This window comes from Arthrobacter sp. TMS2-4 (assembly GCF_054511075.1).
On record NZ_JBTNDI010000005.1, the window covers coordinates 168437 to 226107 of the forward strand.

At 69.2% G+C, this 57671-nt stretch carries 42 protein-coding genes, 5 tRNA genes and 2 pseudogenes (2 of these 49 running past the window's edge); 29 read left to right on the forward strand and 20 right to left on the reverse strand.

The genetic code is table 11. From position 1 onward, the window contains the following. A protein-coding gene (locus tag ACX80F_RS09125; protein ID WP_459336064.1) for a GNAT family N-acetyltransferase crosses the window boundary here: on the forward strand, positions 1-358 show its 3' portion. Its footprint begins 107 nt before the window's first position; 358 of the gene's 465 nt are visible here — the last part of the coding sequence; the start codon falls outside the window, past its left edge; its stop codon occupies positions 356-358. Positions 359-397: 39 nt separating this feature from the next. Then, positions 398-709: pseudogene (locus ACX80F_RS09130) on the forward strand (tyrosine-type recombinase/integrase); the annotation flags it as partial. Here ACX80F_RS09130 and ACX80F_RS09135 read toward each other — a convergent pair. The 3 genes from ACX80F_RS09135 to tadA form a co-directional block, all read right to left on the reverse strand. Further along, positions 691-777, reverse strand: a tRNA-Ser gene (locus tag ACX80F_RS09135). The pseudogene ACX80F_RS09130 and the gene ACX80F_RS09135 overlap by 19 nt on opposite strands. Before the next feature lie 50 nt (positions 778-827). Further along, on the reverse strand, positions 828-1316 hold the full coding sequence (locus ACX80F_RS09140) for a pyridoxamine 5'-phosphate oxidase family protein (RefSeq protein WP_459336065.1): 489 nt from the start codon (positions 1314-1316) through the stop codon (positions 828-830). Positions 1317-1365: 49 nt separating this feature from the next. After that, positions 1366-1860, reverse strand: coding sequence for a tRNA adenosine(34) deaminase TadA (gene tadA, locus ACX80F_RS09145; RefSeq protein WP_459336066.1), 495 nt, complete (start codon positions 1858-1860; stop codon positions 1366-1368). A gap of 23 nt (positions 1861-1883) precedes the next feature. Here tadA and upp point away from each other — a divergent pair, with 23 nt between their 5' ends. The 3 genes from upp (at position 1884) to ACX80F_RS09160 (ending at position 4345) form a co-directional block, all read left to right on the forward strand. Continuing rightward, positions 1884-2519: a uracil phosphoribosyltransferase gene (gene upp, locus ACX80F_RS09150; protein WP_043443215.1), complete on the forward strand. Its 636-nt coding sequence runs from the start codon at positions 1884-1886 to the stop codon at positions 2517-2519. 444 nt (positions 2520-2963) lie between these two features. After that, positions 2964-3776: a winged helix-turn-helix domain-containing protein gene (locus ACX80F_RS09155; RefSeq protein WP_459336067.1), complete on the forward strand. Its 813-nt coding sequence runs from the start codon at positions 2964-2966 to the stop codon at positions 3774-3776. A gap of 35 nt (positions 3777-3811) precedes the next feature. After that, positions 3812-4345, forward strand: a complete 534-nt coding sequence (locus tag ACX80F_RS09160) for a SixA phosphatase family protein (protein ID WP_459336068.1) — start codon at positions 3812-3814, stop codon at positions 4343-4345. A gap of 19 nt (positions 4346-4364) precedes the next feature. On the opposite strand, the gene ACX80F_RS09165 is transcribed toward ACX80F_RS09160, so the two are convergent. Together ACX80F_RS09165 and ACX80F_RS09170 are read right to left on the reverse strand one after the other, a co-directional pair. Next, positions 4365-5783 carry a dihydrolipoyl dehydrogenase family protein gene (locus ACX80F_RS09165; protein WP_459336069.1) on the reverse strand — a complete coding sequence of 473 codons (1419 nt, stop codon included), beginning with the start codon at positions 5781-5783 and terminating at the stop codon, positions 4365-4367. 90 nt (positions 5784-5873) lie between these two features. After that, positions 5874-5949, reverse strand: a tRNA-Arg gene (locus ACX80F_RS09170). A gap of 291 nt (positions 5950-6240) precedes the next feature. Here ACX80F_RS09170 and ACX80F_RS09175 point away from each other — a divergent pair. Continuing rightward, complete coding sequence (locus tag ACX80F_RS09175) at positions 6241-8082, forward strand: phosphoenolpyruvate carboxykinase (GTP) (RefSeq protein ID WP_459336070.1); 1842 nt, start codon at positions 6241-6243, stop codon at positions 8080-8082. A 104-nt stretch (positions 8083-8186) separates the two neighbouring features. Here ACX80F_RS09175 and ACX80F_RS09180 read toward each other — a convergent pair whose 3' ends face one another. Then, complete coding sequence (locus ACX80F_RS09180) at positions 8187-9638, reverse strand: phosphomannomutase/phosphoglucomutase (RefSeq protein WP_459336071.1); 1452 nt, start codon at positions 9636-9638, stop codon at positions 8187-8189. A 48-nt stretch (positions 9639-9686) separates the two neighbouring features. On the opposite strand from ACX80F_RS09180, the gene ACX80F_RS09185 reads away from it, so the two are divergent. Further along, positions 9687-11801, forward strand: coding sequence for a RecQ family ATP-dependent DNA helicase (locus tag ACX80F_RS09185; protein WP_459336072.1), 2115 nt, complete (start codon positions 9687-9689; stop codon positions 11799-11801). Positions 11802-11909: 108 nt separating this feature from the next. On the opposite strand, the gene ACX80F_RS09190 is transcribed toward ACX80F_RS09185, so the two are convergent. Both ACX80F_RS09190 and ACX80F_RS09195 read right to left on the reverse strand, forming a co-directional pair. Then, a tRNA-Ser gene (locus ACX80F_RS09190) sits at positions 11910-11997 on the reverse strand. 107 nt (positions 11998-12104) lie between these two features. Beyond that, on the reverse strand, positions 12105-14192 hold the full coding sequence (locus tag ACX80F_RS09195) for a prolyl oligopeptidase family serine peptidase (RefSeq protein ID WP_459336073.1): 2088 nt from the start codon (positions 14190-14192) through the stop codon (positions 12105-12107). A gap of 87 nt (positions 14193-14279) precedes the next feature. Here ACX80F_RS09195 and ACX80F_RS09200 point away from each other — a divergent pair, with 87 nt between their 5' ends. Then, complete coding sequence (locus ACX80F_RS09200) at positions 14280-16304, forward strand: FAD/NAD(P)-binding protein (RefSeq protein ID WP_459336074.1); 2025 nt, start codon at positions 14280-14282, stop codon at positions 16302-16304. 182 nt (positions 16305-16486) lie between these two features. On the opposite strand, the gene ACX80F_RS09205 is transcribed toward ACX80F_RS09200, so the two are convergent. Together ACX80F_RS09205 and ACX80F_RS09210 are read right to left on the reverse strand one after the other, a co-directional pair. Further along, positions 16487-21061, reverse strand: coding sequence for an ExeM/NucH family extracellular endonuclease (locus ACX80F_RS09205; RefSeq protein WP_459336075.1), 4575 nt, complete (start codon positions 21059-21061; stop codon positions 16487-16489). 220 nt (positions 21062-21281) lie between these two features. Beyond that, positions 21282-21740 carry a septum formation family protein gene (locus tag ACX80F_RS09210; RefSeq protein ID WP_459336076.1) on the reverse strand — a complete coding sequence of 153 codons (459 nt, stop codon included), beginning with the start codon at positions 21738-21740 and terminating at the stop codon, positions 21282-21284. Positions 21741-22134: 394 nt separating this feature from the next. Here ACX80F_RS09210 and ACX80F_RS09215 point away from each other — a divergent pair. Then, a pseudogene (locus ACX80F_RS09215) lies at positions 22135-23568 on the forward strand (DUF2252 domain-containing protein). Between the two features lie 109 nt (positions 23569-23677). On the opposite strand, the gene ACX80F_RS09220 reads toward ACX80F_RS09215, so the two are convergent. Next, positions 23678-23765, reverse strand: a tRNA-Ser gene (locus ACX80F_RS09220). Positions 23766-23830: 65 nt separating this feature from the next. On the opposite strand from ACX80F_RS09220, the gene ACX80F_RS09225 reads away from it, so the two are divergent. The 5 genes from ACX80F_RS09225 to ACX80F_RS09245 all read left to right on the forward strand — a co-directional run bounded on the left by ACX80F_RS09225 (position 23831) and on the right by ACX80F_RS09245 (position 28725). After that, positions 23831-24805 (forward strand): NAD(P)H-quinone oxidoreductase, encoded by a 975-nt coding sequence (locus ACX80F_RS09225; protein ID WP_459336077.1) that lies wholly within the window; start codon positions 23831-23833, stop codon positions 24803-24805. A gap of 155 nt (positions 24806-24960) precedes the next feature. Then, positions 24961-27237, forward strand: a complete 2277-nt coding sequence (locus ACX80F_RS09230; RefSeq protein WP_459336078.1) for a carbon starvation CstA family protein — start codon at positions 24961-24963, stop codon at positions 27235-27237. Beyond that, a complete protein-coding gene (locus ACX80F_RS09235) occupies positions 27237-27446 on the forward strand; it encodes a YbdD/YjiX family protein (protein WP_459336079.1) in 210 nt (69 codons plus the stop codon). The genes ACX80F_RS09230 and ACX80F_RS09235 overlap by 1 nt, the downstream gene beginning before the upstream one ends. 168 nt (positions 27447-27614) lie before the next feature. Further along, a complete protein-coding gene (locus ACX80F_RS09240; protein ID WP_459336080.1) occupies positions 27615-28262 on the forward strand; it encodes a bacterial proteasome activator family protein in 648 nt (215 codons plus the stop codon). A gap of 7 nt (positions 28263-28269) precedes the next feature. Beyond that, positions 28270-28725 (forward strand): hypothetical protein, encoded by a 456-nt coding sequence (locus tag ACX80F_RS09245; RefSeq protein WP_459336081.1) that lies wholly within the window; start codon positions 28270-28272, stop codon positions 28723-28725. Here the strand turns inward: ACX80F_RS09245 and ACX80F_RS09250 are convergent. After that, positions 28719-30662, reverse strand: coding sequence for a hypothetical protein (locus tag ACX80F_RS09250; RefSeq protein WP_459336082.1), 1944 nt, complete (start codon positions 30660-30662; stop codon positions 28719-28721). The genes ACX80F_RS09245 and ACX80F_RS09250 overlap by 7 nt on opposite strands. 62 nt (positions 30663-30724) lie before the next feature. Between ACX80F_RS09250 and ACX80F_RS09255 the strand changes: the two genes are divergently transcribed. After that, positions 30725-31564, forward strand: coding sequence for an aldo/keto reductase (locus tag ACX80F_RS09255; RefSeq protein ID WP_459336083.1), 840 nt, complete (start codon positions 30725-30727; stop codon positions 31562-31564). A gap of 179 nt (positions 31565-31743) precedes the next feature. On the opposite strand, the gene ACX80F_RS09260 is transcribed toward ACX80F_RS09255, so the two are convergent. The 4 genes from ACX80F_RS09260 to tmk all read right to left on the reverse strand — a co-directional run bounded on the left by ACX80F_RS09260 (position 31744) and on the right by tmk (position 35392). Beyond that, a tRNA-Thr gene (locus ACX80F_RS09260) sits at positions 31744-31819 on the reverse strand. A 146-nt stretch (positions 31820-31965) separates the two neighbouring features. Then, the gene (locus ACX80F_RS09265) at positions 31966-33558 is read right to left on the reverse strand and encodes an alpha/beta hydrolase (protein ID WP_459336084.1); all 1593 of its coding nucleotides are present in this window, start codon (positions 33556-33558) and stop codon (positions 31966-31968) included. Next, on the reverse strand, positions 33555-34748 hold the full coding sequence (locus ACX80F_RS09270; RefSeq protein ID WP_459336085.1) for a DNA polymerase III subunit delta': 1194 nt from the start codon (positions 34746-34748) through the stop codon (positions 33555-33557). Before ACX80F_RS09270 ends, ACX80F_RS09265 begins: the two co-directional genes overlap by 4 nt. Continuing rightward, positions 34745-35392, reverse strand: coding sequence for a dTMP kinase (gene tmk / locus ACX80F_RS09275; RefSeq protein ID WP_459336086.1), 648 nt, complete (start codon positions 35390-35392; stop codon positions 34745-34747). Before tmk ends, ACX80F_RS09270 begins: the two co-directional genes overlap by 4 nt. A gap of 148 nt (positions 35393-35540) precedes the next feature. Here tmk and ACX80F_RS09280 point away from each other — a divergent pair, with 148 nt between their 5' ends. The 3 genes from ACX80F_RS09280 (at position 35541) to ACX80F_RS09290 (ending at position 38827) form a co-directional block, all read left to right on the forward strand. Further along, positions 35541-37070 carry an HNH endonuclease signature motif containing protein gene (locus ACX80F_RS09280; RefSeq protein WP_459336087.1) on the forward strand — a complete coding sequence of 510 codons (1530 nt, stop codon included), beginning with the start codon at positions 35541-35543 and terminating at the stop codon, positions 37068-37070. Between the two features lie 96 nt (positions 37071-37166). Next, the gene (locus tag ACX80F_RS09285) at positions 37167-38405 is read left to right on the forward strand and encodes a trans-sulfuration enzyme family protein (RefSeq protein WP_459336088.1); all 1239 of its coding nucleotides are present in this window, start codon (positions 37167-37169) and stop codon (positions 38403-38405) included. Between the two features lie 92 nt (positions 38406-38497). After that, entirely contained in the window at positions 38498-38827 is a 330-nt protein-coding gene (locus ACX80F_RS09290; RefSeq protein ID WP_459336089.1) for a DUF2516 family protein, read from the forward strand. 6 nt (positions 38828-38833) lie between these two features. On the opposite strand, the gene ACX80F_RS09295 is transcribed toward ACX80F_RS09290, so the two are convergent. Continuing rightward, positions 38834-39634: a class I SAM-dependent methyltransferase gene (locus tag ACX80F_RS09295; RefSeq protein ID WP_459336090.1), complete on the reverse strand. Its 801-nt coding sequence runs from the start codon at positions 39632-39634 to the stop codon at positions 38834-38836. Between the two features lie 205 nt (positions 39635-39839). Here ACX80F_RS09295 and ACX80F_RS09300 point away from each other — a divergent pair, with 205 nt between their 5' ends. Beyond that, entirely contained in the window at positions 39840-40586 is a 747-nt protein-coding gene (locus ACX80F_RS09300) for a phosphoglyceromutase (protein WP_459336091.1), read from the forward strand. Between the two features lie 104 nt (positions 40587-40690). Here the strand turns inward: ACX80F_RS09300 and phoU are convergent, their stop codons facing one another. Continuing rightward, positions 40691-41350, reverse strand: a complete 660-nt coding sequence (phoU, locus tag ACX80F_RS09305; protein ID WP_459336092.1) for a phosphate signaling complex protein PhoU — start codon at positions 41348-41350, stop codon at positions 40691-40693. A 169-nt stretch (positions 41351-41519) separates the two neighbouring features. Between phoU and ACX80F_RS09310 the strand changes: the two genes are divergently transcribed. After that, entirely contained in the window at positions 41520-42764 is a 1245-nt protein-coding gene (locus tag ACX80F_RS09310; protein ID WP_459336093.1) for a sensor histidine kinase, read from the forward strand. Next, complete coding sequence (locus tag ACX80F_RS09315) at positions 42761-43441, forward strand: winged helix-turn-helix domain-containing protein (RefSeq protein ID WP_459336094.1); 681 nt, start codon at positions 42761-42763, stop codon at positions 43439-43441. Before ACX80F_RS09310 ends, ACX80F_RS09315 begins: the two co-directional genes overlap by 4 nt. 124 nt (positions 43442-43565) lie before the next feature. Here the strand turns inward: ACX80F_RS09315 and ACX80F_RS09320 are convergent, their stop codons facing one another. Continuing rightward, a complete protein-coding gene (locus ACX80F_RS09320; protein ID WP_459336095.1) occupies positions 43566-44096 on the reverse strand; it encodes a hypothetical protein in 531 nt (176 codons plus the stop codon). Positions 44097-44352: 256 nt separating this feature from the next. Here ACX80F_RS09320 and ACX80F_RS09325 point away from each other — a divergent pair, with 256 nt between their 5' ends. From ACX80F_RS09325 to glgX, 6 genes are all read left to right on the forward strand, one after another. Beyond that, positions 44353-44835: a CarD family transcriptional regulator gene (locus ACX80F_RS09325; protein ID WP_043443336.1), complete on the forward strand. Its 483-nt coding sequence runs from the start codon at positions 44353-44355 to the stop codon at positions 44833-44835. 76 nt (positions 44836-44911) lie between these two features. After that, positions 44912-45763 (forward strand): 2-C-methyl-D-erythritol 4-phosphate cytidylyltransferase, encoded by an 852-nt coding sequence (gene ispD / locus ACX80F_RS09330; protein WP_459336115.1) that lies wholly within the window; start codon positions 44912-44914, stop codon positions 45761-45763. Next, positions 45750-46325 carry a 2-C-methyl-D-erythritol 2,4-cyclodiphosphate synthase gene (gene ispF, locus ACX80F_RS09335; RefSeq protein ID WP_459336096.1) on the forward strand — a complete coding sequence of 192 codons (576 nt, stop codon included), beginning with the start codon at positions 45750-45752 and terminating at the stop codon, positions 46323-46325. Before ispD ends, ispF begins: the two co-directional genes overlap by 14 nt. After that, entirely contained in the window at positions 46322-47779 is a 1458-nt protein-coding gene (gene cysS / locus ACX80F_RS09340; RefSeq protein ID WP_459336097.1) for a cysteine--tRNA ligase, read from the forward strand. The genes ispF and cysS overlap by 4 nt, the downstream gene beginning before the upstream one ends. Before the next feature lie 134 nt (positions 47780-47913). Then, the gene (rlmB, locus tag ACX80F_RS09345) at positions 47914-48897 is read left to right on the forward strand and encodes a 23S rRNA (guanosine(2251)-2'-O)-methyltransferase RlmB (protein WP_459336098.1); all 984 of its coding nucleotides are present in this window, start codon (positions 47914-47916) and stop codon (positions 48895-48897) included. Between the two features lie 6 nt (positions 48898-48903). Further along, entirely contained in the window at positions 48904-51006 is a 2103-nt protein-coding gene (gene glgX / locus ACX80F_RS09350) for a glycogen debranching protein GlgX (protein WP_459336099.1), read from the forward strand. 232 nt (positions 51007-51238) lie between these two features. Here glgX and glgP read toward each other — a convergent pair whose 3' ends face one another. Next, a complete protein-coding gene (gene glgP, locus ACX80F_RS09355; RefSeq protein WP_459336100.1) occupies positions 51239-53851 on the reverse strand; it encodes an alpha-glucan family phosphorylase in 2613 nt (870 codons plus the stop codon). 134 nt (positions 53852-53985) lie between these two features. Here glgP and ACX80F_RS09360 point away from each other — a divergent pair, with 134 nt between their 5' ends. Together ACX80F_RS09360 and treS are read left to right on the forward strand one after the other, a co-directional pair. Next, positions 53986-56025 carry an alpha-1,4-glucan--maltose-1-phosphate maltosyltransferase gene (locus ACX80F_RS09360; protein WP_459336101.1) on the forward strand — a complete coding sequence of 680 codons (2040 nt, stop codon included), beginning with the start codon at positions 53986-53988 and terminating at the stop codon, positions 56023-56025. Then, positions 56025-57671 carry the 5' portion of a maltose alpha-D-glucosyltransferase gene (treS, locus tag ACX80F_RS09365; RefSeq protein ID WP_459336102.1) on the forward strand. 120 nt of this gene lie beyond the right edge of the window, so 1647 of the gene's 1767 nt are visible here — the first part of the coding sequence; the start codon lies at positions 56025-56027; the stop codon falls past the right edge of the window. The genes ACX80F_RS09360 and treS overlap by 1 nt, the downstream gene beginning before the upstream one ends.

Consider the following 57671-nt stretch of genomic DNA (forward strand, 5'->3'; position numbering starts at 1 on the left):
AGCGTATGTGACCCCTACGGCCTGGCCACGACTCGTGGTGGACGGCGACGACGTGTTGGCTTTCATCATGGGCAATTTCGATCCCGGCAACGACCTCGATGCATTCCGTGCGGGCATCTGGCGCCTCAATGTTGCTGCGTTCGCCCAAGGGCGCGGGGTGGGACGGTTTGCCGTGAGTGCCCTGGAGGAGGAGGCGCGTGCCCGCGGCGTAGAACGTATTTCCGTTCTGTGGGAGCGCGGCGAACATGGGCCGGAAGGGTTCTACCTCAAGCTCGGTTTCGTGCCCACCGGAGAGGAACTCTTCGGAGAGGTGGTCGCCTTCAAGGACCTCAGTATCCGAGAGAAAGTATTCCCGTAAGCGGATCCCTCAACGGGTGTTGCGGGGGCTGTTCAGCGGGCCGGCGTCCCGAGGATCACACCTCACGGCCTCCGGCACTCAGCGGCACGCTTCGCCGTGTCAGCCGGGACCAACGTAAGAGCAGTGCAGTGGATGCTCGGGCACAGCTCCGCGGCGATGACTTCGGACGTTTACGCGGACCTGTTCGACGGCGACCCGGACAGCGTTCCGGACGCGCTTGATCACGCTGTTTCAGCGGCGGGTGGGCACGTTGTGGGCACGGCCCGAATCCGGATAAGCGAAAGGCCCCTACTTCCCTTGGTACTACTGGGAAGTAGGGGCCTTTCTCACCGCGGTGACGGTGGGATTTGAACCCACGTTGGCTTTTACACCAAACAACATTTCGAGTGTTGCACCTTCGGCCGCTCGGACACGTCACCAACGCCACTACGTTACCGGGTGCGCGGCCTAACACCCAAAACGCTGGGTACTAGGGGAGGTCGACGACGTCGTTCTTGCCCGAGTCCGGCTTCGAGCCCGTCACGAGGCCCTTGACCATCTTCACGGCGGAGACGACGCGCGGCGCGTCCATCGACCAGTACTCGGCGGTGTCCGCGTCGACGTGGATGAGGGCGACGGCGGGATCCTCGCGGCCGTTCTCGAACCACGCGGACACGGATGGCCCCCACAGCTCGTCGATCTTCGCCTGGTCCGTCGTCAGGGTGGCCGTGCCCGCAATGGACACGTAGCCCTTGCCCGTGCTCGCGGAGACGTTGACCTGCGGGTTGGCGCGGATCTCGTCGGCCTTGGAGGAGGGGTCCTCGGTGAAGAACCAGAGGTCGCCGTCGAAGTCCTTCGCCTGGAGCGCGAGGGGCCTGCTCACGAGCTGCCCGTCGAGGCTCACCGTGGTGAGGATCGCGATGTCGGTCTTGCCGAGGATGTCCTGTACTTCTTTCAAGCCGTCCTGCTGATCTGCCACGTCTACTCCTTCGTGAGGGATGCTGCGGATTTTCTCAGCCTACGCAGGATCACCGGGAGCTGGAACCGGACCGCTGTGTGGCGAAGAACTCCTTGAGGAGGGCGGCGCACTCCTCCTCGCGGATCCCGGCGAAGACCTCGGTCCAGTGGTTCAACCGGCCCTCGCGCAGCACGTCGAACACCGACCCCGACGCCCCCGCCTTCTCGTCCCAGGCCCCGAAGACCACGCGGGGGACCCGGGCCAGGACGGAGGCACCGGCGCACATGGCGCACGGTTCGAGTGTCACCACCAGGGTGCAGCCCTCGAGTCTCCAGCTGCCGAGGCGTGCGGAGGCGGCGCGGATGGCCTGTACTTCGGCGTGCGCCGTCGGGTCCCCGAGTTCCTCCCGCTGGTTCCAGCCCGTGCCCACCACGTCGCCGTCGGGCCCGACGACGACGGCGCCGATCGGAACGTCCGCACTCGCCCGCGTCCGCGCGGCCGCGTCCAGCGCCAGCCCCATCCATGCCCGGTGCTCGGGGAGGACGGGGACGACGGAGGAGGACATGGCTCCAATGGTACTTTTGAGGCATGCGTGTACTGGTAGTCGACCACCCCCTGGTAGCCCACAAACTCACGGTTCTCCGGGACAAGGACACGTCGTCGCCGGTGTTCCGCCTCCTCACCGAGGAACTCGTCACCCTGCTGGCCTACGAGGCCACGCGTGATGTCCGCGTGGAGACCGTGTCCATCGAGACGCCCGTCACGAAGACCGAAGGCGTGGGACTCGTGAAGCCCACCCCCCTCGTGGTCCCCATCCTCCGCGCCGGCCTCGGGATGCTCGAAGGCATGACGCGCCTCGTGCCGACCGCCGAGGTGGGTTTCCTCGGAATGGCTCGCAACGAGGAAACGCTCGAGGCCATCACCTACGCCGAGCGACTGCCGGACGACCTCACCGGACGCCAGGTCTTCGTGCTCGATCCGATGCTCGCCACGGGAGGCACCCTCCGCGAGGCCATCAAGTTCCTCTTCGCCCGCGGAGCCGCCGACATCACCTGCATCTGCCTGCTCGCCGCACCTGAAGGCCTTGCCACGCTGCAGGAGGAGCTCGAGGGCCGCAATGTCACGATCGTCCTGGCCTCGATCGACGAGCGGCTCGACGAGAAGTCGTACATCGTCCCGGGTCTCGGCGACGCCGGCGACCGCCTCTACGGCGTCGTCGGCTAGCACCCCCGCCGCTTCGTCTCCTGACCGTTCGGCGTGCCCGGCGGCCGGCACTCCTGAGGGCTTGCGCGTGGACACATCGTCCGAAAGCGGGTCGGTCGTTGGACGAGCTGCGCAAATCTCCCGTCATCATGCGTGTCGCGATGCTGTCCGTCTCACGGCCATCTGTCCGCATGCTGGACTATCGGTCTTTGTTACTTGTGCGTAGCCAATTGTTACGTGCAATAATTCGTCACGTGAACACCCCTTCACTCGCATGTGCAGCCACCGTTTCCTCCCCGGGCATCCTGTCCGGCGTTGATCTCTGCTGTCGTCGAATGCACGCGTAACGGTCGCACCCCACCCTCTTACGCACACTCAAGCCCAACGGCGGGCATCCTCTTCATCCCGACCGGGCACATCCCGCATTCGAGCCGTGATGACGGCACACTTCACGAGGTTGGTTCCATGTCAGTAAATCCGGGTTACGTCCACATCTCCCTCCGCTCCCCCCAGAACCGCCAGGCGCGTCCGTCCTTCGGACACCCCCTTCCCGGTCCTGTACAGCCTCCGGCCCAGTCCCGCCTGCAGGCCGTACCCGGAGAGACTGCCTCAGCCATGACGGCCCCCGTCCCCGTCGTCGCACCCAACGGTGTGCCGGGCCCCCAGGCGGTCACGGGTGACACCGCCGCGCGGGGCTTCGTGCTCTACGTGGCCCTCGACGAGGCCACCGCTGCCGCGGCGGGCACCACCTTCACCAAACTGGCGCAGGACGTGCGGGCCTATGTGCGCTCGCTCGTGCCGACCGCCGAGAGCCATGCGGCCGTCGCCCTCGCCCCGGCAGATGCTCCCGGATCGGACATCGACGTCGTCCGTGCCGCGCTGGGCGATCCGACCGTCGCCCGTCGTGCCCGCCCCGAAGCGGCACCCGCACCGTCCCGGACGCAGCAGTCCCGGCCCACGGGTGTGCTCATCGACCTGTCGCGCCGTGAGGTGCACCTCGACGGGGAGACGCTGAACCTCACGTTCAAGGAGTTCGAGCTCCTGAACTACCTCGTGGAGAACGCCACCCGCACCGTGGGCCGGGAGGAACTCCTCAGCGGCCTCTGGCGGAACGCCGACGAGGTGCCGAACGAGCGCACCATCGACGTGCACATCCGGCGGCTGCGCTCGAAGCTCGGCCGCCTCGCCAACACCGTGCGCACCGTGCGTGGTCAGGGCTACCGTTTCTACGACCACCCCGAGGTCGTGGTCTGGGCCGCTCCCGAATACTCCATCTAGGCTGCCGGGCGACGGGGAACCCCTAGACTGCGAGGATGGCCGCCCACCTGAAACGACTCATGCTGCTGCGACACGCCAAGGCCGAGTTCGGGGAGGGGGTTCCCGACCACGAGCGGTCGCTGAGCTCCCGCGGCCACGCCGATGCCCCCCTCGTAGGGCGCTGGATGGTGGAGCACGACGCCGTCCCCGACTTCATCCTCGTCTCCACGGCCCTGCGGACCCGCCAGACGTGCACCTGGGTGTGCAAGGAGCTGGGGGACAAGGCGCCCACGCCGAAGCTGGAGGACGAGCTCTACGCGGCCCGTCCCTCGGAGATCCTCACCCTCATCAACCACGTGCCGCAGACCGTGACGAGCCTGCTCGTCATCGGGCACAATCCCGGCATCCAGGAGCTCGCGATGCGCCTGGCCTCGGTCCGCTCCAGCGAGCGCGCGGTCATGGACCTCGCCACGGACTACCCGACGTCGGGCCTCACCGTCATGACGTTCGACGGACCCTGGGCGGAACTCGACGGGCGCGACGCCGACGTCACGGACTTCGTGGTGCGCCGGGCCTCGACGCTCCGCTGATCGGGTCCGGCCCGCCCGCTCACAGTCCGTACTTCTCGAGCAGGCGCAGCCACACCTCGCTCACGGTGGGGTAGGCGGGCACAGCATGCCACAGGCGGTCGAGCGGTACCTCCCCGACGATCGCGATCGTGGCGGCGTGCAGCATCTCGGACACCTCGGGTCCGGCGAAGGTAACACCGACGAGCACCTTCCTGTCCTCGTCGACCACCATCTGCGCCCACCCCTTGTAGCCGTCGGAGTGGAGGGCGGATCCGGCGACGGCTATCTCGAGGGACGTTTCGGAGGCGTTGACGCCGTCCTCCCGTGCCTGCTCGAGGGTACGGCCCACCATGGCGATCTCGGGGTCGGTGAACACCACCTGGGGGACGGCGACGCGGTCCGCCGTCGACGCGTAGGTGCTCCAGTCCCCGGCGGTGTCGCCGAGGTCTCCCCGGGCGCGTGCCGCGATGGCGTCGGCGGTGGAGCGCGCCTCGTACTTCCCCTGGTGCGTCAGCTGGACCACTCCGCCCGCGTCGCCGACGGCGTAGAGCCAGCCCCCGGCGTCGGACACGCGCCCGGTGTCGTCCCGGGTCAGTGTCTTCGGGTCCAGGCCGATGTCCTCGAGCCCGAGGCCGGAGGTGTGCGGGTGCCGTCCGGTCGAGACGAGGAGCTTCTCCGCCGTGACGGTCCCGCCGTCCCCGACGTCGAGCACGAACGTCCCGTCCTCCTGCTTCACGGCGTTCGTCGCGGTGTCCGTCAGGATGGTCAGTCCTTCACCACGGAGCGCGTCGAGGACGAGGTCCGAGGCTTCCTTCGGGTAGTTGCCGAGGATCCCGCTGCGGGCGACGACGGTCACCTCCGCGCCGAGCCGCGCATAGGCCTGGGCCAGTTCGACGCCGGCCACGCCGCCCCCGAGGACGGCGAGGCTCGCGGGGACCTCCCGCGCGGAGGTCGCCTCCCGGGTGGTCCAGTAGTCGAGGTCGGCGAGTCCGTCGATCGGCGGGACGGTCGGCGTCGAGCCCGTCGCGAGCACGACGGCGTGCCTCGCGCGGTAGGTGGTCCCGGATCCGTCGTCGTGGCTGATGGCGACCTCGCGGTCACCCGTGACCTTCGCCCAGCCGCGTTCCAGGATGATGCCCGCCGAGGTGACCCATTCCTCCTGCGAGGAGTCGTCCCAGTCGGAGGTGAAGGAGGTGCGGCGCTCGAGCACCTGCGCCGGGTCGAGTTCCCCCGTGACCGCTTCGCGGGCGCCCGCCACACCGCGTGCCGCATTCAGGACGGTGCCCGGACGGAGGAGGGCCTTGGAGGGCATGCAGGCCCAGTAGGAGCATTCACCCCCGATGAGGTCGGACTCGACGAGGACCGCGGAGAGGCCGCGCTCGACCACCCGCCCCGCCACGTTCTCTCCGACGGCGCCGGCGCCGATCACGATGACATCGATACTCTGCGGTTCGCTCATGGCCTGAGCCTTCCACCCGTTCCGGCGCCGGGCAACCTCAACGCGAAAGGCCCCGACCGGAGTCGGGGCCTTTCGGGTCTGTGTCGACCGTGGTGCGCGCGAAGGGATTCGAACCCCCAACCTTCTGATCCGTAGTCAGATGCTCTATCCGTTGAGCTACGCACGCATCCGTAGTCCATCGATCCGCAGTGCGGATGAGTTCTACAAGCTGGCCGTTTGGCCGTAAATAACTCTAGCGCGGATTGGCGGAGGCGCCTAATCAGCTCGTCCCTTGTTGTGATACTAGACCGGTCTAGGTGACCTTTGTCACACCAAGGCGTAACGTAAGCGCTGGACATCGGCTCACTGGCGCGGAACGTCCCCCCGGTGGGCCGGGCGCTCCGTCGATCGGACCCTTGCACGAAATACCGCGCCCCTAGCATCGGTAAACACCAGCCACCCAATGAAGGGAAGAGTAATGGGCGATCCCGTACGGCAGCTCACGGTCGACACACCCCCCACTGCGCCGACCACCCACCAGGCCCTGCTCGCCTGGGTCGAGGAGGTGCGGCAGCTGACGCAACCCGACGACGTCGTCTGGGTTGACGGGTCGGAGGCCGAGAACCGGCGTCTCACGGACGGGCTGGTCGAGAGCGGGACGTTCATCCGGCTCAACCCCGAGATCTTCCCCAACTCCTTCGCGGCGTTCTCGGATCCGCGCGACGTCGCCCGGGTGGAGGAGCAGACCTTCATCTGCTCCGCCGACGAGCGGGAAGCGGGCTTCACGAACAACTGGATGGATCCGGCGGAGATGAAGGCGAAGCTCACGGGCCTGTTCACCGGTGCCATGCGGGGCCGCACCATGTACGTCATCCCCTTCGTCATGGGCCACCTCGACGCCGAAGACCCCAAGTTCGGGGTCGAGATCACCGACAGCGCCTACGTGGTCACGTCCATGCGCATCATGGCGACGATCGGCACCCCCGTCCTGGAGCGCATGACCGAACTCGACGCCGCGTTCGTACCCGCGCTCCATTCGCTCGGCGCACCCCTCGCCGAGGGAGAGGCCGACGTCCCGTGGCCCTGCAACGAGGACAAGTGGATCGTCCACTTCCCGGAGGAGCGTTCCATCTGGTCCTTCGGCTCGGGCTACGGCGGCAACGCCCTGCTGGGCAAGAAGTGCTACGCGCTGCGGATTGCCTCCGTCATGGCCCGCGACGAGGGCTGGCTGGCCGAGCACATGCTGATCCTGAAGCTCACCTCACCCCAGGACAGGACCTACTACCTCTCCGCGGCGTTCCCCTCGGCGTGCGGCAAGACGAACCTCGCCCTGCTCGATCCCACGATCGACGGCTGGAAGGTCGAGACGCTGGGCGACGACATCACCTGGATGCGCTTCGGCAAGGAGGGCGAGCTGCGGGCCGTCAATCCCGAGGCGGGCCTCTTCGGTGTCGCTCCGGGCACCGGCTGGCACACGAACCCGAACGCCATGCGTGCCATCGCCAAGGGCAACTCGGTCTTCACCAACGTGGCCCTCACGGACGACGGCGGCGTCTGGTGGGAGGGCATGACCGAGGAGGTGCCGGCTCACCTCACGGACTGGCAGGGCCGTGACTGGACGCCGGACATGGATCACACCGCCGCGCACCCGAACGCCCGGTTCTGCACGCCGATCGACCAGATCGACATGCTCGCCGAGGAGTTCAACCGGCCCGACGGCGTCGAACTCTCCGCCATCCTCTTCGGCGGACGCCGCAAGACGACGGTCCCCCTCGTCACGCAGTCCCGCAGCTGGGCGAACGGCATCTTCATGGGGTCGACGCTGTCCTCGGAGACCACGGCTGCCGCTGCGGGGGAGGTGGGCCGCGTTCGCCGCGACCCCATGGCCATGCTGCCCTTCATGGGCTACGACGCCGGTGACTACCTCCGCCACTGGCTCACCCTCAGCGCCGCCGCCGACCAGGCGCGCCTGCCGAAGATCTTCCTCGTCAACTGGTTCCGCCGCACGGCGTCCGGCGGTTTCGCCTGGCCGGGCTTCGGCGACAACTCGCGGGTGCTCAAGTGGGTCATCGAGCGGCTGGAGGGCACGGCGGACGCCGTCGAGACCCCGATCGGCTTCGTGCCCACGGGGGAGGCGCTCGACCTGACCGGGTTGGACATGACGCCGGCCGAGGTGGACGCCGCCGTGCATGTCGACCGTGAGGAATGGGACGTCGAGCTCGCCTCGATCGAGGAGTGGTACGCCAGGTTCGGGGACTCGCTCCCGGACGCGCTGCGCGCCGAGCTGGACTCCCTGAAGGAACGGATGTCCGCGCACTGACGTCAGGAGCCGACCACATCGGCCCCTGACGTGCGCACCTGTGGCGGGTCCCGAGCGACGGGACCCGCCACGCGTGCGTTCTCGGCCGGAGCCGATCGGGGGACTCAGTCGCGGATGACCGCGAGGACGCGGTGCACGAGGTCCTGGAGGGTCTCCGGGTCCACGGCCTCGGCGTTGAGTCGGAGGTACGGCTCCGTGTTCGAGGGGCGCAGGTTGAACCACCAGTTGCCATGGTCCGGGGTGAAGGTCAGCCCGTCGAGGTCGTCGACGACCACCCCGTCCTGCTCGAACTCGACGCGCGCCCGGGCGATGGCCGCCGGGAGGTCCTCGACCTTCGAGTTGACCTCGCCCGAGGAGAAGTAGGGCTCGTACTCGCGACCGAGCTCCGAGAGCGGGCCGTCCTGCTCGCCGAGGGCCGCGAGGACGTGCATCGCGGCGAGCATCCCCGTGTCGGCGTTCCAGAAATCCCGGAAGTAGTAGTGGGCGGAGTGCTCGCCGCCGAACACGGCACCCTCCTTGGCCATGATGTCCTTGATGAAGGAGTGGCCTACGCGCGTGCGCACCGGGCGGCCGCCGTCGTGCCTGATGAGTTCCGGCACCGCACGGGAGGTGATGAGGTTGTGGATGATCACGGGCTCGGCCTCGCCGGCGGCCTGCGCGCGGGCGATCTCGCGGCGGGCGACCATCGCCGTGATCGCGCTGGGGGAGACGGGCTCGCCGCGCTCGTCGATGATGAAGCAGCGGTCGGCGTCGCCGTCGAACGCGATACCGATGTCCGCGCCGTGCTCGACGACGGCGGCCTGGAGGTCGCGGAGGTTCTCCGGTTCGAGCGGATTGGCCGGGTGGTTGGGGAACGAGCCGTCGAGCTCGAAGTAGAGGGGCACGATCTCGAACGGCAGGGCGGGAAGGATCTTGTCGCCGAGGACGGCGGGGGTGGTCAGGCCCGCCATGCCGTTGCCGGCGTCGACCACCATCGTGAGCGGGCGCGACGACGAGAGGTCCACCTGGGCGCGCAGGAACCGCGAGTACTCCTCGAGGACGTCGCGCACTCCCGTGGTGCCCTGCACCGCGACGGCGGGGATCGAACCATCGGCGAGGTAGCGTTCGGCGCGCTCCTGCACATCCTTCAGGCCGGTCTCCGAGGACACGGGGATGGCGCCGGGGCGTGTCATCTTCATGCCGTTGTACTGGGCGGGGTTGTGGCTGGCGGTGAACGTCACGCCGGCCGCATCCAGGGTGCCGCTGGCGTAGTAGAGCTCGTCGGTGGAGATGAGGTCGAGGTAGACCACGTTCGCCCCACGGCGGGTGGCGCCCTCGGCGAAGGCCTTCGAGAACTCGGGCGACGACGGGCGCATGTCCCCGCCGACGAGAATCGTCTCGCCCGCCAGCTCCAACGAGTCGACGAAGGCCGCTCCGACCGCCCGGACGGAGTCCACCGTGATGGTCTCGCCGACGATGCCGCGGACGTCATAGGCCTTGAAGGATGCAGAAAGATCGAAGGTTGTAGTCACGTCTCGAAGTGTATCGGGTGGTGCCGGAGCGGCGATTGTGCACATAGCCGTTGCACCACGGCGGGTGGGGGAGGCGGCTGGGATACTGGGAAGATGTCACCGACCACCACGCTGAACGAGCAAGCCACCGAGATCCTGACCACCCTCGTCGGGTCGCCGGACGCACGGTTCCACGACGGACAGTTCGAGGCCATCGAGGCGCTCGTGGAGGGTGGCCGACGCGCCCTGGTGGTGCAGCGGACCGGGTGGGGCAAGTCTGCGGTGTACTTCGTCGCGAGCCTGCTCCTGCGGGCGCGCGGTGCGGGCCCCACCCTGATCGTCTCGCCGCTCCTCGCGCTCATGCGGGACCAGGTCGCGGCCGCGGCGAGGGCAGGTGTCCGCGCGGAAGCCATCAATTCCGCCAACCAGACCGAGTGGCAGGACATCACCGCGAAGCTGGAGGCCAACGAGGTGGACGTCCTCCTCGTCTCACCGGAGCGCCTCAACAATCCGTCCTTCAGGGAGCAGCACCTCCCGGAGCTCATCCGGCGGACGGGCCTGCTCGTGATCGACGAGGCCCACTGCATCTCCGACTGGGGGCACGACTTCCGGCCGGACTACCGGCGCCTGCGCGAACTGATTCTGGGCCTGCCCGCCGGGGTTCCCGTGCTGGCCACCACGGCGACCGCCAACTCGCGCGTGGTGAAGGACGTCGAGGAGCAGCTGGGCGCGGGTGGCACCGACGTGTTCACGCTGCGCGGCGAGCTCGCCCGGAAGTCCCTGCGGCTCGGCGTGCTGCGGCTGCCGAGTCCGCGGTCCCGCCTCGCCTGGCTCCTCACCCACCTCTCGGACCTGCCCGGGAGTGGCATCATCTACGCCCTCACGGTCTCCGCCGCGGAGGACACGGCCCGGCTCCTGCGCGAGAACGGCCACACGGTTCGCGCCTACACGGGACGAACGGATCCGGCCGACCGCGAGGCCGCGGAGGCAGCCCTCAAGAACAACGAGGTGAAGGCACTGGTGGCCACGAGCGCCCTGGGCATGGGCTTCGACAAGCCCGACCTCGGGTTCGTGGTACATCTCGGGGCGCCCTCGTCCCCTGTCGCCTACTACCAGCAGGTCGGCCGCGCCGGGCGCGGGACGCCGAACGCCGACGTCCTGCTGCTGCCCGGTGCGGAGGACCGCGACATCTGGGAGTACTTCGCCACCGCGTCGATGCCGTCCCAGGACGCCGCCCTCCGGGTGATCGAGGCACTCCAGCCCGGTGTCGTGCTCTCCACCCCCGCCCTCGAGACGCGGGTGAACCTCAAGCGCTCGCCACTCGAGCTGCTGCTGAAGGTGCTCGACGTCGATGGCGCGGTCCGCAAGGTCACCGGCGGGTGGGAGGGCACCGGCACGACGTGGGAGTACGACGCCGAGCGGTACCGCCGCATCAGCGAGGCACGCGTCGTGGAACAGAAGGCGATGCTCGACTACGAGAACACCTCGGCCTGCCGCATGGAGTTCCTCTCGCGGTCGCTCGACGACCCCGCTGCCACCCCCTGCGGCCGCTGCGACAACTGCGCCGGCCCCTGGTATTCGGACGAGGTGGCCCACGAGGCGTCCGACTCCGCGAACCAGGCCCTGAGCAGGGTCGGGGTGGAGCTCGAGCCCCGCGGCCAGTGGCCCTCCGGCATGGACAAGCTCGGTGTGCCGCTCAGGGGGAAGCTGAAGCCGGGCGAGGTCAGTCTCCCCGGCCGCGCCCTCGCCCGCCTGACCGACCTGGGCTGGGGCAACAGGCTCCGCGAACTCCTCGCGGACGCGACCCCCGACGCACCGCTCGACCCGGCAGTGGTCGAGGCCGTCGTCCGCGTGCTGGCCCAGTGGGGCTGGGACGAGCGGCCCGTGGCCGTAGTCAGCGTGCCGTCCCGGCGGCGTCCGCAGCTCATCGGGTCGCTGGCCTCGGCACTCGCCAGCGTGGGTCGCATCCCCTATCTCGGGCAGCTCGCCACGCCGCACGGCTTCCCGCAGGGGCAGCCCGGCGGCAACAGCGCCTTCCGCCTCGCCGCGGTCTGGGACCACTTCGCGGTCCCCGAGGGCGGTTCCGCCTGGTTCGCGGAGAATCCGGGGCCGGTGCTGCTCGTCGACGACTTCGCCGACAGCAGGTGGACCATCACAGAGGCCGGGCGGGCGCTGCGCACCGCCGGCGCCTCGGGTGTGCTGCCGTTCGCGCTGGCGCTCAAGGCCTAGCGCGACTGCTCCGTCCGGCCCGCATCGGCTCCTGACGTTGCCGGGCCGTGCGGAGAGGGAGCGGGGCGGGAACGACAAAAGAGCCCCTATTTCTAGGGGCTCTTCCCGCGGAGACGGGGGGATTTGAACCCCCGGTAGGCTTTAGGCCCACACTTCATTAGCAGTGAAGCCCATTCGGCCGCTCTGGCACGTCTCCATCGGCTATCGCTAGCGTCCCAAGGCTACCCGGAAGGTGTCGGCACAAGCAAAACAGGACCCCGGCCCGGACGGTCCGGGTGCGGGCCCTGGCCGGCCCGCCCCCGATCAGAGGGCGCCGGTCAGGGCACGCCAGAGGAACTCGAAGCTCATGGCATGCATCCTGGCGGCCTGCCGGTTGTCCGAGGCCCCCGCATGCCCGCCTTCAAGGGCCTCGTGGAACCAGACGTCCCGGATGCCCAGCTCCTTCATCCGCGCTGCCATCTTGCGGGCCTGGACCGGCCCTACGCGATCGTCGCTCGTCGCCGTCCAGATCAGGGTCTTCGGGTAGGCGACGCCGTCGCGCAGCAGGTGGTACGGGGAGAACGTCCGGACGTACTCCCATTCCTCGGGCTTGTCCGGGTCGCCGTACTCGGCGATCCACGAGTAGCCGGCGGAGAGCTTCGTGTACCGGCGCATGTCCAGCAGCGGGACGCCGCAGGAGACGGCGCCGAACAGGTGCGGATAGGTGGTGAGCATGTTGCCCACGAGCAGGCCGCCGTTGCTCCGCCCGGTGCAGCCCAGCAGCGCGGGCGCTGTCACGCCGCGCTGCACCAGGTCCTCCGCGATCGCCGCGAAGTCCTCGTACGCGCGGTGCCGGTCGGCGTGCAGGGCCGCGCGATGCCACGCCGGGCCGTACTCGCCGCCGCCGCGGATGTTCGCCAGGACGTAGACGCCGGAGCGGCCGTCGTCGGTGACGCGCTCCAACCAGCCGCGGCCGATCACGCCGCTGTAGGCCGGCGTCATGGAGTGCTCGAATCCGCCGTACCCGGAGAGCAGGGTGGGGTTGCCGCCGTCGAGCACGAGGTCCTTCGCGGCGATCTGGAAGTAGGGGACCCGCGTACCGTCACGGGAGACCGCGAAGTGCTGCTCGACGGCGAAGCGGTCCTCGTCGAAGTACGACGGTGACGCCTTGACCGCGGTGTGGTCGCCGCCGATCGTCCCGCGGTAGAGGGTCGAGGGTGTGAGGAAGCCGGTGGCGATCAGCCAGTAGTCGTTGCCGGCGGCGTCGTCCTCGTCGTCGACGGCGTAGGCGTCCACCGTATGAAGCGGAGGACAGGCGTCGAGGAGTTCCGCAGCCCAGTCCTGCGCGGGATCGAGGATGCGGATCTCGGAGGAGACATCGCGCAGCAGGTTCAGCAGCAGGTGGTCGCGGGTCCAGCTCCAGGACTGCAGGGACGTCGATGTGTCCGGCGCGAAGACGGTGGCGAAGGAGCGCCCACCGGCGAGGAACGTCTCGAGCCCGATGACGAGGAGGGAACCGGCGGTGTGGGTGGCGCCGTCGACGGTCCAGTCCGTGCGGGGTCGCACGATGAGCCACTCGCGGTGCAGGGAGATGCTCGCGTCCTCCGGCACATCGATCGGCAGCCACGCCCCGTCCCGCCGGAGGTAGGTGCGGCGCGTGTAGAAATCGATCGTGTCCACGGCGACGTCGCGGACGAAACCGGGTGTGGAGTCGTGCAGGACGAGGGCCGTGAGGTGGTCCTCGTCCACGTCGAAGTATTCCTCGGCACCGTCCAGGCTGCCGCCGCGCTGCAGGGTGCGGACGGTCCGCGGGTAGGAGCTCGAGGTCATGGAGCCCGGGCCGAAGTCCGTGCCGACATACAGGGTGTCCGGCCCCGCCCACGTGATGCGGCTCTTGGCCGCCGGGATGTCGAATCCGCCGTTCACGAAGGCGAGCGCTCCGAGGTCGAATTCGCGGTACCGTGCTGCATCGCCGCCGTCGGGGGAGAGCACCACGAGGACCCGCGTATGGGGTTCGCCCTCCGGAGGCCTCAGGAACAGCGCGCCGCCCCAGACCCATTCCGTTCCCTCGGCGGCGCTGAGGGCGTCGACGTCGAGGAGGAGCTCCCACGCCGGGTCCTCGGAGGTGTAGCTCTCCCAGCTCGTGCGGCGCCAGATGCCCTGCCGATGCTCCGCGTCGCGCCAGAAGTTGTAGTAGAAGTCGCCGTGCTTGCCCACCATCGGGATGCGGTCGGTGGAGTCGAGCACCTCGAGGAGCCTGCGCTCGCGGACCTCGAAGTCCGGCGTCACGAGTGACCCCTCGGTCAGGGTGTTCTCGGCGCGCACCCAGTCGAGTGGTCGCTCACCGTAGATGTCCTCCAGCCAGAGGAAGGGGTCGTCCGTCATGGCGCGGCTGTCCGTGTGCAGGGTCATATGCCCATCCTATGCAGGGGCATGCCATACACGTCCGGATCCCTCCGCCGGACCGGGCCCGGCAGCCGGGTTGGATATTCTGGACCGGTGGAGATCCAGGACGCACGACAGGTCGCCGTCATCGGCGGTGGGCCCCGCGGCACCTCAGTGGTGGAGCGGCTGATCGCCGGGCATCGGGCCCTCGGGGAGGCCGCTCCCGCGCTGGTCATCCGCGTCGTCGAACCGCAGGACCCCGGGCCCGGCCATGTCTGGCGCCCGGACCAGTCGCGGCTCTTCCTGATGAACACGCCCTGCCTGTATCCGACGGTGGTGCCGGTCGGCGCTCCGGCCGGGGGCATCGCCCCGGCGCCCGTCGGACTGTCCTTCGACGCGTGGCGCGAGCGCGTGGTCGCGGGCCTCGTCCCGGGGCTCGACGGCGACGACGTCACGGAGTGCGCGGGACTCGCCTCACAGGACTTCCCGAGCAGGGCCCTCTACGGCCGGTATCTCGCCTGGATGTTCGGTGAGGTGGTGCGGGCAGCGCCGTCGAACGTCGCCGTTGTCCACCACCGCAACGAGGCGGTCGGCCTCCACCGCAACGCGGCGGCGCGACACGGCGGCCGGGATTGGCGGATCACCCTCGACGACGGCTCCCGGTTCGACGTCGACGAGGTCGTCCTGGCGCTGGGCCACCTCGCGGCGACCCTGACCCCGGAGCAGGGCCGGCTGCAGGACGCCGCCGCACGCCACGGACTGCAGTACTGGCCTCCCGCGGTCCCCGCCGATGTCTCGTGGAACCGTCTTCCGGCGGGGAAGACCGTCCTGGTCCGGGGGCTCGGGCTCAACTTCTTCGACGCCATGATCCAGCTGACGGAGGGCCGCGGCGGACGGTTCGTCAGCGGGGACGACGGGCGGCTCGTGTACGCCCCGTCCGGCAAGGAACCCCGCCTCGTGGCCGCCTCCCGGCGCGGCGTCCCCTACCGTGCCAAGGCGTCCCTCGACTCGTACGTCCCGCGCAGCGTCGTCCTGCGCTTCTGCACGCTCGACCGCGCCCTTGCGTTCCGGGCCTCCGGCGTCCAGCCCGGCTTCGACCACGACCTCTGGCCCCTCCTGCATCGCGACGTGCTGTGGGCCTACTATTCGACGCTCGGCCGCACCGCGCCCGCCATGCTCCACACGCCGCCCGAGGCGTTCCTCGCCGACCTCGACGCGGCCCTCGCGACGGACGGGCCGAGCTGGGAGGCCGCGGCAGCGCGCGCCGTCGAGCGGGCGGTGCCCGCGGACCTGCGACTCGACGTCGAAGCCCTTGCGCACCCCTTCGCCGGACGGCGCTTCGCGGACGGCGCAGCCTTCACCACGGCAGTGCTCGCCTATCTCGACGCGGATGCCGCGGGATCGGCGCGGGGCGAGGACGACCCGCTCAAGATGGCGATCGGGGCCATGAACGCCGGGCGCACGGTGATCAAGCAGGTCGTGGCGGACGGTGGGATCTCCGTCGCGTCGTGGAACGCCGAGCTGCGCGGGTGGTTCGAACCGCTGGTCGAGGGTCTCGCGAGTGGCCCGCCACCGCTGCGCATCGCGCAGCTCGCCGCGCTCGTGCGGGCCGGGATCGTCCGCTTCGTCGGTCCGAACCCGAGTTTCGGGTTCGACCCGGACTCCGGCCAGTTCCGCGCGGCCTCGCCGTGGGTCTCGGGGGACTCGTTCACGGCGAACTATCTCGTCGAGGCCATGATGCCGGCGAATCGGGTCTCCACGAGCCTCTCCCCGCTGATGCGCCAGATGCTGCGGGACGGGATCGTCCGGCCTGCGACGTTCCTCGGGGAGGCCGGCATACCCGTCACGACCAGCGGACTGGACGTCACCCCGCCGCCGTACCGGGCCGTCGACGGGTCCGGCCGGGAGCAGGGCTCCCTCTTCGTCATCGGTCTCCAGCTCGCGTCCGTGCAGTGGGGCATAGCCATCGCCGCCCAGGCGGGTGCGTCGCTGGAGGGCGGCAGCAGGACACTGCTCGACGCCGACACGATCGCGGGCGCCGTCCTCGACAGGGCATCGGGACGGATGCCGAAGGCCGTCACGCCGTCGTCCGTGCAGCGGACGATAGCCGACGCGAAGGCGGCCTCGACCGCAGGCTGACCCGCACGCTGCCCGCCGGCTGACCCGCCCGCCGATCCGCCGGCGGCAGCAGCCAGGCCGTGCGACGTACGACGATGTGACCGGCCAGGCAGGACGACGGTTCAATGACAGAGGGACCCCCGCCGTCGTGGCGGGGGTCCCTCTGTCATCTCGGGCCGGTCGCGGTGCGTCCGGCGATCACCCTAGCCTTCGAGGCAGCGGTTGTAGTTCGCGAGGTGCGCGCGGTAGCTGACCCACGTGCCGTGGTTCGCGCCCTCGGCCGGCGCGGTCGGCTCGGAGCAGGCCGGCTTCCCAGGCTTGATCGGCTTGCCGGGTTTGATCGGCTTCTCCGGCTTGCCGGGCTTGACCGGCTTCTCCGGCGTGGGTGGTTCCGTCGGCGTGACGGCCTCCACCGTGACCGGCAGGGTCACCGTGGTGGCGCTCGGAGCAGCCGTCAGGACGATGCGCCCCTCTCCTCCGGCCGTCGCCGGGACGGTGAGGTTCACCGTGGCGCTGCCGCCCGTGACCGGGACGCTGCCCAGCTCGGTGACCGTGCCGTCCGCCGCGACGAAGCGCGCGGCCAACGTGGTGTTGGTCGGGCTGCCGAGCGAGGTGAGATCCAGCTTGGACACCGTGAAGGAGACGGCGGCGCCGGCCTTCACGGTCGCCGGGGCGCCCTGCACCTGCACGGCGCGACGGTCGAACGACGGCGACAGCGGGCTGTTGGCACGCAGGTAGTCGATCCACGCGTCGCGGTCCACGAGTCCCGACTCGCGGGTGTCGGTACCCTCACGGAAGACCGTGAAGTTGTCGCCGCCCTGTGCCAGGAAGCTGAACGTGCCGATGCGGTAATCCCGGGCAGGATCGAGCGGTGCTCCGTCGATCATGACCGAGGTGATCCTCGAACCCCGCGCGAGCTCCGGGTCGTAGGTGACGCTCACGTTGTCCGACAGGCCGAGGGCCAGGAAGGACCGCGTGTTGCCTTCCGGCTGCCACTGCTGCTCGAGCATCGCCTTGAACTGCGCGCCGGTCAACGTGGTGGTCCACAGGTCGTTGACGAACGGCAGGACCGCGTTCGCCTCGGCGAACGTCACGACGCCGTCCGGGGCGTAGTAGAGCTCATTGCGGAGTCCGCCCGGGTTCACGACGCCGATCTCCGCACCGCCGCGCTCGGCCGGTGCGAGGCTGGCCCGCAGCGAGTCGGCGACGAGGTTGCCCAGCGTCGACTCGTTCGAGCGGTCGTCGCGGGCTGTACCCGAGAAGGCCGTGGTGATGTCCGCGGTGACCGCGCTGACCGGCTGGCTGCCGATGACCTTCGCCTCCGCGAGGGCCGCATCGACGATGGTCTTCACCGCGGCGACGCGCGGGTAGGCGGCCACGAGGGCCGCGTCCGTCTCGGTGGTGCGTGCGACGTTGCGGGCCGTGTAGGACTCGACGTCGCCCGTGGCGGTGTCGACGGTCAGGGTGATCTGACCGATGAATTCGCCGTAGGACCCGGTCTGGAGGATCGGCCGGGTCTCACCTGCAGCGCCGGGGACGGGGGCATCCCAGGCGTACTGCTTGTGCGTGTGGCCGGTGAAGATGGCATCCACGAGGGGCGTCGTCTCCGTGACGATCTCGGCGAATACCCCGCCCGCGGCGATTTCCTGCTCCACGGTGGAACCCTCGGCAACGCCGTCTCCGGCGCCCTCGTGGTACTCGGCGACGATGACGTCGGCGAGGTCCTGTGCCTCGATCTCCTGCGCCACCCGGTTGACCGCCTCGACGGGGTCACCGAAGTCGACCGTCGAGATGCCACCGGGGCTGACGAGCGCGGCGGTCTCCTCGGTCACCACACCGATCACCGCGACATCGACACCGTCGACGGTGATGATCGAGTACTCGTCCATGGCGGGCTCGGTGGTGCCCTTGGTGTAGACGTTCGCACCCAGGTAGGGGAAGTCGGCTGCGTCGGCGACACGGCCGGTCAGGTTCTCGAAGCCCGCGTCGAACTCGTGGTTGCCCACGGCGGAGGCGCGGAGCTCCAGGATGTTCAGGACGTCGATGGTCGGCTGGTCGTCCTGCAGCGCAGAGGCGAACAACGACGCTCCGATGTTGTCGCCGGCCGAGAGGAAGGCCGTCCTGTCCTCACCGAATTCGGCACGGAGCTTCTCGACGGTCCCGGCGAAGCGCACCGTGTTGGAGTCGATGCGACCGTGGAAGTCGTTGATGTTCAGCAGATTCAGTTCCGCGGTGGTGTCGGCCGGTGCGAGGTCCAGGCCGACGATCACCGGGTCGTGGTCGCTGGCGCGGTACGGGTCCGCCTGGTAATAGTCGGTGACGTTGTTGTTGTACCGGCTGTACTCGAGGGCCACCGACTCGACGGAGTTGATGTTCCACGTGTCCACCCCGGACACCGTGGCGTCCGCCGTCGGTGACGCCAGGATGTGGTCGAGGGAGCCGCTCAGGCCCGAGAAGACATAGGAGATGCTGTCGTCCTTCTCGCCCTGGTTGACGTACCCGGCCTCGTAGAGGACCTGCATGGGGTCCTCCTGCGTGTAGGCGTTGAAGTCGCCGGTCAGGAAGACCTTGTCCGTCGTCGCCGCCGTCTTCATGGAGTCGGCGAACGCGACGAGGGCCCGGGCCTGGTTCACGCGCGCGGCGTTCCAGGCGCCCTGGCCGTCACCGGCATCGGCGTTGGTGCCCGAGCTCGGGCCGGATCCCTTCGACTTGAAGTGATTGACGATCGCGAGGAAGGTCTCGTCCGCGGTCCCGCCGACGGGCTTGAAGGCCTGCGCGAGGGGCTTGCGTGCGTTGGTGAACACCACGTTGTCGTCGAGGATGACGGACTCGCCCACGGTCTCGGTGGTGGCTTTCTTGTAGATCAGGGCCGTGCGGATGACGTCCTCGTTCTCCAGCGCCGGCAGGGCCGCAGGAGAGCGGACGTAGTCCCAGGTGCCGGGTGCCTTCTCGTTGAGTGCGTCGACGAGGGTCTTCAGGGCGAAGTCGCGATCCTTGCCGAACTTCGCGGAGTTCTCGATCTCCATGAGGGTGACCACATCGGCGTCGAGTGCGTTGATCGCCGAGACGATCTTCGCCTCCTGGCGCTCGAAGCTCTCCTGGGTCGCGGCGCCGCGGGCATCGCAGCCGCCTCGCACCGTGGTCGGGTTCCCTGCGCGGTCGGTGTTGTAGGTGCAGCCCGTCAGCTGCTCACCGGTGGTCGCGAAGTAGTTGAGCACGTTGAACGACGCGATCGTGAGGTTCCCGCCGACTTCCTCGGGGGCGGCAGGGCGCTCACCGGCGAACTGCACGGGCTGCACGCCGTCGGGGCTGGCTCCCTTGAGTTCGGTCAACGGCTGGAACTTCCACGCGCTGTTGCGGAAGTCCAGGACCACCGGGGAGGTGAACTGCGCGCTGTAGCCGACGCGGACCGGCTGCGACGGCGTGATGTACGGCAGCACCGTGCCGCGGTTGACCTGGGTGAAGAAGTTGGTCGACGCGCCGTCGTCGAGCCGGATGCTCCGGGCCGCGTTGTCGGCGATGACCGCAGCGTTCTCGGGGGTGCCGGGGCGTGCGACGTCGGTCGGCTGGCGGAGGCGCTCGGTCCCGGTGGCGAGGGTGACCTCGCCGTACTGGTTCAGTGCGTAGTTGTCGGCGACGGTGAAGGTCTCGGCGGGGTGGAAGAGCATGCCCTCCACCGCTTCACGCGCTGCCTCCGTGGTGGGGAGTGCGATGGCGGACGCCTTCGGTTCCTCGGCGGCGTCGGCGAGCTTGACCGTACCTCCTGCGGCGACGGTGAGCTGGGTCAGGTTGTAGAACTCGCCGGCGGTGCCGGTGACCTCCACGTGGTCTCCCACGGCGACGGATTCGACGGTCGCGGGCGAGTAGACGAAGATGGCGTCCGATGCCGTCTGGTCTCCGGCTGCCGAGCTTCCGGCCGCCTGCAGGTAGAAGCCCGCGAAACCGCCGGTCGGGTAGGCGGCGGTGACCTTGCCGCGCGTGGTGACGGTCTGCCCGGCCAGGGGGGTGGCGGAACCTGTCCCCTGGATGTCACGGATCGGGGTGACGACGCCGGGCACCGGGGGGTCGGTGGGCGTCGGGGTCGGCGTCGGCGTGGGGGTCGGCGTCGGCGTGCCGGCGGTGCCGGTCGCGTTCATCGGCGTGGTGTCCTGCAGCGTGAAGTCGCGGCCGTTGTCGTCGGTGTCGGTGAAGTCCGTGCGGTTCGCGGACTTCGTGCTGCCCGCGCCCGGCGTGGTGGCAACGGTACCCTCGAAGGCGTTCGCGCTGCCGTAGCCGAGGAGGTCGACGACGCCCGGGACGCCGGTGGCGTTGCCGACCGGCAGGGCGCCGACGCTGGTCGTCTGGTTCGCCAGGACGATAATGCCGCCGGCTGCGCCCGGGTTGAATCCGCTGGTGAGGTCAGGGGTGGGCAGCGCGGCACCGGTGGCACCGTTGCTGCCACCCTGGATCAGGAAGTAGCCCTTGGCGGGAATGGTGCCGCGGAGTGCGGTCGGTCCCGGAGTGGAAGTGGAGCCCGGTGCGCGGTACTGCAGCGACCAGCCGTCGAGGCTCACCGGAGCGTCGGTGGGGTTGTAGAGCTCCACGTACTTGTTGATGAACGGCGTTCCCGCGGAACCACCCGTGAGGTACGCCTCGTTGATGATGACGCCGTCTCCTGTGACGGACGCCGTCCCGGGGGGTGTCTCGACCGCGCTGGCCGGCAGTGCGATGATCGGGGAGGCCAGGAGCCCCACCGACAGCGCCGCACAAAGCGCTCCCTTCCATGACGAATTGTCCATTCGTTCTTTCTTCTCCTTGACGATGGCCGCGATGGCGGCCGCGAGTGAAGCCCGCCGACCCGTGGTGAGTGGACGTGTTGGCATGTGCACCATATGTGACGCAGGTGACATTCCTATCCCCAGGAGTAGCCAACCAGATCATCGTTAACACTGGGTTACTAAAAGACCAGTGGCCCCGGAAGTTTCGGGGCGACTGGTCGTGATCTGTGGACGAATGGCGCTATCTGCCCGCGTCCTGGAGTGTTCCTGTCACCGGTGTCTCCTCCTGCTCGGCGACCAGGCACAGGATCTCCCGGTCACCCTGGGCGTCCCAGCTCTCCTCGACGGGGTAGAAGTAAAGCAGCTCGAGGACGGAGGCGTCGTAGTCCACGCCGATGAACGCCCTGAACTCCTCGGCGCAGAACTCGGTGGCCGCGGCGTTGGCCTCGCCCTGGCCGGGGTACTCGCCGTCGGACATCCGCGTGGCGGCGAAGGCCTCGAACACGTGCCGTTCGTCGCATGGAACGACCGGGATGTCCGAGCGATCCTCCAGGCCGGGGTCGTTGATGCACTCGCCCACACCGATCGGGGAGGCCCCTGCTGTGGCCGTGCTGTCGGGGCTCTGCTCCGGTTCCGCGGGTTCCTCCGGTCCGAAGACCCCGCAGCCCGCGACCAGAACGATGGCTGCGACCGATCCCATGGCCGACGCCGTCACCCCCCGTCGGCGCGACGACGTCCGTCCGCCCTGCCTCCTGTGCATTGCACCCCTGTCCCCGGCCACGCCTCCGTGGCGCGGCTGCTGCTCCTCGGGACAGTACCGCACGACGGCGCACCAGCGGCGACGGCGCGGCACGGGCCCCGACGGTCCCGGAGGCCGAAGCCCCAGCCGATGGCGACGTCGGAGGGGCGTGCACGATCACCCCCTGGGGAGGAGGTACGGGACCGTCAGAATCGCTAGCGTGACCGGCGGCGTACCCGTCTCCCGACGGGGTGCCGCTGGACACCGCAACAGGCCGCGTGCGCGCGCCGAGCACGGATCGACCCAGCCCTCGGCGGCGGGGCCGGTCCCTGAGGGAAGAGGGAGGCCGTCGATCATGACCGAGACCACGGTGGAGCACCCGAGTGTCGAGGAACGTGCCGCGAAAGGCAAGGCGTGCAGGGAGGAGTCGCCGCTGTCCGGCCACAAGGGCTGGACCCCGGCGACCGGCCGCCCCGATCCGGTGGCGCTGCTCGAGGAACAGAACCGAACCCGTGACCCGGATCTCGTGCCGGTGCGGCACGGGCGGATGCTGGTCTCGCCGTGCACGTTCTACCGCGGCGCAGCGAAGATCATGGCCGCCGATCTGAAGGACACGCCGCGCACGGGCCTCGTGTCCCAGCTCTGCGGGGACGCCCACCTGTCCAATTTCGGCGTCTTCGCCTCGCCGGAGCGGAACCTGCTGTTCGACCTCAACGACTTCGACGAGATCCTTCCGGGGCCGTTCGAGTACGACGTCAAGCGCATGTCCGCGAGTTTCACGATCGCCGCCCGGAACAACGCATTCACGGCGGACGAGGTCCGCGACGTGACGCTCACGGCGGTGCGGGCCTACCGCGAGGCGATGGCCGAGTTCGCGCAGATGCGCACGCTGGACGTCTGGTAAGCCCGCCTGTCCGAGGAGCAGTTGATGGACGCCCTGGACCTGGTGGTGCAGACCCAGAAGGGCAAGGCGCTGAAGAAGGCGCAGAGCGGGGTCAAGGCGGCGCGCCGAAATGTGGACAAGGCCCGCACCCGGGACAGCCTGCATGCCCTTGCCAAGCTCGCCGAGCTCGTGGACGGGAAGTACCGGATCGTGAGTCAGCCACCGATCGTCATTCCAATGCGTGAGATGGGGGGCGCGCAGGGTCTGTCGGCGGACGAGGTGGAATCCGCGATTCATGAACAGCTCCGGTCCTACCGCTCCACACTGCCCGCCGACCGACGCCAGCTGCTGGAACGTTTCGAGGTCGTCGACGTCGCCCGCAAGGTCGTGGGGGTCGGCAGCGTGGGGATGCGGGCGTTCATCGCCCTGCTCCAGGGCCGCGACCAGCAGGATCCCCTGTTCCTGCAGGTCAAGGAGGCCACGCGGTCGGTGCTCGAGGACCACCTGCCGAAGAGCCGGTTCAGGCAGCCCGGCGAGCGCGTGGTGCAGGGGCAGCGGATGATGCAGGCAGCGAGCGACATCTTCCTGGGGTGGACCAAGGGGGTGCAGGACGACCGGTACCTGTACTGGCGCCAGTTGCGCGATATGAAGGGCTCCGCCGTGGTCGAGGGGATGAAGCCACTCGCCATGACGTTCTACGCCAGTGCCTGCGGGTGGACCCTTGCCCGGGCGCATGCCCGCTCCGGCGACCCGATCGCGCTCGCCGCTTACCTTGGCAGGAGCGACAAGTTCGACCGCTCCATAGCCGATTTCTCGGCACGCTACGCCGACCAGAACGAACGGGACTACGAAGCGTTCGCGAAGGCGATCAGTTCAGGCCGTCTGGAAGCATCCGACTCCGTCTAGGCCGATGGTGCAGCCACTCGGGACGGCCCGTGCCGCAACGCCGGAGGCCGGTCCGGTCGATCCTTCGATCGGCCGGACCGGCCTCCGGTCGGTGCAGCTGTGGCTCTCGCGGAAGGTAAGGGATTCGAACCCTTGAGACGGGGTAACCGCCCACTGGTTTTCAAGACCAGCTCCTTCGGCCGCTCGGACAACCTTCCCGCCGTTAGTGTTTCACGAGGTGAAGGTGACCCCCAAATACCCAGGAAAGAGAGTGGAGGCCGGTATGCGTGCAGTCGTGATCGAGGGGGAGGGCGGGCCCGAGGTCCTCTCGGTGCAGCAGGTCCCCGCACCGGTGCAGGCCGCCGGCGAGGTCCTCATCGACGTCGTCGCCGGGGGCCTGAACCGTGCCGATGTACAGCAGCGACGCGGCTTCTATCCGCCACCCGCCGGTGCGTCCGCCGTCCCGGGGCTGGAGGTCTCCGGGCACGTGGCCGACGCGGGCGATTCCGGCTTCGCCGTCGGGGACGCCGTCGTCGCCCTGCTGTCCGGCGGCGGGTACGCCGAACAGGTCGCGGTCCCGGCGGGACAGGTGATCCCCGCACCGGTGGGCGTGGGCCTCGTGGAGGCCGCGGCGCTTCCGGAGACGGCCGCGACCGTCTGGTCCAACCTCGTGCTGCAGGCCGGTCTCGCGGCCGGCGACCACGTGCTGATCCACGGTGCGTCCGGCGGCATCGGCCTGATGGCCATCCAGGTGAGCCTCGCCGTCGGTGCGGTCCCGCACGTGACGGCGGGATCGACTGCCAAGCTCGATGTCGCCCGGTCCCTGGGCGTCGGGTCCCTGATCAACTACCGCGACCAGGATTTCGTCGCGGAGATCAGGGCTGCGACCGGCGGGCGGGGCGTCGATGTCATCCTCGACGTCGTCGGAGCGGGCTACCTGGCGCGCAATATCGAGGCGCTCGCGACGGGCGGGCGGCTCGTGGTGATCGGCCTGCAGGGGGGCGCGAGGGCCGAACTCGACCTCGCGGCGCTGATGGGCAAGCGGGCGAGCGTGGCCGGTACCACGCTGCGGTCCCGTCCCGTCGAGGAGAAGACGGCGATCATGCGTGCGGTGCAGGAGAACGTCTGGCCCCTCGTGACCTCCGGCGCCGTGCGACCCTTTGTCGACCGGACGTTCCCGCTCGAGGAGGTCATGGACGCGCACACCTATTTCGACTCCGGCGAGCACACCGGCAAGGTCCTGCTGACTATGGGCTAGGAGCGCCGGGTGCACGTCCCGGTCGGGAGGGGGCCCGCTCGGCGCAGGTAGGTGTACGTTCGGCGCAACCCCTGGTCCAAGGGGCTTGCCGTGTGATGTACGCCTCACTATGTTGCTACTTTCGTGTGCATCACACTCTCTCCTTGAGGAGCACCATGAGCAATAAGCAGAACGGGTCCCACCGGCACGACGCCGTGCTGGTGACGGACCCGGACCTGCCGCCGGTCGCCGTCGACCCGCAGCAGGCCGAAGCAGAAGACCGCCGGTGGACGCCGGCGAAGATCGCCCTGTGGGTGGGGATAGCGCTGCTGGGCGGCGTCTCATGGACGATCCTCGCAATCGTCCGGGGCGAGACCGTCAACGCCATCTGGTTCGTCTTCGCGGCGGTCTGCACGTACCTGATCGCCTACCGGTTCTACTCGAAGTTCATCGAGCGGAACCTTCTGAAGCCCGACGACCGCCGTGCGACCCCAGCCGAGTACAAGGCGGACGGGAAGGACTACGCGGCCACCGACCGCCGCGTGCTCTTCGGCCACCACTTCGCCGCCATCGCCGGAGCAGGTCCCCTGGTCGGACCGGTGCTCGCCGCGCAGATGGGCTACCTCCCCGGAACACTGTGGATCATCATCGGTGTGATCTTCGCGGGTGCGGTGCAGGACTACCTCGTCATGTTCTTCTCCATGCGCCGCGGCGGACGCTCGCTCGGGCAGATGGCGCGCGAGGAACTCGGCCTCATCGGTGGCACTGCCGCGCTCATCGCCACCCTCGCGATCATGATCATCATCGTGGCGATCCTCGCCCTCGTGGTCGTGAACGCCCTCGGCGAGAGCCCGTGGGGCGTCTTCTCCGTCTCCATGACCATCCCCATCGCCCTCTTCATGGGCGTCTACCTGCGCTACCTGCGGCCCGGTAAGGTCACCGAGGTCTCGGTGATCGGGTTCGTGCTTCTCCTGCTCGCCATCATCGGCGGCGGCTGGATCTCCGAGACCGCCTGGGGCGTCGAGCTCTTCACGCTCGACCGCATCACGATCGCCTGGGGCATCATCATCTACGGCTTCATCGCGGCCGTGCTGCCGGTCTGGCTCCTGCTCGCCCCGCGCGACTATCTCTCCACCTTCATGAAGATCGGCACGATCATCATGCTCGCCGTCGCGATCGTCATCACGCGGCCCGAGATCAGCGTTCCCGCGGTCACCGAGTACGCGACCACCGGGCAGGGTCCGGTCGTGGCCGGCACGCTGTTCCCGTTCCTCTTCGTCACCATCGCCTGCGGTGCGCTCTCCGGCTTCCACGCCCTCATCGCTTCCGGCACCACGCCGAAGATGATCGAGAAGGAGCGCCAGACGCGGTTCATCGGCTACGGCGGCATGCTCATGGAATCGTTCGTGGCGATCATGGCGCTCGTCGCGGCGCTGTCCATCGACCGCGGGATCTACTTCGCCATGAACTCCTCGGGGGCAGCGACGGGCGGCACCATCGAAGGCGCGGTCGCGTTCGTCAACGGCCTCGGCCTGACCGGCGTCACCCTCACCCCGGAGGCGCTCAGCACCATGGCCTCCAACGTGGGTGAGGAGTCGATCGTCTCCCGGACCGGTGGCGCACCAACCCTCGCCGTCGGTATCGCCCAGATCATGCAGGGCGTCTTCGGCGGCGCCGGGATGATGGCGTTCTGGTACCACTTCGCCATCATGTTCGAGGCCCTGTTCATCCTCACTGCGGTCGACGCCGGCACCCGCGTGGCACGGTTCATGCTGCAGGACAGCATCGGCAACTTCGTCCCCCGCTTCCGCGATACCTCGTGGCGTACCGGGGCCTGGATCTGTACCGCGATCATGGTGGCCGGGTGGGGAGCGATCCTCATCATGGGTGTGACGGATCCGCTGGGCGGCATCAACACGCTGTTCCCGCTGTTCGGCATCGCGAACCAGTTGCTGGCAGCCATCGCGCTCGCCGTCTGCATGGCGATCTGCGCCAAGCGCGGGCTCTTCCGGTTCCTGTGGATCCCCGCCCTGCCGCTGGCGTTCGCCGCCGTGGTGACCATTACGGCGTCGTTCCTCAAGATCTTCTCGCCGGTCCCCGCCATCGGCTACTGGGCGCAGCACACGGCATTCCGCAATGCGCTCGCTGCGGGCGAGGAGAGCTTCGGTGCAGCGCCGACCGTCGCGGCCATGGAGGCGGTGGTCCGGAACACCTTCATCCAGGGCACACTGTCGATCGTGTTCGTCGTGCTGGCCATCATCGTCATCGCCACCTCGGTCATCGCCACCATCAAGGCCTACCGGAACGGTGGCGGACCGGATGCCGAGGATGCTCCCGTGGCCTCGCGCGTCTTCGCGCCTGCCGGTCTCATGGCCACCCCGGCCGAGAAGGAGCTGGAGGCCCAGTGGGCCGACCTCGCACCCGGTCAGCGGCCGGCGAGGACGGGGCACTGATGACCGTGCCGCAGGTGCTCACCCGGGCTCGCGACACCGCGCGGGAGCTCGCCTGGCTGTTCAAGGGCGTCATGGGCGAGAACGCCTACCAGGCGTACCTCGACCACCATGAGCGCACGCATGCCGGTGGTGTCCCCATGACCGAGCGGGAGTTCTGGCGGGACAAGACGGACCGCCAGGACGCGAACCCCGAGGGCCGTTGCTGCTAGGCGGTATTACATGACGGAGCCCGACGCCGGTGGATCGGCGTCGGGCTTCGTCGTTCCCGGAACCTCGTCCGCCCGCCCGACCCGGCGGATGTCTCGCCATGACGTGCTGCCGGCACGGGAGCAGGGGCCGACCTGACCGGCTTCCGAGGGTTGTGGGAGCATAGCGGGATGACTGAACAGCAGCCTGACGGTCCGTCCGATCCGGTGCCCACGATCACCGACGGCACCCCGGATCAGCCACAGGCCCCGGCCGGCGGGACCGCCCCGGACGACGCCGTACCGGGCGAGGTCGGGACCGTACCTGTGCCGACGGACGGGCGCCCGACGCCGCTCTCGGACCTCGTCGACGAACCTGCGAAGGTCATGCGGATCGGCACCATGTTCAAGCAGTTGCTGGAGGAGGTGCGCAGTGCACCGCTCGACGACGCCGGACGCACCAGGCTCGCCGCTATCCACGAGCGCTCGGTGCGGGAGCTCGAGGACGGCCTCGCGCCGGAGCTGGTCGAGGAGCTGCACCGCATCCATCTGCCCTTCGACGATGACACGGTTCCCACCGACGCCGAATTGCGCGTCGCGCAGGCACAGCTCGTGGGCTGGCTCGAGGGCCTCTTCCACGGCATCCAGACGGCGCTCGCGGCACAGCAGATGGTCAACCAGCAGCTGGCCGCCCGCCTCCAGCTCCGCGAGCTTCCTCCCGGCACGGTGATCGCCCCCGGCGTGGTCATCGGTGAGGACGGCGAACCGAAGCGCACCCCGCCCGGCCACCAGGCGGTCCCGCACCAGACCGAGGGCCACGGCCCCGGCCAGTACCTCTGACGGCCAGGTGGCTTTCTTCGCCGCGGCGCGGCAGGGCCGCAGGGACGACGCCGAGCTCGGTACCGGGGTATGGCGCCGCGCGCACGACCGCTTCCGCCGGGGCCTGGACCGTTATCACCAGATCCTCGAGGGCATCGAGGACGACGACGTCTACAACGAACTCGTCGCGGTCGCCGACGAGCTGGGTGCCATGCTGCCGCGCGTGCGGGCCATCTGCGTGGACGCCCAGGCCTCGTCCCCGAGTACCGGCCTTGACATCCCGGGCGCACTCCTGCAGGTCCACCGGGCGCTGTCCCGGGCCGGGAACACCCTCGCGACGACCGCGGAGGCCGCCGCGATGACGCGCCTCGACGGCGAACGGTGGGGCGTCGCGTCGTCGGGCCTCGACAACGTACGACGCCGCGCCCGGCTCGTGGCGGAGGACGTCGAGGAAGCCGAACGGGCCATGCCCGGCGGTCAGTAGGTCAGCAGGGTGGTCCCGGGTTCGACGGCGACGTCCCACACCTCGAGTTCCTGCCCACCACACTCGTCCCGTTCGCCGGTCGGGGTGCCGCTGATGAACGGTGCCTGCCGTTCGTCGTCCACGAACGGGTAACCGCGGTCGTTCAGGACCGTCAGCACCTTCCGGCCGCGCCGGGGGTCCCCATTGGGATAGGCCAGGACCTCCGTACGCTCGTAGGCCGAGAAACCCTCGGGCCAGCGGAGCAGGACCGCCCGCCCGTCGTACTCGAAGACCACACATGCCCGGCTGTCCCCCGCGGGCAGGACGCGGAAGGTGCCCAGTGGACTTCGGGGGTGGTTCTCCACGTCGTCCTCGGGCGGGCGGGTGCCCAGGGTGGCCTCCTCGGGGACCAGCCCCGGAGGTGTCCCGTTCGTGTCCAGGCCGAGTTCCTCCGCCGGCAGCGCGTGGATCGCGTCGCGCAGTTCGTCCGGCAGCGGTGCAGGGTCGCCCGCGATGGTCGTCGCCTCCGGGGAACGGCGGTCGACGAGGGTCAGGACCGCCTCGTCCTCCTCGAGCGGCGAGAGGGTTCCGTCGCCGTCGCGTACCAGGAACATCAGCCGGTCCGGCGTGAAGAGATTCCGGCTGAAGGGGCGTTCGAGGGTGCTCCGCCCGGTGACGTCGATGGTCAGGGTGGTGCCCTCGGCGGCGCCTTTCACGATCTGCACCACGGCCGCGGCCTGCAGCATCCGCAGCTCGCCGTCGACCTGCGTGGGTTGCAGGTCCGCGATGGACACGACGGCGACGACGTCGGCCAGGGCGAACAGCCGCTCCGCGTCGCCCGCCGGTCCGGGGGTGGCGCGGGGGATGAGGACCGTGACCAGGCCGGCCAGGACGGCGAGCAGACACAGGGTTCCGACGATTGCCCCGGTCCGGCGGCGGGGCACACCGATGCGGGCGGAGAGCCCGGGGTCGTCCTCCTTCACCGGCGGGACGTCCTCCTTCACCAGCGGGACGTCCTCCGTCGTGGCGGCCGGGGCGACTGGGGCATCCGGCATCGAGGCCGATGCTGCCTCGGCAGCAGCGGAGGCGGGCGCGGCTGGTGCGGCAGCGGTCCCAGCCGGGGGAGGCTCTCCGACGACCGGCGGAACAAGACCCGTGCTGCGCCGCCCGTCGATGCTGCGCAGCGCTCCGCGGCTGCCGGCGAGGTCCGTACCGGTGATCGCGGCGGCCGGATCGGCGGCGGCCAGTGCGGCGGCGAAGGAGGCGTCCGGAAGCGCCGGAGCTTTCTGCTGCGGGGCCGTCGGGACGCCGATCCCCGCCTGCCCTGCCTTCGCATCGCCGACCGTCACATCGACGGCCGTTGCACCGACCCGTCGGGCTGCACGCGCGCAGGCGGTTTCGACGGCGACAAGGCGCCGGGGATCGCTCCCGGTCATCCGGGCCGCGTCTTCGACCGGCAGGCCGTCCCAGTGATGCAGGAGGAGGAGTTCGCGGTCGGCCGGGGCAAGGTCGGCGAGGGCGGCCTTCAGGGTCGGGTCCCCGACAGCGCGTGGAGGCAGCGTCGTCGGCAGGTAGCGCTGCAGGGCGTTCCTGGTCGCACGCAGGACGGCGACGCGGTCGGCGCCGAGGGCGGAGGTTCCACCGTCGACCGGGTCAGCCAGCTCTCCCGCGTCGCGCGGGTGGGTCGGCTCGGTCGGGTCAGACGGCTCACCCGGATCGACCCGCTCGGCATGGTCGCGCGGGTCGGCCTGGCTGCGCGGAGCGACACCGGGCGCCGCGCCCAGGGATCCGACGGCTTCGAGGGCCGCGGAGGATGCGAGTCGCAGGGAGAGTGATCGGCGGAAGGCGTACCGGTACGCGGCGTCGTGGAGTGCGGCTTGGGCGCCGTCGTCGTCGAGCACGTCCCACCCCGATCCCGCGTACCGATCAGCGCGGCCGAGGGACCGGGACGAAAGCACGCTGGCTGATAGTTGTCGGTGGGAACCGAAATAAACGGGCTGCATCCTTGGTTCCCGCCTATATGACTACATCACCAAATCTTACGTTCAACGACGGCCACACGATCCCGCAGCTCGGCTACGGTGTGTGGCAGGTCGAGGACAACGTGGCCGAGGACGTCGTCGGCAGGGCCTTCAAGGCCGGGTACCGCCACATCGACACCGCCAAGATCTACGGGAACGAAGCCGGCGTGGGCCGCGCCATCGAGGCCTCGGGCCTGGGCCACGACGAAATGTTCATCACCACCAAGCTGTGGAACGCCGATCAGGGCTACGAGAGCACGCTCAAGGCGTTCGAGGAGTCCATGGAGCGCCTCGGCCTCGAGACCCTCGACCTGTACCTCATCCACTGGCTGCAGCCCAAGCAGGGCAAGTACCTGGACACCTGGAAGGCTCTCATCGAGCTGCAGAAGCAGGGACGCGTCAAGAGCATCGGCGTCTCCAACTTCACCATCGAGGCCCTCGACGAGATCATCGACGCCACCGGCGTGGTCCCCGTCATCAACCAGGTGGAGACGCACCCCTTCCTGAACCAGTCGGAGCTCCGCGCGTACGAGGCCGAGAAGGGCATCCTCCACGAGTCGTGGTCGCCCCTCGGCTCCGGCAAGGGACTGCTCGACGACGCCGTGCTGCAGGACATCGCGCAGAAGCGCAACGCCACGCCCGCGCAGGTCGTCCTCGCCTGGCACCTCGCGCTCGGCAACGTGGTCATCCCGAAGTCCGTGACTGAGTCGCGCATCATCGAGAACTGGGAGTCGCTCGACGTGAAGCTCGAGGACGAGGACATCGAGGCCATCAACGGCCTGGACAAGGGCGCGGCCGGCCGCATCGGCGCCGATCCCGCGACAGCCGACTTCGCGTAATACCGCGTCCCGCCTGCTCGTCGGGCACGGATGGCGTGAGCGCGACGGCGTGACCCGCCGCGCCTGCGCAACGACGAGACACACAGGAGCCGCCCGGCATCACCGGGCGGCTCCTGTGTGTCTCCGACCACGCATGCGGACACGAAAAAGCCCCGGTAGCGAACCAACCGGGGCGATCGTGGAGCCTCCTGCCAGAGTCGAACTGGCGACCTTCTCATTACGAGTGAGACGCTCTACCGACTGAGCTAAGGAGGCAATGCTTCCTGATCCCGGACGTCGCCCGGGGCCGATCCACAAGTGACAACTTTATAGGAGGGGTCGGCCGCGGTCAAAATGGTGCTCGCGTCCGGGACGTCGCAACCGGTCTCCCTGGGTGCTCCATCACGGAACCGGGCACGTGCTCAGCAGCGGGCGCCGTCCTCCGGAACCGTCCCGTCGATGAAGAAGTCGTCGACGAGGTCCAGGATGCAGTCGTTCGAACGGCCGTACGCGGTGTGGCCCTCGCCGTCCCACGTCACGTGCACGCCGGACTCCAGCTGGTCGGCCAGCGCCGTCGACCATCCGTACGGTGTCGCTGGATCCCCGGTGGTGCCGATGACGACGATGGGGTCCGCACCCACCGCCTGCACGGGCGCGGGGTCGAGGACCGGCGGGTACTTCCACGCGGCGCAGGTCACGCCGCCGAAGGCGAGGAACCGGCCGAAGGTCGGTGACGCCGCGACGAGTTCCTCCTCGTCGGCGCGCATCTGGGCAGGGTCGCTCGTCATCGGGTAGTCGAGGCAGTTGACGGAGAGGAAGGCCGCCGTCGAGTTGCCTGCGTACGTGCCGTCAGGCTCGCGTTCGGCGGCAAGGTCCGCGAGGTAGAGCATGGTGGACGCGTCGCCCTCGAGGGCGTCGGAGACGGCCTGCGTGAGCGTGGGCCAGTTCCCGTTGTCGTACAGCGGCAGGATGAAGCCCTGGACGAAGGTGGAGATCGGCACGCGGCGGCCGTCCTCCGCCGTCATCGGCTCGCGCTCGACGGCGGTGAACAGGTCCTGGATCTGCCGGACGCCGTCGTCGACCGTGCCGGTGTAGGGGCACTCGGAGCCCTCCAGGCAATCGGCGACATAGGCGCGCAGCGCCTTCTCGAAGCCGTCGGCCTGGCCGAGGGTGATCTCCTCATTGCTCAGCGACGGATCGATCGCGCCGTCGAGGACGAGGCGCCCGGCGCGTTCCGGGAACAGCTCGGCGTAGGTGGCTCCGAGCTGCGTCCCGTAGGAGAACCCCAGGAAGTTCAGCTTCTCGTCGCTCACCAGGGCCCGCAGGATGTCCATGTCCCGTGCGGCGGACTCGGTGTCCACGAAGCCCAGCAGTTCACCCGTGCGTTCGGCGCACACGTCCGCGAACTCCTTCGCGTCGACCGTCATGAGGTCGAACAGCTCGTCGGGTGGTGCGTCGACCGGGTAGGTCTCCTGTCGGGCCTCGTCCTGCTCCGCGTCCGTGTAGCACTCCACGGCGCTGGACCGGTTGACGCCCCGGGGGTCGAAGCCGACGACGTCGTAATCCTCCCGCAGCCGGTCGCTCGTGACGTAGTCGAGGGAGTCCTTGACGATGTTGACGCCGGACCCGCCGGGTCCGCCCGGGTTGATGAGGATCGTCCCCTGAGCATCACCGGAAGCATCCGCGCGGATCGCCGCGAGGTCGATACTCGCCCGTCCGGGGTCGGCGTAGTCCAGCGGCACCTCGATCGTCGCGCAGGAGAACGATCCCTCGCAGCCCTCCCACTGCACGTCCTGCGTATAGAAGGGCTGGAGGTCCGCGTCCACGTCACCGATCGACGCCGGATCAGCGGTCTCCACTGTGCCGACGGGCGGGTCGGGTCGACTGTCGGGCGCGAGCAGCATGCACCCGGAAAGCCCCAGCACGACGGCGGCGGACGTTGCGAGGAGCGCGACGGTGCGACCGACGGGCCCTCGCGGATCGTCGTCGAGGGGGTGGAGCGATCCGCCGGTCATCGGTCGAGATCCTTACGGGACAGAAGGCTCACCATCATCGCTTCGATTGCCAGCAGCGGGGACACGTTGGTGCTCACGAGCCGCGTACGCACCTCGTTGATGGACTCGAGCCGGAGCAGCGTGTCCTCGGGGGTTTCCCGGCGGGCGAACTCCTCGAGCTCGGGCCGCAGAGGCTCGTTGACGAGCAGCTGTCCGCTGGAGACCTGGAGCATCAGCACGTCCCGGTAGAAGGAGATGAGGTCCGTCAGTGCGCGGTCGAAGTAGTCGTTCTTCGAACGCTTGGCGCGTCGCGTCTGGTCGTCCTCGAGCCTCTTGATCTGTGCGCGCATCGACGGCGGCAGGACGCCGGTCTCGGGAGCGCCGAGGGTGGCGAGCAGGACTGTCCTCTCCTCGGCGTCGCGCTGCTCGAAGGAGCTCTGGGCCTCCGTCTCGGCGAGCTTCACCAGATCCGCCGCGGCACGCATCGCACCGGCCACCGAGCGCAACGTCAGCGGGAGCCGGACGATCTGGTTACGGCGTTCGCGGGCACCGTCGTCCGTGGCCAGTCTCTTCGCGATACCGATGTGGCTCTGGGCTGCGCGGGCGGCAGCCTCCGCCGTCGTGGCATCGATCCCGTCGCGGGCGACGAGCAGATCGGCGACGTCCTGCACGGGTGGCAGCCGGAGGCCGACGGACCGGCACCGGGAGCGGATGGTGACGAGCACGTCGCCGGGGCTCGGGGCGCACAGCAGCCAGATGGTGCGCGGCGGCGGTTCCTCGATCGCCTTGAGCAGCACGTTGGTGCTGCGCTCCTGCATGCGGTCGGCGTCCTCCACGATGATGATGCGCCAGCGCCCGGTGGACGGCTTGTCCTGTGCCTTGCGGACCAGTTCGCGTGCCTCGTCGATGCTGATGGTCACCTTCTCGGTGGTGACGTTGGTGAGGTCGGCGTGTGCCCCGGAGAGGACGGTCCGGCAGGCCTTGCACGTGCCGCAGCCCCGCTCACCGAGGGCTTCGCGCTCGCAGAGCAGGGCGGCGGCGAAGGCGCGGGCGGCGTTCGACCTGCCGGAGCCGGGCGGGCCGGTGAAGAGCCAGGCATGCGTCGGTGCGCCGGACTCCGCCGCGCGGCGCAACTGCTCGACCACCTGATCCTGTCCGCGGAGGTCGGCCCACACGCCTGAGGCGGGGAGGCTGCGCGTCACGGCGCTCATGCCGACACCCGGGGGAGGGCGCCGAGGATGGAGCGGTGGAGGTCCTCGGGCGTCCCCGACGCGGCCAGGACGAGGTACCGGTCTGGTTCCGCGTGCGCGAGGTCGAGGAAGGCGGCGCGGATGCTGGCGTGGAAATCATCAGGTTCCGACTCGAGGCGGTCCTCGGCGGCCGCTCCGGTGGTGCGGCGGTTTCGTCCCTCGGCGGGTTCGACGTCGAGCAGGACGGTGAGGTCGGGGCGGAGCCCGTCGGTGGCCCAGAGATTCACGTCCAGGACGGCCTGTGTGCCCAGCCCGCGCCCGGCGCCCTGGTAGGCGACCGAGGAGTCGAGAAAGCGGTCGCAGACGACGACGTCGCCACGCTCCAGTGCGGGCACGATCACCTGCTGGACGTGGGCGGCCCGAGAGGCGGCGAACATGAGGGCTTCTGTACGAGCGTCGATCTCGCCGTGGCCGTGCTCGAGGACGAGCGAGCGCAGTTTCTCCCCGATGGGTGTGCCCCCGGGCTCCCGTGTGCGGAGTACGGTGTGGCCGCCGGCCTCGAGAGCCCGGCAGAGCAGGGCGGCCTGGGTGGACTTGCCCGCGCCGTCACCGCCTTCGAGCGCGATGAAGAGCCCGGGAAGCCCGTGCGGGAGGGGAAAGGTCACGAGCCCAGCCTACCGAGTGGCCGTGACATCGAAGCCACAGGACGGGCGATGTGCGGTGGGCGTGCCTTCCCGCTCATGGTCGACGGAAGTTGTCCACATACCGGCTCCCGCCGGATTCGTAGAACGTCTGTACTAATAATCTTGGTCCATGGCGACAGCAGTGGTGGAACGATCGACGACGGCGCAGGCCCTGGGCCAGGAGCGGTCCCGGCTCGCGCACATCGCCGAGGAGTTCGAGACAGAAGCAGGCCTGATCTCCACGGCCGATCTCGCGGCGGTCCTCGGGGCTGTGGAGCACCTCGCCCGGGTGGTCGAGTATCTGCAGGTGGTGGGCGCGGCCGCGGCGGACCAGCAGGAGATCGCGCGGGTGGGGGAGACCCGGAACGGACTGGGCTGGAGGGGCACTCCGGCCGTTCCCTGTGACAGCCACGAGTTCAGGGACACTGCGGAGTATCTCCGTGCACGCCTGGGTATCACGCGGCAGGAGGCGCAGCGCCGCATCCGTCTGGGAAAGGCGGTGCTTCCCCGGCGAACCGCCACCGGGGAGCCCTGTCCTCCCCTGCTCGGATCGGTCGGTGACGCGTTCAGGGCCGCGGGGATCAGCTCGTATGCCGCAACGCGGATCAGTGATGCGGTGGAACGCGTCCGGCCCGGCGCCTCGACCGTGCAGCTCCAGGCGATGGAGGAGAGTCTGGCCGCGCAGGCCGCGGAATCGGATGCCGACCTGTTGAACGTGGTCATCCGACGGTGGGAGGCGGCGCTCGATCCCGACGGGGCCGAGCCCACCGAGGAGTTGCTGAAGGCGCAGCAGGGCGTCTTCCTGCGGGGCAGACGACGCGGGCTGCACCGGCTCGAGATCGCGGCGGACGACGAGCAGTTCGAATACCTCCTCACCGTCATGAACACAGCCAGCAATCCACGAACCCTGCGCGACGGCAGCGGGTCAGGAGGACGTGATCGCGGGGCTGGGAGCGTGGCTGCCGGCGGTGACCGCTCCGGTCATTCCGGCGGGATCGGCGGCACCGGGCCGAGGTGGGAACACCGGACCCGAGCCCAACGCCACCTCGACGGGCTGGTCGGTGCGTGCCAGGTCGCCCTCGCCACGGACACGCTCCCTGCAACCGGCGGCCACCGACCCCAGGTGATGGTGACCATCGATCACCGGGCTCTCGTCGAGGAGCTGCGCGGCACCGGGTCCGGCCGATTCGCCGCACCCTCCCGTGTTTCTCCACCGGATCCCGGGGGCGGCTACAGCATCTTCGGTGGTCCTGTCACCGCGCGGACCGTGCGCAAGATCGCGTGCGATGCAGACCTCATCCCGGTGGTCCTCGGCGGGCGCGGGGAAGTCCTCGACGTCGGTCGCGCCCGACGGCTGTTCGGCGTGGCGCAGCGGCGGGCGCTGGTAGCCCGGGACAAAGGGTGCGCCTTCCCGGATTGCACGGTCCCCGCCGTCTGGACGGAGGCGCACCACATCACCCCGTGGGTCGCAGGGGGACGAACGGACCTCTCCAATGGCTGTCTTCTGTGTTCTTTCCACCACCGGCTCGTCGAGCGCGGCAACTGGGCGATCGAGATGAGGCACGGTATTCCCTGGTTCACGCCACCGCCCTACATCGACCCCGGCCGCACGCCGCGCCGGAACAGACACCGCGAGCTGACCCTCGACGGGACACCATGAGGACGGTCCGTCAGCCGAGTGGGCCGGGCGGGGCGGTGCAGACCATTATGACCCCCTCTTTTCCGGGCCTGCGCTGTCCCGACTTACGCTGACTCCATGACGACATCTCGCGAGGATCTGCTGCACACCGGGCTCGCCCCGGACACCCTCACCGTCGCGGCAGGCCGCCCTCCCCGAGAACACGACTCCCCGGTCAACGCGCCGATCGTGCTCTCGACGACCTACCACGAGACACGCGCCCCCGAGCAGGGCGATCGCATCTACGCCCGTGGGTCCAACCCGACCTGGGATCCGTTCGAGGAAGCGCTCGGCGCGCTCGAGGCCGCAGCCCTTCCTGCCCTGGTCTTCGGTTCCGGCCTCGGCGCCGCAGCGGCCGCACTGTCCCTCGTCCCGACCGGGGGAGCGGTGGTGATGCCACGGCATGCCTATGCCGGGTCGATCAGCCTCGCCGCCGACCTCGCGGCACAGGGACGGTTCGAACTGCGCACGGTCGACATCGCGGACACTGCGGGCGTCCTCGCCGAACTTGATGCGCTCGCCGCACGGTTCGATCCCGGTCAGGTGATGCTGTGGCTCGAGAGCCCCACCAACCCGATGCTCGAGGTTGCCGAACTGGTCGTCCTGACCGACGCAGCTCAAGCGACCGGCGCGCTCGTCGTCGCCGACAACACCTTCAACACGCCCATCGTGCACCGGCCCCTCGAGTCCGGCGTCGACGTCGTGCTGCACTCGGTCACGAAGTGGCTGGCAGGGCATTCCGATGTCGTCCTCGGCGCTCTGGTCACCTCCGACCCCTCGTTGCGTGAGCGGCTGCTGGCGCACCGCACCCTGCACGGTGCTATCGCAGGACCCTTCGAGGTCTGGCTCGCGCTGCGTGGACTGCGCACCCTCGCCCTGCGCATGGAGCGGAGCCAGGCCACCGCGGCCCTCCTCGCGCACCGTCTCACCGACCATCCCGCCGTCCGCCGCGTGCGGTACCCGGGCCTCCCCTCCGATCCGGGGCACGAGCGTGCGGCCGGTCAGTTCAAGGGCTTCGGGGGGATCGTCAGCATCGAGCTCGACGACGTCGCGACCGCGGACGCCCTCGTCGCAGCTGTGCGCCTCTGGCTCCCGGCGACGTCGCTGGGCGGTGTCGAGTCACTCGTCGAACGCCGTCGGCGCCAGCCGGCCGAGCCGAAGACCGTCCCCGAAGCACTCGTCCGCTTGTCGGTGGGTATCGAGAATCCGGACGATCTCTGGGCGGACCTCGACCGGGCTCTTCGACAGGCGTCGGGTGAGCCTGGTGCGGACGAGCTGCACGCGACGATGGGCGCGGTGGTTCAGGAGTCGACGTGACCGCCGGGGTCGGCCCGGGGGCCTCCGCACGTGGAGTCCCGCCCGCGGCGTCATCAGCACCGCCTCCGGGACAAGCCAGCTAAGCTGATTCCGTGACCCTCGTACTGACAATCCAGGCCTACCTGTACCTCGCCCTCGGCATCGTGGCCCTCGGCATCGAGGTATGGGCTCTCTCGGACTGCGTGCGGCGTCCCGGCACCGCCTTCGAGGCCGCCTTCAAGCGGACCAAGGGGTTCTGGCTCGCTATCACGGGCGGTGCCGTCGTGGTCGGTATGTTGTCCGTGCTCGGTGGCGCGGCCGGTTTCAATCTCTTCCAGCTGGTCGCCATCATCGCGGCCTGCGTGTACCTCGCCGACGTGAAGCCGGCGGTCAGCCAGACCTCGGGTCGTGGCGGCAACCAGGGCCCGTACGGTCCCTGGTAGCGGCTCCTAGCCCGGAGCGACCGCACTCCAGGCCACCGTGACCTCGCCCAGACGCCAGCGCGAGGGCCCGTCCCGCACCGGCCAGCCGGCGGCCTTCATCGCTGCGCACGTCGCCACCCACCGCTGCTGGTTCCCGAAGGACGCGAGCGACGCGGCATCCAGCCAGGCCCGGTCCAGTGCACTCAGGTAGGCGTGCACCCGCTCGCCTTCGATATTTCTGTGGATCAGGGCCTTCGGCAGTCTCTCCGCGACATCCGACGGGAGCGTGAACGCCCCGAACCGCAGCGAGATGCTCAGCGACTCCGGTCCTGCCGGCCCGACAGCAGCCCAGGTCGAGCGGCGGCCGATCTCGTCGCACGTCCCGTCGATGAGCAGGCCGTCGGGTGCCAGGCGTCCGCGGACCTCGTCCCAGTAGGCTCCGTACTCGTCCTCGTCGTACTGTCGCAGTACATTGAACGCGCGGACGACGACGGGGCGTCGACCGGCGAGCGGCAGCTCGAACCCGCCCTGCCGAAAGCTGAGGCCGGGTCGAGTGAGGGGCTCGGCGCCCGCCACCCGTGCAGGGTCGATCTCGATCCCGATCACCTCGACGTCGTCGCGCACCGCCCGCAGACGGGTGAACAGTTCGACGGCCGTGACGGGAGCGGCGCCGTACCCGAGGTCGACAACGAGCGGGTCGGCAGCCCGGCGCAGGCGGAACCCGTGCGCTCCGGCGAGCCAGCGATCGACACGGCGGAGGCGGTTCGGGTTGGTCGTGCCGCGGGTGATGGTCCCCAGAGGCTTGGGGGGACGGAGACGCGAAGGCACCCGTCAACACTAGGGCACGACGGAGGGGCCGCCGCGCCGGGTGGCCCGAGCCGTGGGGGCGTTCCCGCGGTTCGGTGCGGATGCCCCGGCTCTGCGTCGGCGGCTCTGCGTCGGCGCGTCGGTTCGATGCCACCGTCCCGTGTGACCGGCGGTCACACGACATCCCAGCATGACCGCCACAGCACGATGCGGCAGACTAGGACGCATGACCTACACACTGATCCTGCTGCGCCATGGCCAGAGCGACTGGAACGAGAAGAACCTCTTCACCGGATGGGTGGACGTCGCACTCACGGAGAAGGGACGCGAGGAAGCAACCCGCGGCGGCCACCTCCTGACCGAAGCCGGCATCCTTCCCGACATCGTGTACACGTCCCGGCAGAAGCGCGCCATCATCACCGCCAACCTCGCCCTCGAGGCGGCGGACCGCAGCTGGATCGACGTCAAGCGGAACTGGCGGCTCAATGAACGCCACTACGGAGCGCTGCAGGGCAAGGACAAGGCCCAGACCCTCGCCGAGTACGGCGAGCAGCAGTTCATGGAGTGGCGCCGGTCCTACGACACCCCGCCGCCGCCGCTCGACGACTCCAGCGAGTACTCGCAGGCGGGCGACCCGCGCTACGCCGACCTCGGCGACTCCGTGCCGCGCACCGAGTGCCTGAAGGACGTCCTCGAGCGCTTCCTTCCGTACTGGGAGTCGGACATCACAGTGGACATCAAGGCCGGCAGGACCGTGCTCATCGCCGCCCACGGCAATTCCCTGCGGGCCCTCGTCAAGCACCTCGACGGCATCAGTGACAAGGACATCGCCTCCCTGAACATCCCCACGGGCATTCCCCTCGTGTACGAGCTGGACGAGGACCTCAAGCCGGTCAAGGCAGGCGGCACCTACCTCGACGCCGACGCCGCAGCCGCTGCGATCGAGGCCGTCGCGAACCAGGGCAAGCACTAGCAGGAAACGGGGCAAGCACCAGCAGCCGGACGCAGGTCCACCCAGGAACTGAACGACGGCGGCCCTCGCCGGGACCGCCGTCGTTCAGTTCGTTCCGGGAGTCGTCAGATGAGCGGAGCGACCGGGTGCCATTCTCCGGTGACGAGGTAGGTGACCTTCCTCGCCACCGAGACGCCGTGGTCGGCGAAACGTTCGTAGTAGCGACTTGCGAGGGTGACGTCGACGGTCGTCGGTGCGCTCTCGTTCCAGTCGTCTGACGCGACAGCCTTGAAGACGCTGGCATGCAGTTCGTTGACACGCGCGTTGGCGGCCCCGATCTCGTTGCTCAGGTCGAGGTTGCGCGTCTCGAGGAGCTCCTTGACCTTCGTTGCGATCTGCACATCGAGCTCGGCGAGTTCGTCGAACGTCGCCCGGATGCTTTCCGGGATCACGTTCGCGGGGAAGCGCAGACGCGCCAGTTGGGCGATGTGGCGGGCGAGGTCACCCATGCGCTCGAGTGACGCGCTCATGCGCAGTGCACCGACGATCATCCGGAGATCGGATGCTACGGGACCCTGGAGCGCGAGGATGTCGATGGCCCGCTCGTCGAGGGAGTTCTGGAGGAAATCGATGCGCGCATCCGCGGCGATCACTTCCTGCGCGAGCTCGGTGTCAGCGCTCTGGAAGGCGTTGTTGGCCTTCTGAATGGCCTCGGTCACCAGCTGGGAGATCTCGATGAGCTCCTCGCCGATCTGGTGAAGCTCGGCCTGAAAAACCTTACGCACGTGGCGTCCTTCCCTGGAAGTTTCGAATCGAACCGTTCCCACAGTTCCGCCGACGAGCATTCCAGCCAGCGGTGAACTGTTTCTCCGCTTTGTGTGAACGTTAGTTGAACCCCTCGGCTAAAGCCACCGGATGGGCCGGCCCGGAAATGCCAGCGCATAAGCTTGGACCGTGGACCCCCTTCTCCTGACGCTCGTGGCCGGGCTGGTAGGCCTGGCCCTCGGCGTGACCGGCATGGCGGCGTTCCGCGCGAGCGAAGTGCAACGGCTCCGGCTCCTCTACGAGGACGAACCGTCCCTGCCCGACGGCGCCGCGGAGGTCCTTTCCATCATCGGGAGGGCGTACGTGATCGTGGACGCGATCGACGGCGTCGTCCGCGCGAGTCCTGCGGCCTATGCCTTCGGCCTCGTCCGCGGACATACGGTGGTCCACTCCGAGCTCCTCGACCTCACGGCCCGCGTCCGCCGCGACGGCGTGATCGAGCAGCATCAGCTCGAACTCCCCCGCGGCCCCCTGGGCCAGGGGACGATCGTGGTGCAGGTCCGCGTCGCCGCCCTCGGCGCCGAATACATCCTGATCCTCGCGGACGACCGCACCGAGATCACCCGGACCGAGGAGATCCGCAACGACTTCGTCGCGAACGTGTCCCACGAGCTGAAGACGCCCGTGGGTGCGATCTCCCTCCTCGCCGAGGCGATCGACGACGCCGCCGAGGACGAGGTGGCCGTCCGTCGATTCGCCCAGCGCATGCACAAGGAGTCCGGTCGGCTGTCCGCGCTCGTGCAGGACATCATCGAGCTCTCCCGACTCCAGGGGGCCGACATCGTCCGCCGCGGCAAGCCGGTGGACATCAACTCGGTGGTCGCCGAGGCCGTGGACCGCAACAAGCTCCCCGCCGAGAGCAAGCAGATCGACATCGTGGTCGGCGGATCGGTCCCCACCCCCGTACACGGTGACCGGGACCTGCTCATGACGGCCTTCCGGAACCTCATCGACAACGCCATCCGCTATTCACCCGGAGGCACCCGGGTGGGTGTCGGGCTCCGCTCCCGCGACGGCCTCGTGCAGGTGTCGGTCACGGACCAGGGCGTGGGCATCACGCCCGAGGAGCAGGAACGCATCTTCGAGCGCTTCTACCGCATCGACGCCGCCCGGTCCCGCCAGACCGGCGGTACCGGTCTCGGTCTGAGCATCGTCAAGCACGTGGTGTCCAACCACGGCGGCGAAGTCACCGTGTGGTCGCAGTCCGGGCAGGGCAGTACGTTCACCGTCCGGTTGCCCGAGATGGAAGGCACGGTGGACGACGACGCAGCGGCGGACCGTCCCGCATCGACCGACGGCACCACCCCGCTGATCGAGCGGAAACCAGGGAAGAGGGGCAGCAGCGCTGCCCATGAGCAGGGAGTCAAGGCTTGAGCCGCATTCTGATCGTCGAGGACGAGGAGTCGTTCAGCGACCCGCTGTCCTACCTCCTCGGCAAGGAAGGGTACGAGGTGTCCGTCGTGGACAACGGCCCTGATGCCATCACCGAGTTCGACCGCTCGGGTGCCGACCTGGTGCTGCTCGACCTCCAGCTGCCCGGACTGCCGGGAACCGAGGTCTGCCGACAGCTCCGCCAGCGGTCCAGCGTGCCCGTCATCATGCTGACCGCGAAGGACGCCGAGATCGACAAGGTGGTGGGACTGGAACTCGGAGCCGACGACTACGTGACCAAGCCGTACTCCTCCCGCGAGCTCGTGGCCCGTGTCCGTGCAGTGCTGCGGCGCCAGGGCGAACCCGAGGAACTCATCTCGAACACCATCCAGGCCGGTCCGGTCCGCATGGATATCGAACGGCACGTCGTGAGTGTCGACGGCGAGCAGGTGGCACTCCCGCTGAAGGAGTTCGAGCTGCTCGAGATGCTGCTCCGCAATTCGGGCAGGGTCCTGACCCGGGGCCAGCTGATCGACCGGGTGTGGGGTTCGGACTACGTGGGGGACACCAAGACCCTGGATGTCCACGTGAAGCGGCTGCGCGGCAAGGTGGAGCCCGACCCCTCGAACCCGCGCTACCTCATCACCGTGCGGGGGCTTGGCTACAAGTTCGAGCCCTGAGCGGGCTCGTCCCGGAGGCGAGCCGCCCGACGTCGTCCTGCGACGTACGACGTGCTGCCGACACGGAACTGCCCGCACCCGATCGGTCGGGTGCGGGCAGCGCGAGCAGTCAGGGAACCGAAGGCTACTCGCCCTCGGCTGCTTCCTCGGTCGCTTCGGGCTCGCTCGGCCGCGGCGTGAAACCGCCGGGCACGAAGTCGCGGTACTCCTCGAGAGTCCCGTCGAGCACCGGCACCTGGAAGGTGGCCTCTTCGCCGTCGGCCTCGAAGTCGACGTCGACCAGCGAGCCCGGGATGTCCTCCAGCCCCTCGAGGGTGGCGTCGTCCGCGGTCTCGTCCTCGAACCTGAACTCGCCGTCGCCGTCGATGGTGATGCTGGTTTCGGCCCCGCCTGCCCGAATGGACAGGTCCACGGGCTGGTCACTGGTGTTGAACACCGTGCCCACGAGCCGACCTGCGCTCTCGTCCTCACTGCCCACGATCAGGACGTTGCGGAGCAGGACCGGTCCGAAGTCCTTCACGATGCCGTCCGAGGCGGCGTACTGCGTCGTCGTGGACTGCTCGGTGGTGAAGGTGCAGCCGGAGACCCCCAGCATGACCAGCACGGCGCCGGCAGCAACGGACTGCTGCACTCGTTTCTTGGGTGCGAAATTCACAGCACAGACTCCTGGGGTTCAACAGGTGGGACAGGGACGTAATCCGAAGGGGACCTAGAGGACAGACTATCGGCAACGACGTCCGATCGTGGTCTCGGTTCCGGCCGTACGTCGGGAGCTGATCCACCTGATGCCCCGTCCGTCAAGAGGCGAATGATAGCCAGTCCAGCGCGATTCGGCTCCCTGACCTGCGCAAACGTGCCCGTCGGCGTGTCGTTGCCGTGATAAACTGATTCCCGGGAAAGGGGAAGTTCACATGGTTTTTGAGGTCGGCGAAACAGTTGTTTACCCGCATCACGGCGCAGCGAAGATCGAGGAGATCAAGATGCGCGTCGTCAAGGGCGAAGAGAAGATGTACCTCAAGCTCAAGGTGGCCCAGGGTGATCTGACGATAGAAGTACCTGCAGAGAACGTTGACCTCGTAGGGGTTCGCGACGTGGTGGGCAAGGAGGGGCTCGAGCATGTGTTCGACGTCCTGCGTGCCGAGTTCACCGAGGAGCCGACCAACTGGTCGCGGCGCTACAAGGCGAACCTCGAGAAGCTCGCCTCCGGCGACGTCATCAAGGTCGCCGAGGTGGTCCGCGATCTCTGGCGCCGCGATCACGACCGCGGTCTGTCGGCCGGCGAGAAGAGGATGCTCGCCAAGGCGCGGCAGATCCTGATCTCCGAGCTGGCCCTGGCCGAGAAGACCGACGAAGAGAAGGCCGCGAGCGTTCTCGACGAGGTCCTCGCCTCCTAGGAGATGAGCCGACCAGAAGGAGGGACCTCCGGGTCCCTCCTTTTCCGTGGTGTCATAGGGTGACGGAGTGTCCGAGATGAATCCCCAGCATCCCGCTCCGGTCGAGGTGGGCGTCGTCATCGTCGCCGCCGGCTCCGGACAACGCCTCGGCCACGGCATTCCCAAGGCCCGTGTCCTCTGCGGCGGACGCACCCTCCTGGACCACGCCCTCGAGGCAGTGCTCCTGTCCGGCGTCGCCACCGCCGTCGTCGTGGTGCTCCCCGAGGACGACGCCGTCCTGGCCGCCGTCGTCGCGGAGGCCGCCGGGCGGACCGCGGCACTGCACGCTCCGGTCCCCATCTCGGCCGTGGCCGGCGGTGCCACCCGCACGGCGTCGGTCCGGGCCGGGCTGGACGCCCTGCCGCCAACGGTCGGCGTCGTCCTGGTCCACGACGCCGCACGCGCGCTCGCACCCCCCGCCGTCTTCCGGCGGGTCGCCACCGGCGTCGCGCAGGGTGCGCCGGCGATCGTCCCCGTCCTGCCGGTGGTCGACACGGTCAAGGTCGTCGACGGTGGCCTCGTCACGGCCACCCCTGATCGCGCCGCGCTGCGGGCCGTACAGACCCCTCAGGGGTTCGACGCCGACACTCTCCGCGCAGCCCATGCCGGCGCCGCCGCGGCACATCCCGGTATCACGGACGACGCCATGCTCATGGAGGCACTGGGCCACGCGGTCCATGTGGTCGAGGGCGATCCGCTGGCGTTCAAGGTCACCACGCCGCTCGACCTCGTCATCGCCGAAGCGGTCCTCGCACAGAGGGCCGCGGGCGACGCCGGCCAGCCCGGCCGGGGTCCGAGCGACCCGGACCCGGACGCCCCGGACTCGGACCAGGGCCCGGACCCGGACACCGCCCCGACCACCAGCAGGAGCAGCCATGTACCTGAGTGAGCACCTCCACCTCCCGCGCACGGGAATCGGCGTCGACGTCCACGCCTACGCGCCGGAGGCCGAGGCCGGAGGACCGGTCACCCCGCTCTGGCTCGCCGGACTGCTGTGGGAGGGGGAACGCGGGCTGTCGGGACACTCCGACGGCGACGTCGTGGCCCACGCAGCCGCCGACGCCCTGTTCTCCGCGGCCGGGGTCGGGGACCTCGGGACCCACTTCGGCACGGATCGCCCCGAATACGCCGGGGCGTCGGGCCATACCCTCCTCGCCGCCGCCGCGGAGATCGTGCGGCAGGCGGGGTTCGACATCGGCAACATCGCTGTCCAGCTCATCGGCAACCGCCCGAAGTTCGGACCGCGCCGGGCCGAGGCGGAGGCCGTGCTGTCCGACGCGGCACAGGCGCCCGTGAGCATCTCGGCCACCACGACCGACGGACTCGGCCTCACGGGCAGGGGCGAGGGCGTCGCGGCCATCGCGACAGCCGTCGTCGTCCGGTCCGGCGCCGGGGTGACGCCCCCCGCTCCGGAGAAGCGAAGCCCGCCGCCGGGTAATCTGGACCGGTGAGCCTGCGATTCTATGACACCGCCCGCGCCGAGGTGCGCCCCTTCGAACCCCTCGAACCGGGCAGGGCGAGTCTCTACTACTGCGGCGCCACCGTGCAGGGCATGCCCCACGTCGGGCACGTCCGGTCCGCCATCGCCTTCGACCAGCTCACGCGCTGGCTCGAGGCTCGCGGCCTGCGCGTCACCGTCGTGCGGAACGTCACCGACATCGACGACAAGATCCTCGCCCGGTCCCAGGATTCCTTCCGCCCGGGAGCGACGGACGGGGACCCGTCCCTGCTGCCGGAGGAACCGTGGTGGGCATTGGCCTTCCGCTTCGAGCAGGAGTTCCAGCGGGCGTACTCCGCCCTCGGCGTCCGCCCTCCCACCTACGAGCCGCGCGCTACGGGCCATATCCCCGAGATGCACGCACTCATCCAGCTCCTCATCGACCGGGGTCATGCCTACCCGGCACCGGACGGCTCCGGCGACGTCTACTTCGACGTCCGCTCCTGGCCCGCCTACGGCAGCCTGACACGGCAGGACATCGACGACATGCAGGCGGCACCCGACGCCGATCCGCGGGGCAAGAAGGATCCGCGCGACTTCGCGCTCTGGAAGGGCTCCAAGGAGTCCGACCCGCCGTCGGCGTCCTGGCCGAGCCCCTGGGGTGCAGGCAGGCCCGGCTGGCACCTCGAATGCTCGAGCATGGTGACCAAGTACCTCGGCACCGAGTTCGACATCCATGGCGGGGGACTGGACCTCCGCTTCCCGCACCACGAGAACGAGATGGCGCAGTCCCAGGCTGCAGGTCACCCGTTCGCCCGGTTCTGGATGCACAACGGGATGGTCACCTACCGCGGGGAGAAGATGTCGAAGTCGATCGGCAACACCGTCAGCCCGCAGGAGATGATCGACGCCGCCGGGCCCCGCGTCGTGCGGTACTACCTCGGCCAGGCGCACTACCGCTCGGTGCTCGACTACCGCGAGACCTCGCTGCCGGAGGCGGCCGCCGCGGTGGCACGCATCGACGGCTTCATCGCGAAGGCCTCCGCCCGTGTCGGAGCGCCGGACCGGGCGCTCTCGCCGGCGGACCTCCCCGCGGCCTTCGTGGACGCCATGGACGACGACCTCAACGTGCCCCAGGCCCTCGCGGTACTCCATACCACGGTGCGCTCCGGCAACACCCGCCTGGCCGGGGGTGACGACGACGCCGTGCGCGCCGATCTCACCGCCGTCGTCGCCATGACCGGTGTGCTCGGGCTCGACGACGCCGGAGCCCCCGTCACGCCAGGGGACACGGCGGCAGCCACGGCACTCGACGCCCTCGTGGGCGACCGCATCGCCGAACGGAGCGCCGCCCGCAGTGCGCGGGACTGGGCCCGGGCGGATGCTATCCGTGATGCCCTGGCCGCCGCCGGGATCACGCTCGAGGACTCCGCCGACGGCGCCACCTGGTCGCTGGCAGGGAACTGATCCGGGACTCCGCGACGCCGTCGGGACAGCGTTGCCCCGGCAGCCGGACGGCGTCGGGAAGGCGCGTGCCGAGGCAGTCGACTCGCTCCGCGTAAACTGGAGTCGATTCTTCTTCTATATAAAGGTGTTCTTCCATGGCCAGTCACGGACGTCCAGGCGCGGTGCGCAAAACGAAAAAGGGCCCCACCATCGGCACCGGCGGCCACGGACGCAAGTCGCTCGAGGGGAAGGGCCCCACTCCCAAGGCGGAGGACCGCCCCTACCACAAGTCGTACAAGAACAAGGAGCTGGCCGAGCGTTCGGCGGCGAAGCGGGCCGGCGGCAAGAGCGCCGGCACCGGTCGTACGAAGGGCAAGGCGGCCGAGGAGGTCGTCACGGGCCGCAACTCGGTCGTCGAGGCGCTCCGCGCCGGCATCCCGGCGAAGGCGCTGCACGTCGCCATCCGCATCGAGATGGACGACCGCGTCCGCGAGTCCCTGAAGATGGCGGCCGAGCGCGGCATCCCCGTCATGGAGACCGGCAAGCCCGAACTGGACCGCATGACCGACGGCGCGGTGCACCAGGGCCTCATGCTGCAGATCCCGCCCTACGAGTACGCCGACGCGCTCGACCTCGTCGACGAGACCATCGAGCGGTACCGGCGCGGCCACATCGGCAACGCCCCGCTCTTCGTCGCGCTGGACGGCATCACCGATCCCCGCAACCTCGGCGCCATCATCCGTTCGGCGTCGGCCTTCAGCGCCCACGGCGTGATCGTCCCCGAGCGACGCGCCGTCGGCGTGACGGCATCGGCCTGGAAGACCAGCGCCGGTGCCGCCGTCCGCGTGCCCGTCGCACGCGTCGGCAACCTGAACTCCGCGCTGAAGTCCCTCAAGGCCAAGGGCATCTTCGTCCTCGGGCTCGACGGCGACGGCGATGTCTCCCTCCCGGAGCTGTCCCTCGGCCGCGACCCCATCTGCATCGTCGTCGGCTCGGAGGGCAAGGGCCTGTCCCGGCTGGTGCGCGAGAACTGCGACCAGATCGTCTCCATCCCGATCGAATCCGCCATGGAATCGCTCAATGCCTCGATGGCGGTGGGGATCACACTGTACGAGGTCTCCCGTCAGCGTTCCGCCTGACCTGCAATGGTGAATCCCGCCCCGTTGCCCCGCCCGTCGCGAGAATTCCCGCTGGGGCTCCACGCCATCACCGGGGCCCGGGGGCGGGACGCTCACGCCAACGCCGCGGTCTGGGCGCCGGCCATCCCCTCGATCGACGTGCACTGGCGTCGCATGGACGGGACCTGGACCTCGGAGACACTGGTAGGGCTCGACGGCGGCGTCCACCACGGCGTCGTGGGCCCGGTGTCCCCGGGGTCCCTCTACGCCTTCTGGCCCACGGGCCAGGAGCTGCCCGGAGCAGTGGGTGAGGCGCAGCTGCTCCTCGATCCCTACTCCCGGGCGATCGAGGTCGTCGACACGCCACCCGGGGCGGACGGGTCGACGTCGCGCTCCTACTACTCCGTGTTCCTCGAGCACGCCTTCGACTGGGGTCCGAGCGAGCGACCCCACACCCCGTGGCGGGACACCGTCATCTACGAAGCCCACGTCAAGGGACTCACGAAGCTCCACCCGGGCATCCCCGAGGAACTGCGGGGCACGTATGCGGGGCTGGGGCACCCCGTCATGATCGAGTACCTCCGCGACCTCGGGGTGACCGCCGTCGAGCTCCTGCCCATCCACTTCCACCTCGACGAGCCGCACCTCGAGCCCCTGGGCCTCGGCAACTACTGGGGGTACAACACCCTCGGTTTCTTCTCGGCGCACACCGAGTACGCGACGGCCGCCGCCCGGGCCGCGGGTCCGAGCGCGGTGCTCGACGAGTTCAAGGGCATGGTCCGCGCGCTCCACGAGGCCGGACTCGAGGTGATCCTCGACGTCGTGTACAACCACACGGCGGAGGGCGAGCAGCACCGGCCGGCCCTCTGCTGGCGGGGACTGGGCGATCTCGACTACTACCGGCACGACCACGCCGGGCAGTATGTGGACACGACCGGCTGCGGCAACAGCCTCGACTTCTCCCAGCCCAGGGTCGTCGAGTTCGCACTGGACTCGCTGCGCTACTGGGTGGAGGAGTGCCAGGTGGACGGTTTCCGGTTCGACCTCGCCGTGACGCTGTCCCGCGACGAGCACAACGACTTCACCCCGAGGCACCCCTTCCTCGTCGCGGCCGGCGCCTCCAAGGCGCTCCGCGGCACGAAGCTCATCGCGGAGCCGTGGGACATCGGACCGGACGGATGGCAGACCGGGCGGTTCCCCGTGGGCTGGGCCGACTGGAACGACGGCTTCCGCGACACCGTGCGCGACTTCTGGCTCCGCGACATCGCCTCGCTCGCGCACGGCGGCACCGGATCCTCGCCCGCCCGCCTGGCAGGCTGCCTCGCCGGCTCGGCGGAGACCTTCGCGCACTCCGGCCGCAGCGCCCTCGCGTCCGTCAACCTCGTCACCGCCCACGACGGCTTCACGCTCGCGGACCTGACGGCGTACGAGCGCAAGCACAACGAGGCCAACGGCGAGGGCAACCGGGACGGTCACAACGACAACCGCAGCTACAACCACGGCGCGGAGGGTCGCACGGAGGACGAGGGCATCCTCGCGGCCCGCGAGCGGACGGCCCGCAACATCATGGCCTCGCTGCTCATCTCGCTGGGCGTCCCCATGCTCACGGCCGGCGACGAGTTCGGCCGCACCCAGGCCGGGAACAACAACGCCTACTGCCAGGACAACGAGCTCGCCTGGGTGCACTGGCCCGACGACGCCACGTCCCGGCGCCTGCTCGCATCGACGCGCACGTTGCTGGCCATCCGGCGGGCCTTCCTGGCCGAGCAGCCACCGTCCTTCCCGTCCCGCGGGGACCAGTCGACCCTGCTGTGGTTCAACGCCGCGGGGCTCCCGATGACCGCCCAGGAGTGGGAGGACCCCCGGACGAGGACCGTGCAGCTCATCCTCGGCTCCGCCGGCGGGACGGTCAACGGGCTGGTGGTGATCAACGGCTCGCTCGAGGAGGTTCGCATCCACCTGCCCTCGGCGTGGATCCTGCAGCAGCAGGGCATCGAACGGGAGCAGCCCCGCGCGTTCGGGCCGGTCTTCGACTCCGCGTCCCGCGAGCCGATGACCGCCCAGGCCCCGCTGCAGTCGGGCGAGGCGGACACCGTGGCCGCCGACTCCGTCCGTATCTACCGCTGCTGACACACTGCGGCTGACAGATGCTGCTGACGCAGCGCCCGTGGTTCGGTCCTTTCCCACCCGGTCCGGCCGGCAGGCGGCGCGTCGCGGGGCCACACGCGGCCGACCCTTCCGAAGCCCGGGAGCGACGGCGGGTCGCTCGGACGGCAGGCGCCGGCAACGACAGCGTGTCCTGACGCTCAGACGGCAGGAGCCCGGGACCCCGACGAGGGGTCCCGGGCTCCTGCGATGCCGGTCAGGCGTTGACGACGAGTCCCAGCTCGGCCTTCGTGGCGAGGGTCGCGTGCTTCGGCAGCACGCGCACCGTGTAACCGAAGGATCCGGAGTGATCGATCCTGATGCCGCCACGGAACAGGTAGCGGCCGCTGCCGAGATTCTCGGCGACCTCCAGGTCCCGAACCGTGACATCGCTCAGTTCGTCCGTCTCGAGGGCTCGGCCGTAGGCCACCTCGACGGCGACGTCGTCCGGGTCGAGCCCCCCGAGGGAGACGTAGGCGTCGACCGTCAGCGAGTCACCGATCTGCGGATCCTCCGTGACCCCGGACGAGTCCACGTGCTCCACCTGGACCGCCGGCCAGCTGCCCTGCACACGGGAACGCCACGCGGCGGTCCTCTTCGCCAGGGCGTAGTTCTCGGCCGCAGCAGCGCGGCCGGCACGCCAGGCCGGGCGGTACAGCTTCTCCACGTAGTCCTGCAGCATGCGCTCGGCGGACACCGCGGGGCCGAGGGTCGCCATCGTGTGCTTGATCATCGCGATCCACTGATGCGGCACACCATCGCGCGAGGGCTCCGACGGGCCGGCGGCCCCGGCTCCCTCGGCAGGCACCTGGGAGTAGAAGCGCGGCGCGACCTGCGTCTCGAGGAGGTCGTAGAGTGCTGCCGCCTCGATGTCGTCGCGGTCGTCGGCGGAGGCCCCGTTGTTGGCCGTCGGGATGGCCCAGCCGTTGTCGCCGTCGTACATCTCGTCCCACCAGCCGTCCAGCACGGACAGGTTCAGGCCGCCGTTGATGGCGGCCTTCATGCCCGAGGTACCGCAGGCCTCCAATGGTCGCAACGGGTTGTTCAGCCAGACGTCGCAGCCGGGGAAGAGGGTGCGGGCCATCGCGATGTCGTAGTTGGGCAGGAACACGATCCGGTGGCGGACCGCGGGGTCGTCGGTGAACCGCACCAGGTCCTGGATCATCCGCTTGCCCTGCTCGTCGGCGGGGTGCGACTTGCCGGCGATCACGAGCTGGATGGGATGTTCCGGGTGCAGGAGCAGGGCCTTCAGGCGCGCGGGGTCGCGCAGCATGAGGGTGAGGCGCTTGTAGGTCGGCACGCGGCGCGCGAAGCCGATCGTGAGGACGTCAGGGTCCAGCACCGAATCGGTCCAGCTCAGCGCGGCATCCGCCGCGCCCCGCTTCTTCCACGAGGAGCGTAGACGCTGGCGCACGTCCTCGACGAGGTTGGAGCGGAGGTTGCGCCGTAGCTCCCAGACATCCGTGTCCGGCACGTCGTACACCTTGGTCCACTGCGGGTCCAGGACGGACTCGGCGCCGAAGCTGGTGCGGGCGAAGTCCGCGATCTGCGGGTCCACCCAGCTCGGCACGTGCACGCCGTTGGTCACCGACGTGATGGGCACCTCCTGGGTGTCGAACCCCGGCCAGAGCCCCGAGAACATGCCCCGCGACACCTCGCCGTGCAGCTTCGCCACACCGTTCGCGCGCTGGGCCAGGCGGAGGCCCATCACGGCCATGTTGAACTTCGAGCGGTCGCCGTCGTCGTAGTTCTCCGCACCGAGGGCGAGGACGCGGTCCGTGGGGACGGACGGCGCGAGGCCCGCGTGGAAGAAGTGCTCGATCTGCGCGCGGTCGAACCGGTCGATGCCGGCCGGCACCGGGGTGTGCGTGGTGAAGACGGTCGAGGCACGACCGGCCGTGAGCGCCTCCTCCCAGCTCATGGGGGACTCGTTCGAGGGGTCCATGAGCTCGCGGATGCGTTCGATGCCGAGGAAGCCGGCGTGACCCTCGTTGGTGTGGAACACCTCGGGAGCCGGGGTGCCGGTGAGCCGCTCGAAGATGCGCAGCGCCTTCACGCCGCCCATGCCGAGGAGCAGCTCCTGCTGCAGCCGCTGGTCGCCGCCCCCGCCGTAGAGCCGGTCGGTTACGTTGCGGGCCGCCTCGTCGTTGCCCGGGACGTTGGAGTCGAGGAGCAGCAGGGGGACACGGCCGACGTCGGCACGCCAGATGTGCGCGACGAGCTGGCGGCCGTTGGGCAGCGGGAGCACGACCCTCGCGGCGGAGCCGTCCTGCTCGCGGAGCAGGGTCAGGGGCAGCCCGTCCGGATCGAGGACCGGGTAGGTCTCCTGTTGCCAGGCGTCCTGCGAGAGGGACTGCTTGAAATAGCCGGACTGGTAGAGCAGGCCGACGCCGATCAGGGGGATGCCGAGATCGGAGGCGGATTTCAGGTGATCGCCCGCCAGGATGCCGAGGCCGCCGGAGTACTGGGGGAGAACTGCGGCGATGCCGTACTCGGGGGAGAAGTAGGCGATGCTGCGCGGGGCATCGTCGCCGAGCCCCTGGTACCAGCGCGGTTGCGTCAGGTAGTCGTCGAGATCGGCGCCCACCTCCTGAATGCGCTGGACCAGCACCTCGTCGCCGGCGAGCTTCTCGAGCTTCTCGCGCGTCACGGAGCCGAGGAAGGACACCGGATCATGGCCGCTCTCCTCCCAGGCTGCGCGGTCGATCTCCTCGAACAGGCGCGAGGTCGGCAAGTGCCACGACCAGCGCAGATTGCCGGCGAGTTTGCCGAGCGGTGCGATCTTCTCGGGGAGGACGGTTCGGACGGTAAATCTGCGGATTGCCTTCACCCCGGTTACGCTAGCGCACTCGCTGAGCGGTATGGCGGAACGCCTGCGTAAACGCTTGCCCGATATGTTATTGACGCGCATGTTACGGAAAGCTCCCTTAGCAATTCAGCCCATTACTCGCTAACGTCATACGGGTGACCACCACTAGCGACCAGAACCGAAATGCCCCTTATCCCGAAGGACTGCGGTTCGGCCGCATCCCCATCACCGCGGTCAGTCCCGTCGTCGAGGACGGACGCTTCCCGGCCAAGGCCCTTCCGGGCTCGGACATCGCGGTAGGTGCCACCGTCTTCAGGGAAGGACACGACCAGCTGGGTGTCTCGGCGGTCCTGTACGATCCCCGGGGCAAGGAAGTGCAGCGCATCCGGATGACTCCGGTCGGCTCGGGGCTGGACCGTTGGGCCGGCATCCTGACCCCGCGCACCAAGGGCCTGCACACCTTCACCATCGAAGGCTGGTCCGACCTCTTCGGGACATGGGAGCACGACGCGACCATCAAGATCGCCGCCGGTGTCGACGTCGAGTTGATGCTGATGGAGGGCTCCGCGCTCTTCACCCGTGCAGCCGGGGAGCGCACCGCACGCGACGCCGCCCTCTTCCGCCGCACCGCCGCGACCCTCGCCAACACCTCCCTGACCGTCGAGGAGCGCCTCGCCGTGGGCCTGACTCCCCAGATCCACGAGGCGATCGCCCGCCGGCCCATCCGCTCGCTGGTCACCGCATCCCGCGCCTACCCGATCGACGTCGAGCGGGAGCTCGCCGGCCGCGCCGCCTGGTACGAGTTCTTCCCGAGGTCGGAAGGTGCCACCTACGACCCGGAGACCGCACAGTGGACCTCCGGCACGTTCCGGGAGGCCGCCAAGCGCCTGGACGCCGTGGCCGCCATGAACTTCGACGTCGTCTACCTCCCGCCGATCCACCCGATCGGCCACACGCACCGCAAGGGACCGAACAACACGCTGACGGCGGGCCCCGGCGACCCGGGTTCGCCTTGGGCGATCGGCTCCGCGGAGGGCGGCCATGACGCCATCCATCCCGACCTCGGTACCTTCGAGGACTTCGACGCCTTCGTCGCACGGGCCGGCGAGCTCGGCCTCGAGGTGGCCCTGGACCTCGCACTGCAGGCCGCACCCGATCACCCCTGGGTGACGACGCACCCCGAGTGGTTCACCACACGCGTCGACGGCTCCATCGCCTACGCGGAGAACCCCCCGAAGAAGTACCAGGACATCTACCCCATCAACTTCGACAACGACCCCCAGGGTCTGGCGAAGGAGATCCTGCGGATCGTCCTCATGTGGGTCCAGCACGGCGTGAAGATCTTCCGCGTGGACAACCCGCACACCAAGCCCGTGCAGTTCTGGGAGTGGCTCATCGCGAAGGTGAACAAGAAGCACCCCGATGTCGTCTTCCTGGCCGAGGCCTTCACACGCCCGCCCATGATGCACGCGCTGGGCCGCGCCGGGTTCCAGCAGTCCTACTCCTACTTCACGTGGCGCAACACCAAGACCGAGCTCGAGGAGTACTTCACGGAGATCAGCCAGGTCTCCCCGGCGTACTTCCGGCCCAACTTCTTCGTCAACACCCCGGACATCCTGACCGAGTACCTCCAGTACGGTGGCCCGGCCGCGTTCAAGATCAGGGCTGTGCTCGCCTCCATGGCGAGCCCGCTGTGGGGCGTCTACTCCGGCTACGAGCTCTTCGAGCACGTGGCCCGGCCGGGTGCCGAGGAGTACATCGACAACGAGAAATTCCAGTACCGTCCGCGGGACTACGCCGCAGCGGAGGCGGAGGGCCGCTCACTGGCCCCCTTCATCACGAGGCTCAACGCCATCCGGCGCGCGCATCCGGCGCTGGGGGACCTCGAGAACCTGACGATCCACCGCAGCACCGACCCGGCCACGATGGTCTTCGTCAAGCACAAGCAGACGGCCGAGGGCAAGGACACGATCGTCGTCGTCGTCAACGTCGATCCGCACAGCACCCGCGAGAGTACGGTGTCGCTCGATCTGGCAACATTGGGCCTCGATGCGGGTGATGTCGACGAGAGCGGTACCTTCCTCGTGGACGACCTGATCACCGGACAGACCTTCGCCTGGGGCGAGCACAACTACGTCCGGCTGGACCCCCACGTGGAACCAGCTCATATTCTCTCAATCAGGAGGCAGCACTAGTGCCCAACCCCTTTCAGCTCAACGCACCCGGACTGGCCCACGACCCCCTCTGGTACCGCAAGGCGGTCTTCTACGAGGCTCTGGTACGCGGTTTCGCCGATGCGAACGGGGACGGCTCCGGTGACCTGTCCGGTCTGATCGAGAAGCTGGACTACCTCCAGTGGCTCGGCGTCGACTGCCTGTGGCTGCCGCCTTTCTTCAAGTCGCCGCTGCGCGACGGCGGGTACGACATCTCGGACTACTACGACGTCCTGGACGAGTTCGGCTCCCTCAGCGACTTCAAACGGCTCGTCGCCGAGGCGCATGCCCGCGGCGTCCGGGTCATCATCGACCTGCCCGTGAATCACACCTCCGACCAGCACCACTGGTTCCAGGAATCCCGCCGCGACCCGGAGGGGCCTTACGGGGACTTCTACGTCTGGAGCGACACCGACGAGAAGTACGAGGACGCGCGCATCATCTTCGTCGACACCGAGGAGTCCAACTGGACGTTCGACCCGGTGCGCCGGCAGTTCTTCTGGCACCGCTTCTTCAGCCACCAGCCGGATCTCAACTTCGAGAACCCGAAGGTGCAGGAAGCCATCTTCGACGTCGTGAAGTTCTGGCTCGACCAGGGCATCGACGGGTTCCGCGCGGACGCCATCCCCTACCTGTTCGAGGAGGAGGGCACCAACTGCGAGAACCTGCCGAAGACGCACGAGTTCCTGAAGCGGCTGCGTGCCATGGTCGACGAGACCTACCCGGGCCGCGTCATCATCGCCGAGGCGAACCAGATGCCGGACGAGGTCGTCGAGTACTTCGGCGATGCCGACGGCCCGGAGTGCCACATGGCGTTCCACTTCCCGATCATGCCGCGGCTCTTCTACGCGCTGCGTGACCAGAAGGCGGCACCGATCATCGAGACGATGAAGGACACCCCCGACATCCCGGCCGGGGCACAGTGGGGCACCTTCCTCCGCAACCATGACGAGCTCACGCTCGAGATGGTCACCAGCGAGGAGCGCGAGGCCATGCTGGGCTGGTACGCGCCGGATCCCCGCATGCGGGCGAACGTCGGTATCCGTCGTCGCCTGTCTCCGCTCCTCGACAACTCACGTGCCGAGGTGGAGCTCATCCACGCACTCCTGCTGTCCCTGCCGGGCAGCCCGTTCCTCTACTACGGGGACGAGATCGGCATGGGCGACAACATCTGGCTGGAGGACCGCGACGCATCGCGCACGCCGATGCAGTGGAACCCCGACCGCAACGCGGGCTTCTCCCCGGTGGATCCGGGCAAGCTGTACCTGCCGGTCGTCCAGTCGCTCGTCTATCACTACAACCATGTGAACGTCGAAGCCCAGATGGCCACCTCCAGCTCGCTGCTGCACTGGGTGCGCCAGATGCTCGCCGTGCGCAAGGCACACCCCGCCTTCGGGCTGGGCTCCTTCCGCCACGTGGCCGTCGAGTCCGAACACGTGCTCGCCTTCCTCCGGGAGATCGACGAGAGCAACGCCGAGGGCGAGCAGGCGGAGTCGGTGCTGTGCGTCTTCAACCTCTCGCAGCACCCGGTCGCGGCAAGGATGCACCTTCCCGAGTTCGCGGGCCGCGGCCTGCGGGACCTCTTCGGCGGGTCGATCTTCCCGACCTTCGGCGAGGACGGCGAGGTC

Excerpts from the sequence above, each read along its gene's own strand:
- tadA (WP_459336066.1), bottom strand. The coding sequence starts at position 1,860 with ATGTCCTCCTCCGTCGTCCCCGTCCTCCCCGAGCACCGGGCATGGATG.
- upp (WP_043443215.1), top strand. The coding sequence starts at position 1,884 with ATGCGTGTACTGGTAGTCGACCACCCCCTGGTAGCCCACAAACTCACG.
- ACX80F_RS09155 (WP_459336067.1), top strand. The coding sequence starts at position 2,964 with ATGTCAGTAAATCCGGGTTACGTCCACATCTCCCTCCGCTCCCCCCAG.
- ACX80F_RS09160 (WP_459336068.1), top strand. The coding sequence starts at position 3,812 with ATGGCCGCCCACCTGAAACGACTCATGCTGCTGCGACACGCCAAGGCC.
- ACX80F_RS09165 (WP_459336069.1), bottom strand. The coding sequence starts at position 5,783 with ATGAGCGAACCGCAGAGTATCGATGTCATCGTGATCGGCGCCGGCGCC.
- ACX80F_RS09175 (WP_459336070.1), top strand. The coding sequence starts at position 6,241 with ATGGGCGATCCCGTACGGCAGCTCACGGTCGACACACCCCCCACTGCG.
- ACX80F_RS09180 (WP_459336071.1), bottom strand. The coding sequence starts at position 9,638 with ATGTGCACAATCGCCGCTCCGGCACCACCCGATACACTTCGAGACGTG.
- ACX80F_RS09185 (WP_459336072.1), top strand. The coding sequence starts at position 9,687 with ATGTCACCGACCACCACGCTGAACGAGCAAGCCACCGAGATCCTGACC.
- ACX80F_RS09195 (WP_459336073.1), bottom strand. The coding sequence starts at position 14,192 with ATGACCCTGCACACGGACAGCCGCGCCATGACGGACGACCCCTTCCTC.
- ACX80F_RS09205 (WP_459336075.1), bottom strand. The coding sequence starts at position 21,061 with ATGGACAATTCGTCATGGAAGGGAGCGCTTTGTGCGGCGCTGTCGGTG.
- ACX80F_RS09210 (WP_459336076.1), bottom strand. The coding sequence starts at position 21,740 with ATGGGATCGGTCGCAGCCATCGTTCTGGTCGCGGGCTGCGGGGTCTTC.
- ACX80F_RS09225 (WP_459336077.1), top strand. The coding sequence starts at position 23,831 with ATGCGTGCAGTCGTGATCGAGGGGGAGGGCGGGCCCGAGGTCCTCTCG.
- ACX80F_RS09230 (WP_459336078.1), top strand. The coding sequence starts at position 24,961 with ATGAGCAATAAGCAGAACGGGTCCCACCGGCACGACGCCGTGCTGGTG.
- ACX80F_RS09235 (WP_459336079.1), top strand. The coding sequence starts at position 27,237 with ATGACCGTGCCGCAGGTGCTCACCCGGGCTCGCGACACCGCGCGGGAG.
- ACX80F_RS09240 (WP_459336080.1), top strand. The coding sequence starts at position 27,615 with ATGACTGAACAGCAGCCTGACGGTCCGTCCGATCCGGTGCCCACGATC.
- ACX80F_RS09255 (WP_459336083.1), top strand. The coding sequence starts at position 30,725 with ATGACTACATCACCAAATCTTACGTTCAACGACGGCCACACGATCCCG.
- ACX80F_RS09265 (WP_459336084.1), bottom strand. The coding sequence starts at position 33,558 with ATGACCGGCGGATCGCTCCACCCCCTCGACGACGATCCGCGAGGGCCC.
- ACX80F_RS09270 (WP_459336085.1), bottom strand. The coding sequence starts at position 34,748 with ATGAGCGCCGTGACGCGCAGCCTCCCCGCCTCAGGCGTGTGGGCCGAC.
- ACX80F_RS09280 (WP_459336087.1), top strand. The coding sequence starts at position 35,541 with ATGGCGACAGCAGTGGTGGAACGATCGACGACGGCGCAGGCCCTGGGC.
- ACX80F_RS09285 (WP_459336088.1), top strand. The coding sequence starts at position 37,167 with ATGACGACATCTCGCGAGGATCTGCTGCACACCGGGCTCGCCCCGGAC.
- ACX80F_RS09300 (WP_459336091.1), top strand. The coding sequence starts at position 39,840 with ATGACCTACACACTGATCCTGCTGCGCCATGGCCAGAGCGACTGGAAC.
- ACX80F_RS09325 (WP_043443336.1), top strand. The coding sequence starts at position 44,353 with ATGGTTTTTGAGGTCGGCGAAACAGTTGTTTACCCGCATCACGGCGCA.
- ispD (WP_459336115.1), top strand. The coding sequence starts at position 44,912 with ATGAATCCCCAGCATCCCGCTCCGGTCGAGGTGGGCGTCGTCATCGTC.
- ispF (WP_459336096.1), top strand. The coding sequence starts at position 45,750 with ATGTACCTGAGTGAGCACCTCCACCTCCCGCGCACGGGAATCGGCGTC.
- rlmB (WP_459336098.1), top strand. The coding sequence starts at position 47,914 with ATGGCCAGTCACGGACGTCCAGGCGCGGTGCGCAAAACGAAAAAGGGC.
- glgX (WP_459336099.1), top strand. The coding sequence starts at position 48,904 with ATGGTGAATCCCGCCCCGTTGCCCCGCCCGTCGCGAGAATTCCCGCTG.